Source organism: Streptomyces sp. RKAG293 (genome assembly GCF_023701745.1).
Classification (GTDB): Bacteria; Actinomycetota; Actinomycetes; order Streptomycetales; family Streptomycetaceae; genus Actinacidiphila.
Genome location: NZ_JAJOZB010000001.1, coordinates 7,525,197 through 7,582,867, shown reverse-complemented (window position 1 = coordinate 7,582,867; position 57,671 = coordinate 7,525,197). Strand labels below are relative to the sequence as shown.

The window sequence follows — 57,671 nt, the reverse complement described above, 5'->3', positions numbered from 1 at the left end:
GGCGTTGAAACCATTCGGCCCCCCGGCGGCGACCCGATCGACCGTGTCGACCCAGGTGGGGTGCCGGAACTCGTAGTCGAACGGCAGCGAAACGGGGGTACTGGTCATGGCGCACCTTCCTCGGTTCCCATCGTCTCCTGGGCTCCGCGCCTCGTCCAATTGCGGGGAAGTCCTGGCCAGAGGATGCTGGAAGTGGACTCGGGCACCCGCCCCGCAGGCCGGCGCCCGGCCATCCGGGATGCCGCGTCACAGCGCCCGGCCGATCGGGGAATACCAACAGAGCAGGTGCGTGCCGTGGCTACATCACTGTCCGCTGCCGCCGCCTCTGTCGCCGGATCGATTCCGGTGGGTGCGGCGCCCTACGGAATCGCGCTTTCCCCTGACAACAGCCACGCGTACGTGGCGGACAGCGGCAACCGCAAGGTGTCGGTCGTCGACACGAAGACGCGTCAGGTGACCTCCGAGATCACCGTGGGAGACGTTCCCCGCGGGGTGGCGGTCTCCGCGGACGGCAACCACGCCTATGTCGCCAACGCCGGCGACGGGTCGGTATCCGTCATCGACACCACCAGCGGCAGGGTCACCGCCACCATCGCCGTGGGCTCCGCTCCGGTGGGAGTCGCGGTGGCTCCCGACGGCCTGCACGCCTACGTGACCAACACGGGTGACGATTCCGTGTCGGTCATCGACACGGCCACCGGTCAGGTGACCGCGACTCCGCAGGTGGGTTCGGCACCGTTCGGAATAGCGGTCTCCCCCGATGGCAGCCGCGTGTACGTGGCCAACACCGGTGAGGATTTCGTGTCCGTCATCGACACGGCCACCAGTCAGGTGACCGCGACACCTCACGTGGGTCCCGCGCCCTTCGGAGTCGCGGTCTCCCCCGACGGTCAGCACATGTGCGTCACCAGCAGCAGTTCCGACACCGTCTCGGTCCTCGACACGGCCACCGCCCACGTGACCGGGCCGATCCCGGCCGGGGCCGGTCCGCGCGGGGTGGTCGTGTCCCCCGACGGCCGCACCGCCTATCTCGCCGACAGCGGCTCGGACACCGTCACGGTCGTCGACATGGTCACCGCACAGCCGACCCGCACCATCCCGGCCGGCACCGGCCCCTTCGCGATCGCCCAGTCCTCCGACGGCCGCCGCGTCTACGCGACCAACACCGGCGCGAACACCGTGACGGTCCTGGAAACAAGCCCGAACACGGTGATCGACACCATCACCCTGGCGGGGTCCCCGACCGGCGCCGCCATCACTCCGGACGGCGGTCATCTCTACGTCACCAGTGGGTACACGGTTTCCGTCATCGACACCGTCACCCATCAAATAATCGCCACCCCGTACGTGGGGCGCGAACCACTCGGCGTGGCGATAACGCCCAACGGCCGACGGGTCTACGTGGCCAACAGCGGCGACGACACGGTCTCCGTCATCGACACGAACAGCAACACGGTGTTCGCGAGAATACCCATAGCCCCTGCCCCTCCTGTCAGTAACACACCCACCGGGATCGCGATCACCCCTGACGGCCGCCAGGCCTATGTCACCAACTACAACGGGGAGTCGGTGAACGTGATCGACGTCAACGCCAACACGGCGGCCAGGCAACTGTTCTCCGAAGGCTTCCCGTTGGGCGTGGCGGTGCACCCCGACGGCGACCGGGTGTACGTCGTCAACAACAACGAGCCCCCGGTGGTGATCGACACCCACACCAACCAGATCACCGGCACGTTGTACGCCCCCGGCAGTCTCTACGGAATCGCGATCGCGCCCGACGGCAGGCGGGCCTACATCACCAACGCCGCATCCGACCTACTGATGGTGATCGACACCAGCACGGATCGGACGATCGCGAGAATCCCGATCGGAGGGGTCCCGCTGTGCGCCGCGGTGTCTCCCGACAGCCGACGTGTCTACGTGACCAGCCAGACGGACAACACGGTTTCCGTGCTCGACACCGAGCTCGGCGAAGTGGTCGCCACCATCCCTGTCGGGGTCCTGCCGTCGCCCATCGTGATCTCCCCCGACGGCCGACGCTGCTACGTAGGCAACATCCAGTCCAACACGGTGTCCGTGCTCGACATCTGAGAGCCACTGTCGTGGGCGGGTCACTGCGACTGGTTGCCGGCAGGCAGTCGGCTCTCTGACGCTGTTTCGTCCGCCGGCTGACGCGGCGACGTGTACCACTCACTGGCTGTGAGGGGCGTGAAGGGAGCGTGATCGGCGCATTCGGATAGAAGATCAATTCGAGTGCGCCGACCGAGGGAGACGAGCCGGTCTTCAAGATCTTCGGTTGCTAGCGTCGTGGCCGTGACTCATCCAGTCGAGTCCGGCCCGGAGCCGGACCACTTCGTTGTGCCGTCCCCGCGCGAGGCCGGTGAATCGTTCCGCCCCGTGCTGCTGGATCCCGCGCTGCCCGCCGGCGCAGCCGCGCTGGCCGCACTGCGCGCCTCGGCCCGACTGTGCGAGGTCCACGATCGGATCGAGGACCAGGTTGCGGAGCTGGTGCGGAGCCGGGCACCCCACGACGTCTTCGGACCGCGGGACATGGACCGCGCGATCGCCTTGGTCGTCGACGGTCGCCCGGACGCCTACGGCCGGTGGGCCTGGTACCCGTGGTCGGGACGCCTGGTGCACGTACTGCCGGAGGCGGAGTTCCGCCTGGTGCGTACCGACCGCAACCGCGACAAGATCACCCGTGAGCAGCAGGAGGGACTGCTGCGCCGCCGCGTGGGCGTTGTCGGCCTGTCGGTCGGCAGCAGCGCCGCCTTGACCTGCGCCATGGAAGGCGTCGGCGGGGCGTTCAGACTGGCCGACTTCGACCGGCTCAGCCTGTCCAACCTGAACCGGCTACGCGCCGGCGTTCACGAACTCGGGTTGGAGAAGAGTGTGCTGTGCGCCCGCCGTATGTACGAACTCGACCCCTACCTGGACATCGAGATCCATCGCGCCGGCGTCACCGACGAGACCATCGCGGACTTCTTCGCTGACGGTGAGAACGGCCGAGGCCTGGACGTGCTGATCGAGGAATGCGACACCCCCTGGGTGAAGGTCGCCGCCCGTGAACACGCCCGCCGCGGAAGGATTCCCGTCCTCATGGACACCAACGACCGCGGCCTGCTCGACATCGAGCGCTTCGACCTCGAACCCGACCGCCCACTCTTCCACGGCCGCATCGGCACCAGGACCGCCGCCGACGTGCGCGGGCTCGACCGCGACCAGACCATCCGATTTCTGCTCGACATCGTTGACGAACAGCGCCTGAGCCCCGCCATGACCGACGCCCTCACTCGCGTCGGACAGACCCTGTCCAGCTGGCCCCAACTGGCCAGCGGCGTCATGCTCGGCGCGGCCCTCCTCACCGACACCGCCCGCCGCATCCTGCTCGGAGAACCCTTGCCGTCCGGCCGCCACTCCATCGACCTCGACGCACTCGTTCCCGTCCGGTCAACACTGCCCGCACCGCACGGAGCCACCCTGTGAACCGAGTCCCCGACCTCCGCGGCGACCACCTCAAGCTGCGGGAACTCCGCGCAGGTGACCACGATGCCTTCACTCGGATCCTCACCCACCCGGTACTCACCCGCTACCTGGGCATCGACCGAATGACCGCCGACCAGGCACACGACGCTTTCGCCCAAAGCCTCGCCCAACCCCACTCGCACCCGCGCCGCAAGTACACCCTCGCCGTCTGCCCACCGGACGACGACACCCTCGTCGGCACCATGGGACTCCTCGTCGAGGGCTACGGCAGCAACGCCATGCTCACCAGCCTCGTACTGCTTCCCGGAGCCTCCGCACCCGGTCGCGGCCATGAGGCGGGCCGCCTGCTCATGGCGTACGGCTTCGGCCACCTGGGCCTGCACCGCATCTGGGCCGGCCACCGCAGCGACCACCACCACATGCCCAAGGTGATGCACGCCGCCGGCCTGCGCCCGGAGGCGACCCTGCGCCAGCTGTTCCGCACCCAGGGCATCTGGCACGACGTCACCACCTATGCCACGGTCGCCCCCGAATGGAAACGCCAAGCCACCGAGAGCGAACTCGCCATCCTCGACGCCACCCACCAACTGGAACGAGCCTGAGCCGGCCCCCGCGATGCTTCAGGAGGAGGCATCACTGTCGCGGATGGCGAGTGCCAACTGACGGAGGCCGCCGTCGATGGCCTCGAGTGGGATCGCGCCGTATCCGAGGACCAGACCGGACCGGCCGCCGGCGCTCCCGAAGCCGGACAGGCCCAGGACTCCCACTCCCCGGGCGGCGGCCCGGCGGGCGATCGTCCGGTCGTCGGTGTCCAGCGGTAGCAGTGCGCTCAGGTGCAGGCCAGCGGCAGAAGGGACGATGTCCAGGAGATCGGTGAAGTCCCGGGCCAGGACGGCGCCGACGCGGGCGTGGCGGGCCCGGTAGGCGTGGCGCATCCGGCGTATGTGCGCGGCCAGCAGCCCCTCTTCGAGAAAGGCCGCGAGGGCCGCCTGCTGGGGCCAGGAGGTGTTCCAGTCGGTCACGTACTTGGCGGTGCGGAACGCCCGGCGCAGCGAGGGCGGAGCGACCAGGAACCCGAGGCGCAGGGTGGGAAGCATCACCTTGGAGAACGTACCGACGTACAGGACCCGGCCGTGGGTGTCGAGGCTGCGCAGCGGCTCCGTCGGGGTGCCGCCGAAACAGAACTCGCTGTCGTAGTCGTCCTCCACGATGACCGCGTCGTGCTCGTCGGCCCAGGCGAGGAGCTCCAGTTTCCTGGCGAGCGACATCGGCATGCCGAGCGGGAACTGGTGGGACGGGGTCACGTACACCAGCGCGGTCTCGGGCGGGAGGGCGTCGATGATCAGCCCTTCGCCGTCCACCGGCGTGCGGGCGATGCGAGCACCGTGGGAGGCGAACATGTGCCGGGCCGGCGGGTAGCCGGGATCTTCCAGGGCGACGGTCCGGCCGGGCGCGACCAGGACGCGGGCGATCAGGTCGAAGGCCTGCTGGGCGCCCGCGGTGACGGCGATGTCGGCGGGTTCGGTGCGGACGGCGCGGGACAGGCCGATGTGCCGGGCGATCTGGGTGCGCAGACCGCTGTGTCCTGCCGGGTCTCCGTATATCGCGTTGCCCGACCGGTTGGCGCGGAGTTCGCGGCTGAGCAGTCGCCGCCAGCTCTCGTAGGGGAACAGCCGGACGTCGGGGTGCCCCGGCCGGAAGTCGAAGGCGTACCGGGTGCGCGTCAGGTCGGGTGGTTCGGGCAGCTCGTCCCAGACCGGCAGGGGCCGCAGCGGGCTCGGGGTGGTCGGCGAGGCGGCGGTGGTGATCCCCGGCGAGACGAATGTTCCGGCTCCTTTCCGGGCCTGGACGAATCCCTCGGCGGTGAGCCGGTCATAGGCGCCGCTGACGGTGTTGCGGGACACCCGGAGGCGGGCGGCGAGCTCCCGGGTCGGCGGCACGGGGTCGCCCGGACGCAGCCGTCCGTCGAGGACAGCGGCTCTGACCTGCCGGTAGATCTGCCCGATCAGGTCGTGCCGGCCGGCGAGGCTGATGTGCAGTTCCACCGGGCCCATCGTAATTGGCTCCCTCCGGATGGTCGGGTTTTGGCCCTTCAGGGCGGGCGCGGCTGTTCCTAGGATCGCGATCATGCAACTCATCGAACTGGACCGGCGGGCGCTCGACGCCGCTCGGTGGATCCTGTCCCCTGTGACCGCGGCCGATCTGGACCGCCCGACGCCGTGCGCGGACTGGGCACTGCGGGAACTTCTCGTCCATCTGGTGAGCGAGAACCAGGGATTCGCGTCAGCGGTGCAGGGCGGCACCGACCGGGCCGTATGGACCGGCGGAACCCTCGACCCCGACCCGATCCAGGCTTTCGCGGCGTCCGCGGCCCTGGTCACCGAGGCGTTCGCGGCCGACGACGTGCTGGGCCGGACGGTCGAGGTGCGGGAGTTCGGCGTCCTTCCCGGGAAGGTCGCGGTGATGATGCATGTGATCGACACCGTGGCGCACAGCTGGGATGTGGCCAGCACGCTCGGACAGGTGTGGGAACTCGACGACGATCTCGTCGGGGCCGCGTTGGAGATGCTGCTGAAGTTCCCGTTGACGCGCGGGCCCGGCCAGGCCTTCGGCGAAGAGATCGCGGTGTCCGGCGAAGCCTCGGTGGCCGATCGGTTTCTCGCCTTCACCGGCCGCGATCCCCGGTGGGAGCGGCGATGAGCCGTTGGGAGAGTCTCGTCGTGGTGGGCGACAGCTTCGCCGAGGGCGTCGGTGATCCGCTGCCCGACGGCACGGTCCGTGGCTGGTCCGATCTGACCGCCATCGAACTCGCCACCCGCGCGCCGGGGTTCCGTTACGCCAACCTGGCCGTGCGGGGCCGCAGGCTCGACCAGATCGTGGCCGAGCAGATCCCGGCGGCGACCGGGATGCGGCCGGATCTGATCTGCTTCTCCGCGGGCGGCAACGACGCGCTGCGCCCGGGGTTCGACGTGAACGACCTGATGGCCAGGTTCGACCGGGCGGTCGGCACGTTGACGGAGGCGGGAGCCGAGGTCGTGCTGTTCCGGTTCCCCGACCAGAGCGTGCGGCTGCCGCTACCGGGGCTGTTGCGGCCTCGGATCATCGCCATGAACGACGCCGTATCCGGCTTGGCCGGCCGGCACGGTGCTCATGTCGTGGACCTGTTCGGGGACGCGGCGTTCGGCCTTCCCGACCTCTGGTGCCAGGACCGGCTCCACCTGAGTCCATCAGGTCACCGCAGGGTCGCTGATCAGATCCTGGCCACCTTGGGCGTCGCTCCCGTGCCGGAGTCGGTCCGTGCCGGGACCGTTGCGCGGCGACGGCGGCGGGACGACGCCCGGTGGGCGCAGTCCCACCTCGGACCGTGGCTCCGGAGGCGGTTGACCGGTGGTTCCTCCGGTGACGGGGTCGGGGCCAAGCGGCCTCGGCTCTCCCCGGTGACTCGGCATTCCCTGCCGCAGTAGCGCGGGGTGGGAGTTCATTACCTGTGTCGGTGACGAAGCCGGTGACGGCGGGCCGGGCCACCGTCGCCCCACCGCGCCGCGATGGAGCGACGGCTCGACCATCACCATGGCACGAAAGGTCGGATGTGTGACGTTGCGGACATCCGCAGGAGTTGTCAGGCTGGCTGTATGAGAACGCGCACCGTACTCATCGTGCTCTTCGAGGGCATGGACGCGCTGGACGTGGTCAGCCCCATCGAAATCCTCTCGGCTGCCAACCTCTTCGCCGACCGGACGAGGGCCGGCAGTGTCGCGTACCGCGTCCGGACCGCGAGCCTGGGTGGCACCCCCGTGCACAGTCCCAGCGGCCTGACGCTCGTGCCGGACACCGATCTGCACACCGCCACCACGCCGCACACCCTCATCGTGCCCGCCCCACAGCGGCGACGGCACCACCACCGTCGACCCGGAGGTGGCGTGCTGGCTTCGGCGGAACGCTAACCGCTCCCAGCGGATCGTCTCCATCTGCACCGGAGCCTTCCTGCTGGCCGAGGCGGGACTCCTCACCGGCAAGCGGGTCACCACCCACTGGAGCCAGGCCGATGAGCTGGCCCAGGCCTATCCCGGGACCGAGGTGGACGCCGACCCGATCTTCATCCGGGACGGCCGGATCTCCACCTCCGCCGGCGGCACCAGCGGGATGGACCTCATGCTCGCCCTCATCGAGGAGGACCTCGGACGGGACGCCGCCCTGACCCTCGCCCGCCATCTGGTCGTCTTCCTCCGCCGACCCGGCACCCAGCGCCAGTTCAGTACCCACCTGCAGGCGCAACTCTCCGACCGACAGTCCCTGCGCGATGTCCAGGACTGGATCGCCGTCCACCCGGACGCGGACCTCTCGGTGGAAACACTCGCGCAGCGCGCCAACCTCTCCCCCCGCCAGTTCGCCCGCGCCTTCACCGCCGAGACCGGCACCTCCCCGGGCCGCTACGTGGACCAGACCCGGCTGGAGACCGCCCGACGCCTGCTGGAGGACACCCAGGACAGCGTCGAACACATCGCCCGGGTCAGCGGCTACCCCAGCACCGAGGCCATGCGCCGCGCCTTCCACCGCGCCCTCAGCATCTCCCCCGCCCAGTACCGCCAACGCTTCTGATCGCCTTGCCCCAGCCCCGGTAGACACCCAGGGAGGCCTTCCGGCAATGCGCTCGACTCAGGCGTGGGTGGAGCGGCGCCGGTCGGGAGTGAGCAGGTAGGCGATCGCCATGTCGCCGAGCTCGTCGGCGTAGACGCCGGCGCGCTCCGCGACGCCGGCGATCGTCATCTCGTCCAGGCCGTCGGCGGAGGCCGCGGGCGGCCCCTCCGCCACCACCGCCCGCATCGCGCTGGGCAACGGCTCTGACGCACTAGGAAGTCGGCACGTCGGGGGGAGTCAGCAGCCGTACGCAGCGGGCCGTCTCGTCGAGCGCGTCGGCCAGGTGCCGCAGCGTCCGAGCGTCATCGAGGTCCGCGTCCACGTACCGGTACGCGATCTGCTGGTAGATCGAAATGACCTCCCTGATGGTGGTCAGCACCCCGGGAGAGGGGCCGGCGAACGGAAGGCCGTTGTGCGTCGCGCGGGGTTGCGCACTGCGTTCCAGTTCCCGTAACAGCCCATCCCCTCGCTCCACGAGCTGGACCAGGCGGACCCGTGGATCGGAGTCCGTACAGCCGACGACAGGTTGATGCATCCCGGCAGAGTAGTGGGGCCTTCGGAGGACGCCTGACGGGCGGAGATCGTCCGAGGGCAAGGGCGCCGGTCGAAATGCCAGGGCAGCACGGGCGGGCATCTCCTGCCCTCAGCCAGGCGGATGACACGGGTTACGTGAGCTCATGCGGTTGACGACCTCCCACCCTGGCCGCGCCTGGTGTAGATCGTCGGGGCTGCCACGACTGGGTCAGTGCGGTACCCCAGGGGGCCCGCCGTTCACCCTTGGGGGTGAACCTCGCCGGTGTACGGATGATCCGAGCAATCCGCTGGGGGCCACGGCACCGAAGGGGCTGTGGACGTGCCTGCGACGGAGTGGGCGCCGAGAGAGATGGGGCGTGATGGGCGTACAGCGCATCGACACCCGACTGCTGGAAGAGCTCACCGAGCAATCCGAAGACCTCAACAGCGACGCACTGCGCATCACCGGCAGCGCGTTGGACGACTTCACCGAGGCCACCGCGCCCCGGTCGCGCCACTGGTGGCAGCGGTCGGGGACGCTGGCCGGTGTGGCGGGGGCAGCGGCAGTGCTGTCGTCCGTGCGGGCCGCGGCGGCAACCACCGCGGACGACATCATGGCGCTGCAGACCGCGGCCTCCCTGGAGAACCTGGCCATCAGCGTCTACCAGACCGCTGCGGGGCTGCCGTTCATCAAGGACGGGAACAAGACCGTCGCGGCGTTCATCGCCAAGACCACCACCCAGCACCAGGCCCACGCCAAGGCGTTCAACGCCGCCGCCACCCAGGCGGGCGGCAAGGCCCAGACCGGCCCGGACCCCAAGTACGCGGCCGTGGTCAAGGAAGCCCTGCCCACCATCAAGACCCCGGCCGACGTGGTCGCGCTGGCGATCACGCTGGAGAACGTCGCCGCCCAGACCTACACCAAGAACGTCGGCCAGGTCAGCGACGCACAACTGCGCAAGCTCTTCGCCTCGGTCGCCCCGGTCGAGGCCCAGCACCGGGCGACGCTGCTGGCCGTTCAGGCGCTGCTGGCCGGGAATCTTCCCGACCTCATCGCCATCCCGACGGACGCGGCCAAGCTGCCCGCCGCCGCGGGCAGCGTCGGGTTCCCCGACGCCTTCTACCCGACCAAGGACGCCTCGCCGATCTCCGAAGGAGCCGTGAAGTGACCACTGCACGCAACGGCTGGGAACTGCAGATCAGCGAGCAGCAACTCGCCCGTCTGACCCACGACATGGACGAGGCTCATCGAGAGACGCTGCCCGCGATGCGGGCCGGCGCCGTCGATCTGGCGGAGGAGATCCGCACGGCGGAGCGAACGAACCTGGGGCGGCGCCGCTTCCTGCTCGGAGCCGGAGGTGTCGCGGCGGCGATGGCCCTGGCCGCCTGCTCCAGCAGCGACAAGACGTCGGACGCGTCGGCGTCGCCGTCGCCCTCCGGAGCGGCGTCGGGCAGCGGCCAGTACACCGGGGACCTGAAGGTCGTCGCACTGGCCACCGCACTGGAGAACCAGGCCGTGGGCGCCTACCAAGCGACCCTGGCCGCGGCCAAGGCGGGCAAGCTCGGCACCGTACCGCCCGCGGTGGCGACCTTCGTCACCACCGCGATGGCCCAGCACGCCGACCACGCGAAAGCCTGGAACGCGGTCCTGACCGGCGCCGGCAAGCCCGCCATCACCAATGTGCCGCTGTCCAACCAGGCCGACGTCACCGCCGCGCTCGGCAAGGCGACGGATGTCGGCTCCGTCGCCAAGCTGGCTCTGCAACTGGAGGACCAGGCCGCGCAGACGTACCTGTTCGCGACCTACAACGTCATCAGCCCTGCCGGGATCAGCACCGCGGCCACCGTCGCCCCCGTCGAGGCGATGCACGCCGCGATCCTGCACTACGTGCTCGGTCAGTACCCCGTCCCGGACGACTTCCTGCCCGTGGACAAGGCCGCCAGCACCACCCTGCTGACGGTCTGATGATGCATGGTGCGCCCCGGGCTCCCAGCGTGTCGGAGTCCGGGGCGCACCACTCCTTGGTATCGCTATCCCATGTCAGTCATTGCCGTCGATGGATTGGGCCCGCAGATGAACGTCAACGCCAACCGAGTACGTCCCCGTCGCGGACGCCTGGCCGCCGCGAGTGCCCTCTGCGCACTGGTCGCCTTGACGGGCTGTTCCAGCTCCAGCTCCGGCGGCTCGTCCTCCTCCACCACGCCGGCCTCGTCACCGGCGGGCACCGCGTCCGGAGCAGCGGCACGCATCGTCATCAAGGACTTCCTGTTCAACCCGGCCTCGCTGACCGTCGCACCGGGCACGGTGGTCACCGTCCTGAACGAGGACAAGACCCCGCACACCGCCACGGCCACCGGCTCCAAGGCCTTCGACACCGGCACCATCGCCGGCGGCAAGTCCGCAACGTTCAAAGCCCCGGCGACTGCGGGGAGCTACAGCTACATCTGCAACATCCACCAGTACATGAAGGGCACTCTCACCGTCCGCTGAGGTATCCCCACCCCGTCGGCCGTCGCCGCACACAACGAAGGAACCGGCCATGACACCTGCCACAACGTCCCTCAGCGCCCTCCGGACCGCGCGCGGGGCGTGCCGGGTCGCTGCCGCGGTGGGCTTGGCCGTCGACGCGTACGTCCACGCCAAGCTGGCCGACCAGTACGACGCTGTCAGTGCGACCATCAGCCAGGGCACCCTGTTCCGCGTCGAAGCGGGCCTGGCATCCCTGGCAGCCCTGCTGGTCCTCGCCTGGCGCCGCCCACTGGGTGACGCCTTCGCCTGGCTCGTCGCGGCAGGCGGCCTCGCCGCGCTCGTGCTCTACCGCTACGTCGACGTCGGTGCTCTGGGCCCGCTGCCGGACATGTATGAACCCATCTGGTCCGACGACAAGAAGCTCAGTGCTGCTGCGCAAGTTCTCGCCGTCATCGCCACCACCGCTCTCCTCGTGACGCGGCGCGCGCGTCCTGCCGAAACTGCTAGCTCGCCCGTCGGAACCTGAGACCCACTCCGCCCTGTACCCGATGGCAGAGTGTCCGGCACGCGGGACCAGTCCGCACGGCTGAGGCGGGCCCCGAGCCGATGCCTCGCCGCCCGAGCCGCACCGCCGGCCAGAAGACGATCCCGGTCAGACCCGCAGGTGCTTTCGCCCTTGCCGACGACCGCGGAGTCGGGAACGCTCACGGGTCAGGGCTTGGTGAGATCGGTGTAGAGCCGGGCCCAGGCGGTGTCCTGCTCGGTGGCGGGCTTGGCGTCGCAGAAGGGCAGGGGCCCCTTGGCGGTGTAGTACTTCATCATGGCGAGGACGGCCAGGGTCTTGGCATCGCTTCCCCCGGTGTAGTCCTGGCTGGGCAGCACACTCTGGTGGGCACGGCAGGCGGGTTTCTTGCTGTCGGAGGTGGTGTCGAGTGCGCCGGTGCGCGCCGCGGAGGAGCCGCAGGCGGTGAGCGCGAGCGCGCCGAGCACGAACAGGGTGGCCCAGCGGGTGCGGACACGTGATGCCATGGTCGTCTTCCTGCCTTCCGGAGTGATGGGGAAGTAATGGTGGCCGTTCACAGCGGCATGGCTCGCAGTGCGGTGCCCACCCCGACGGCCAGGATGAGCAGTGCGGTGCCCAGTGGGGTGATCCGCGCGCCCCACGTCGCGAACCGGCCCGCAGTTCCGCCGTTCAGGGCCGGGATCCGGTCGCGCAGTTTCAGCAGGAACAGACCGGCTGCGGCCAGGGTGACGGCCATGCCCAGGCCGTAGCAGATGACGAGGGCGACGCCGAAAGCCGTTCTGCCCAGGGCGATGGAACCCAGCAGAACGACCAGGGCGGATGGGCTGGGGACGAGCCCACCGGCGATACCGATCCCGATCAGGCCGCCCTTCTTGCGGGTGGTCGACTTCCCGTGATGATGGTGGCCGAACAGCCCATGGCTGTGCCCGTGCCCGTGTCCATGTCCCTCATGGCTGTGCCCGTGTGCGTCATCGTGGCTGTGATGGCGGCTCTGCGCCTTCACATGGTGCTGGCGCTGGTGCTGGTCAGGGGTGGTGTGCGAGGCGGAATGGCCATGCTTCGCAAGGGAGTTGGCGCCCGTGGAGTGGGGTGCCTCCGTCATGCTGGCGGCCGCAGCGACAGTCCCGCTTCCAACAGTGACTGCGGCAAATTGATCAACCGCGAGGGGCATGGCGACGACGGCCGATTCGCTGGGGGTATGCGGATGAACGTGATCGTGATCGCCGTGCGTGTGACCGTGGTGTGTGTGCTCCTGGTGCGCGGTTTCCGTCTCCTCGCGGTTGCGCAGGTTGCGCAGGGCGGCGGGGATGAGCCAGATGCCGGCGGCGATGATGACCAGTCCGCTGATGGTGCCGAGCCAGGCGAGCGCTTGTTCGCCGACGAGGGCGGAGGACACGCTCAAGGCGGTGCCCAGGACCAGGACGGACGCGGTGTGAGTGAGGGTCACGGTCGTGGCGACCGTGACCGCGTCGCGCGGGCGGCCCTGCCGGCCCGCGAGGTAGGCGGCCATGATGGTTTTGCCGTGTCCGGGCAGTGCGGCGTGCCCCGCACCCAGTACGAGAGCCAGCAGCACGGCGAGCAGTCCGACGGGAAGGGTGAGTCGGTCTCTGTCGGTGAGGGAGCCCAGATGGGCGTCGAGGGCCGCGTACCAGCTTCCCAGCAGGCCCGTGCCGGGTGCGGTGGCTGCCACCGCCCCGGGACCGTTGCCGAGGGTGATGCGGGTGTGGCGGGTGTCGGGCGGATTGGACAGCAGATCAGCGGGGTACTTCCGCAGCTCGTTCGAAATAGAGGTCGCCGGTACGTCAGAGGAGCCGATCTGCGCTCCCTCGCCCCTTGCGGTGATCTCGTGCCAGCCGATCCGAGCGGAGTCCACCCCGGTGGAGAGGTCCACGAGCCCTGACGTCCCCAGGTCCGCCGGCGCCGTCAGCCGGCATTCGAGGCGGCCGGTGTCCAGACCGGCCTGTCCCCGTACGAGCCGGTAGTTGGACGACCGGACCTGGAAGTGCAGCGTGGCTGCCCGTGCCGCGCTGTTGCCCTGCGGGCTCGTGGTGGCGGTGATGCCGTGGGCAAGCAGGGCACAGGCCGTCCGGGCATGGGCTGCGGCCTCCCCGGCGCCGAGTCGGCCGTCATGGTCGGTGTCCAGACCGGGCATGGCCTGGAGGGTGGGGATCTCGGCGGTGTCCACCACGGCCAGGTCGTCCACGTGGTCGGGGTGAAGCGTCAGCCCGTCGTAGCGGTTGACCGTGAAGTTCCCCAGCGGATGCGCGGACGCGGCGGGTGCGGCCAGGGAGAGCAGCATCGGGATGCCGACGAGGAGCAGGGCGACTTGTCGCGTGCGCGCGTAGAGGCGGATCATCGTTGTCCTTGGAGGCGGGCCAGGCGCGCTCGTGCGTCGCGTGCGCGCAGGGGTGAGAAGGCGGGGTTGGCTGCCAGGGCAGCCGTCAGATCGGTGCGTGCGGCCTGGTCGTCGCCGACCGTCTGCTCGATGACACCGCGGTGGTAGCGCAGGGTGGCGTCGCGCCACCCGAGCCGGTCGGCTTCCCGGGCCAGGGGCAGCGCTTCTTCGTCGCGGCCGGCCCGGTGCAGGGCCCAGCTCAGTGCGTCGGCGACCAGCACACTGTGCCGGCGGCCCCATTCGGCGGTGAGCAAGGTGACGGCGAGTTGTGGGTTGCCGTGGTCGGCCTGGTACTGGCCGAGGTTCAGGTCGTCGACGACACCGTTGGCGGCGAACAGCTTCTGCTCGGCTTCCAGGACGCTGTACTGCGCACGAGCCTCCGCGGTACGGCCCAGGGACTCGAGCAGTTCGCCGAGTTCGAGCACGTACTGAGGTTGGGGGACGCGGGCGATGGCTGTTTGGTAGTCGGTGACGGCCTTGGCCGTTTGGCCCAGCGCGGCTTCTGCGCGGGCTACTCCCGCGAGGGCGGCGGTGTAGGTCGGGTCCAGGGCCAGCGCCTTGCGGTAGTGCCCCAATGCCACTGCCGTGGCGCCGGTGTTGAAGGCCAGTTCGCCCAGGTAGTGCTGGCAGAAGGCCTGGTCGGCCGGGTTGGAGGCGTCCTCCAGTCCGCGCTGGAGGGCTTGCGCTGCCTCATCGGTCCGGCCGTGCAGTTCCAGCGTGTAGGAGGCGCGGGTGAACGATGCGGTCGAGGGGTGCAGATCCAGCATCCGCTGAACGGCGGCCTGGGCTCCGGCGTCGTCGCCGAGTTGGGTGAGGGCATCGGTCAGTGCCCCGTAGGCGGCCCATGCGTAGGGGTCGCCGGCGACGGCTTGATCGGCCCAGGTGCGGGCCTGGGTGAACTGGTGCCGGGCGTTCGCGAGTCCGGCCATGCCGGTCTGCGCGGCCGTGTTGACGTCCGGCTGCAACGTCAGCGAACGCCGCAGCGCCGTTTCCGCCTTGGGGTACAACGTCGGGTCGACGGTGAGCCGGGCCTGCTCGACGTACGCGGAGCCCAGCTGCGCCCACGCTGCCGCGTCGGCCGGCTGCCGGCGCAGCTTGTCCTGGAGCTTGCTCACCACCGCGCCGATCGACAGCGCGGTATGGGCCGAGCCGGCCGCCGGGGCGGGTGCCGCTGCGGGAGGAGGGGGGTTGGAGTTGTGTTCCAGCGCCGCGAATCCGGTCAGGCCGGCACACAGCGCGGCGGCGGTGGCGATCAGGGCGAGGCGGCGCATGAACGACATCCCTCTCTGGACGATGGACGATGGTCGAAGGAGGACGATGGGCGTGCTGAGCCGTGGACGAATCGATGGGCGTACGCGTTCGTCAACGACGGGGTCCGATGGACCGGTGCGGGCAGCTGGCGTCGGCCCGCACCGGCCTGTGTGGGACCAGCAGTGACTAGCCGGCCTGGTTGACCGAACCGGTGTACGGCAGAGCGACGTACGGGAACGTGGTCCCGAACGGAACGCCCGGCCCGTTGACGCCGTCACCGGCGGCCAGCGCCTGGATCAGGTGCCCGGGAGTGGCGCCTTCGAGCGCCTGGATGGCGATGTCGATGACGTCGTCACCCATGCGGCGGCCGTTGGGGAAGCCCTGGAAGTCACCGTTGAGCACGCCGAGCCGGTCCGGGTTGGCCGTCACCGGCGTCGACATGTTCAGCCGCAGTTCCTCGGCGGGAACGAACCGCTTCTTGTTGATGTCAAGGTTCATCAGCTGCGAGTTCAGGTCCACGGCCAGCGGCCCGTTGGCCGCCTTGGCGATACCCGTCAGGAAGATCTCCTGCAGGTCCTTGCGCGGGGTGGCGGGTGCCGGGATGCCGTAGATGCCCTGGATGAGCTTGGGCAGCTCCGGGTCGAGGACCTTCGCGACGACCTTCGGCTGGTTGTGGTCCTCCGACGGCGGCAGCGCGTTGAAGGCGTTCTTCAGCCCGGCCGGCACCACCGCCTCGTTGACCAGCGGATTGCCCAGACGCGAGACCTGCACGTACTTACCCGTGGGGGTCTGCTTGCCGGGGCTGAGCTGCATCGTGCGCCGCTCGGTGGAGCTCCACACGCCGATGACAGGGTTGCGCTTGGCGTTGCCCTTGAAGGCGAGCTTGGACTTGGGCACCTGAATGGACAACGTGTTGACGTTGTAGCCGTTCAGGGTGTTGTGCCCGGTCTCGGAGAGATCGCCGCCGTAGAGCAGGTCGAAGACCCGCAGATCCAGGAAGAACGGGTCCGCGGCCTGCGTGGCGACGGTCTGACCGCCGCCGGGCAGCTGCTGCGTCGCCTGGTTGCGGAGCCTGCCGTAGTTCGGCATGGACGCCTTGCCGACGTTGGACGGCGTGGCGATGCCGTCCGCGACGAGCGTGACCGGCTTCTTGCCCGCGCGGATCTCCTGCAGGCAGTAGTGCTGGCGGAACAGCAGCGTCTTGTCGTTGAGGTTGTTCACGACGCCGTTGTTGTACAGGAACGTCTTCTCGCCGCGCAGGTCCTCGTTGCGGAACGTCCACCGGTAGGTCAGGTCCGGCTTGCCGGTGCCCTGGCTGTCGATGTTGATGTCGTAGTGCGCGTCCTCAGCGAACGGATAGAAGTTCGGCCCGCCGTTCGGCTCCTGGAACGGGATCCAGTTCGCCGTGAGCGTCACCGTGTCGGACTTGCCCTGGTCCGGGCTGGTGAACGCGTACAGGTCGGTGTTGTCGACCTGCGGGTCAGCCGCGACCAGCGGCGCTTCCCGGTGGCTGGACGCCTGACCGACACCGGAACCCGGGCCCGCCAGTGCGGCACCGGCGACTGCCGAACCGAGGGCCAGCAGCATCGCTGCCGACTTCCACCGACCGCTTGCGGCCAGTGATTTTCTTGAGGTCATGAGGATCTTTTCTCTGCGGATGAAGGGATGGTCGTGGAGGACTGGGCCTCCGTACCCTCTTCGAATCCACATAGCGCCGCGGATTGGCCTGACGCGACAACGCAACCCGAATGGGCTACGTTTCCGGCCATTCAGGCCAGGACTCCAAGAATCCGCTGGTCGGACTGCGCGGGCAGCGACCGACCCCTTCCATGAGGGCCCACAGGCCTCCATCACCTGGCGGACGATCGGACCACGCGTTCACACACGAATAGCTTGGTTGCTCCGGGGCATCTGCATCTGCAACCACTATTCATGGCAAGGCCGACCTCCGTCGGCTGTGCCGAGTTGCTACTCACGAAGTTGGGTTTCTCATGGTCACCGTGGAGCGCACATTCACCGTCGCACAGCAGCTTGAGGTGGTGGTGGACTACCTCAAGGACTTTTCGAGGGCCGAAGCGTGGGATCCGGGCACCCGCTTCTGCCTGCGCCTGGACGACGGTCCGGTGCGTGAAGGGTCGCGGTGGCGCAACGTGTCGGTTTTCAAGAACCGCGAGACGGAACTGGCCTACCGCCTTGTCCGCCTGGAGCCGGCCCGCCTCACGTTCGTCGGCGAGAACAAAACAGCGACCTCGACCGACGACCTCACCTTCCGGGCAGTACCGGAAGGTACCGCCATCACCTACCACGCCCACATCACGTTCCACGGGCTCGCCAAGCTGGCCGATCCCTTCCTGCGTGGTGAATTCGAACGGCTCGGCGATGAGGTGAGCCGCCGGATTCCGCAAGTGATCGACGCTCTTTGACCGTCAGCGTCAGTGGATTCGCCGTCGTCCGGAAGAACGGTTCGGTTCGGTTCGGTTCTGGACCGGACCGGACCGGACCCGACCGGACTGGTCAATGGGCGGATCCGCCGTATTCCGCGTGCTGGGGATGAACCGCGTGCTCTCGCTCCTCCGGACACGTGGGGTGGGGAACGCCGTGCGGCGGATGCGTGCGGCGGCCTCGGCTATGACCTTGTCGAACTCGTCTCTGGTCATGACACTCAGCCTTTCTGCGGATACCGGCAAAGGGACCGACCGGTTGCTCCGGCGGGATGGCCCGCGCGGGGGGGCCGAAATCCTGTATCCGGTGCGCCCCCTTAATAGGTATTCGTCGCCCACTCAAGACCGGCTTGGTGGCCCGACGTTTCGCTGTCCGGTGGCCGTGGCCGTGTCACCCGGCGGTGTCGGTGAGGGTGGCGAAGGCGACGATGTTGCCGAGGTAGGTGCGGGTCTTGGGGTCCCAGTTGCCGCAGGTGATGAGGCGGAGCTGGGGGCGGTCCGCGGTGCTGGAGTAGATGTCCAGGGTGGGGAAGTCGTCCTTGGGGAAGGCCCGCACCGAGTCGGTGGTGAAGGCGGCGGTGGTGCCGTCGGTCCGGGTGACGCTGATGCGGGTGCCTGCGGTGAGGGCGCCGAGCCGGTAGAAGACGGCGGGCCCGGTCTCCTTGGAGTCGACGTGGCCGAGGATGACGGATGCGCCGAGCTGTCCGGGGGTGGGTGAGTCCTGGTACCAGCCGGCCTTCAGCGGCTTCCAGGGGACCTGGACGGTTCCGTCGGTGTTGCGGCCCAGGGACAGCAGGGTGGTGTGGACGCCGATGGCGGGGATGTCCAGGGAGACCGGTACGGATGCCGGGAGGACGTGTCCGGCTGAGGAGTGTGGCACCGGTTTGCCGGGTGGCTGGGGTGGTGTGGGGTGCGCCGTGGTGACCGGGGCTGCCACGGCTGGGGGCTGGGGTGGCGGAGCGCTGCTGCTGGGTGCGCCGGTGAGGGCGACGGCGGCACCGGCTGCGGCCAGGGCCAGTGCTGCGGTGAGTCCGATGATGGTGCGGCGGCGGGTGCCGCCCCCCGCCGGACGGGGGGCGGCTGCTGCTGGGTCCGGCTCGGGCCTGGTGCCGGGCCCGGTCCCGTCGGTCATCGCTGGGCTGCGGCGTTCCTGCGCCGCAGGATCAGGGTGCCGGCCAGTGCCGCGACCGCTGCGGCGCCCAGGCCGGCGGCGATCAGATCGGCGCTGTTGCCGCCGTTGGATGCCTGAGATGCCTGGGTGGCTCCGTCACCGGTTCCCGCTCCGCCGGTGGGCATGGAGTTCAGGGCACCGCAGATGGCGGGCGCGGTGGCTTCCTGGGGAAGCTTCGCGTCCAGCTCGCTGGCGCCCAGGACGTTGTCGTACTTGCCGTTGTGGTTGTAGTCGATGCCGTGCACCACGATCACGGCGTTGTCGGCCCGCACCGCGGCCGCCACGTCCGGTGTCACGGTGATCGTGCGGGTGTAGTGGAACGAGCCGGTGGACGGGAAGCGGTCGATGGCCAGCGCGCTGTTCGGGCTGGTGTCACCCTTGGTCGTCAGGGACGTGCCGATCTTGCCGTAGGCGGGCAGACCATCGGTGGTGCTGATCGCCTTGTGCCCGTTGTGGTCATGGGCCGCGTCCGCCTTCGGGCATTCACCCGAGCCCTTGATGTGGATGTGCTGGGCGTGCGGCGAGGCGTCGAGCAGCCGGTTGGCGGTCACCGAGACGGTGGCCTGGTTGCCCGACAGGGTGACGGTGGCGGTGCCGGATCCGTCGACCATGTTGGTGGCGACCGGGTCGAGGGTGGCCTGATAGTTCGCACCACCGCTGGAGTCGTGTGCGGATGCCACCGCCGGCAGCGCCAGCGGGACGGCGAACGCGGCTATACCCACCAGAGGGAGAAGAGTCTTGTTCATGGCGTGCTCCAAACGGAGCCCCGCGGCAGTCCGGTGCCGTATGGGAGGAGGGGCTCCTGTGCCATTGGGAGGAACAGCGGCCGAAGGGGCTTTACCAAGGCCGCCGGGATCAACTCACACCCTTGATTCGGAGCTGACCCGGTTGCCGGATGGGTGCGAAAGGCGGCGTACCATCAGCCCCGACAGCCAAAGCACCAGGACCCCGCTCGAGGACGACAGTCGCGGCTCCCGCCCGTTCAGCATCGAGGCCGGGCACTACCAGACGCATTCGCCATCGAGGTTGCCCCGCTCGCACAGATCCTTCTCGACCACTTGGTCCTGGTCCCTGAAACGAACACGCTCGGCTGGTCCGCCGAGGCGGTCTCCGCCGGCCTCGACATCGGCCGGGCCTGCACCCGCCACGCTCAGCTGGCCGCCAACCGTCGGCATGGTTCCGCGCCTCCCCGTCACGCGATCCGTGTGAGCGGTGTCCGGGACCGGCCCCGTGGTCACTGCGGGCCGGTGCTGTAGCGGCCGGATCGCAGGGCCCAGTCGTAGGGGCCGCGCATGACCGTGTGCAGGGCGTCCCGGAGGTAGCGGTCCAGGGCCGTACGGTCCTGGGCGCCGAGGCGGGCCGTGCCGTCGAGGGTGCGCAGTTCGCCTTCGAGGTCGCGGAAGCGGGCGATGCGCGTGTGCAGCATGCCGAGCACGCTGGCGCAGGCGTCGTCGTGATCCGCCCCGTCCGCGCGCCGGAGGATCAGCAGGAGGTTGTGCGGGTCCGAGCCGGCGTCTTCCTTGGCCAGCGAGTAGAGGTCGTTGTGGAGGGAGTCGATCTCGGCGGCCAGGGTGCGCAGCGCGGCCACAATGTCCGAGGCGAAGAGGTCGGCGGGCAGTTCGTAGTGGCCGATCCGCTCGGCGAGGTCGAGCGTGGGCTGCACGCCGATGGTGTCGCGGCGCAGCCGCAGGTACTCGTCCACGGTCAGCGGATTTCCCGAGTGCCGGTTCGCGGCCTCCTCGACGTGCCCGTACAGGTATGCCCGCCAGTGTGCGGCGGCCCGCTCGCGCCAGGAAGGTGACATGCCCTCGCAGCTGCGCAGCCAGAGGTCGCGGAAGGCGCGGACGAGGGGCGGGGCGTCGGGGGCGGGCGGCGCGTCCAGGGTGTCAGCGACCGCGTCGACCAGGGTACGGGCCTGCCCGGGGCCGTCGCCTGACGGGCCGTCGAAGGCGTCGTCGAAGCAGAAGAACCAGCTCATCTGGTCGACCCCCAGGGCCAGATCCGGCCCGGTCGCGGCCGGGTGGAAGCGGGCCGCGAGTTCGGCGTAGTGGCCGCGGGCGTGGCGCTCGGCGGCACGGTCGGTGAGGAGCAGGCCGAAGGACCGGGGCCACTGCAGGTGTTCGGCGGCCGCGCGTGCGGCGTCCGGGCTGATCCGCGCGGGGAAGGGGAAGCGGAGGCCGGCGTCTCCCCGTGGGCCGGCGCCGCGGGTCTGCGTGGCGCGGGGCCGCGGCGACATCAGCAGAAGGCTCGGGACCAGTACGGCGCCGGGCACCTCGCGCGGCGGCCGCTCGGAGAGCGGGACCAGTCGCCAGCGGGCGGCGACGGTGGCGACGACCGTGGCCATCTCCGTGAGGGCGAAGTGGTCGCCGATGCACTTGCGCGGACCGGCGCCGAACGGCAGGAAGGCCCAGCCGCGCGGGTCGGCGGTCAGCCACCGGTCCGGGTCGAACTCCATCGGGTTCGGGTACAGGCCGGGGTCACGGTGGAGGGTGAGCGGGCTGAACAGGAGCTCGGTCCCCTCGGGGATCTCCACTCCGCCGAGGACGACGCCGGGGCGGGCGGGCCGGCGCATCAGGATCCAGGCCGGGCTGCGCAGCCGGAGCGTCTCCCGGACCAGGTTCTGGGTGAAGACGAGCTTCGGCAGGTCCTCGAAAGTGACCGGTCGCGATCCGAGGACGTCGTCGAGTTCGGCGTGGAGCCTGCGCTCGATCTCGGGACGTGCACCGACCTCGTGGAAGAGCCAGGTCAGGCTGGTCGAGGCGGTTTCGATCCCGGCGGCCATGACGGTCATGACCTCGTCGTGCAGCTGGTCCGGGCTCATGGGCTCGCCCGTGTCGGCGTCGCGGGCGGCCATCAGCATGCCGAGGAGGTCGGTGCGGGGCCGGTCGTCGTCGAGGCGTTCGCGGATCAGCCGGTCGACGACCTTGCGCAACTGGGTGCCCGATTCCCGGAAGCGGCGGTTGCCCGGGGTGGGGAGCCGGTCCAGCCAGTCGACCGGCGAGACGACACGGCGCATCAACTCGTGGACGTACGTGGGCAGCCAGCGCCGGATCAGGCGCACCTCCTCGTTGCCCAGGGCGCTGCCGAAGAGGGCCTTCGCGACGGCTTCGCTGCCGATCGCGTACATCTCGGAGGCAACGTCGATCGTGCTGTGCGGTGTCCAGGCTTCGGAGTAGGTGGTGGCGCTCAGGCGCATGACGCCGGTGTAGGCGTTGAGCTTCTCGCGGTGGAACGCCGGGATCATCAGGCGGCGCTGACGGCGGTGGAAGTCCCCCTCGGAGTTGGGCAGTCCGTTGCCGAGGAAGGGGCGGGACTTCTGGAAGTAGCGGCCCTTCTCGTAGGAGACCGCGTCGGTGACGAGCATCTCCCGCAGCAGTGCGGGTGAGTTCACCGCGTACACGGACAGGGTGCCGAGCCGGATCTCCACCAGGTCGCCCAGGGGGCGGATCGACTGCAGTACGCCGATCGGGTCGCGCAGCAGGGCCAGCGAGTGCCCCACCAGGGGCAGACACCCCGGAACGGTGGCGACCGTACGGGGCGGCAGGTATGCGGGGGCGTCCGTTGTCACGTTCTCGTCCTTGGGGGTGCGCGTTCCCGCGACGGATCGAAGGCTCCGGCACGGTGGTTGCGGGCGAGCGGGCACTCCAGCGGCCCGTGGTCAGGTTCCGCCGCCCGCGGAGCCAGGCTAGGTTCAGCGGCCATCAGAAATGAATGCGTCACCGTCCGGGCTTCCTGCGTGAGAGTCCGCCACCTGCGGGAGGTCTCCTCGCCCATGCGTGAATTCCTGCCCGTAGGGATCACGCATGGGCCCGGCGGCGGGGCGGCGGCACTGCTGGAAGGCAGAGCTGACGCGGCGGTCGCTCAGCTCGCCCGCGCGGCCTCCCGGTAACGGCGGGGAGCCAGGCCGGTGGTGCGTTTGAAGGCGTTGCTGAAGGCGCTCTCGGAGCTGTAGCCCAGGGAGGAGGCGATGACCGCTACGGGAGTGTCCTCCCGGCACAGGGTGTGCTGGGCCAGGCGCATCCGCCAGCCACACAGGTAGGTCAGCGGCGGGATGCCTGCGACCTCCTTGAAGCGCTGGGCGAAGCTGGTGCGGGACATGGCCGCGGCGCGGGCGAGTTCGGTCAGGGTCCAGGGGCGGGCGGGGTCGCCGTGCATGAGCCGCAGGGCGGGGGCGACACGTTCGTCGGCGAGGGCGCGCAGCCAGCCCACCGGGTAGGCGTCGGCGCTCGCGTGGGCCAGGAAGACGCGCAGGACCTGTACGAAGAGCAGCTGTGCGAGGTGGTCCGCCGCGAAGGCGGCCCCCGGGGCGTCCGACCGCATCTCCCGCAACGTCTGGTCCATGAGCCAGCAGGCCGCGGGCGCCTCGGGCGTGGCGGCACTGACGTGCATCAGGGGCGGAAGCGCACTCAGCAACAGGTCCTTGCCGGTGGTGTTGAGGTCGATGTGGCCGCCGATCGTGACGGCGTCCCGCCCTTCGTCCCCGGCGTGGAAGAAGGTCTCGGTGGTCGCCCGGAGCACGGGCAGCGCGTCGGTCGGCGGCACGGCCGGGTCACTCGCCAGGGTGTACCGGCGGTCGCCGGCGAAGACGGCGATGTCTCCCGCCTCCAGGCGGAGCGGGTGTTCGATGCCCTCTATCACCAGCCAGATGACGCCCTCGATCACGGCCTGGATCTTGAGACGGCCCGGCGCAGGAAAGGCCAGCGCCCAGTCCCCCGCGGCGATGAGGCCGCGGGACAAGGCGCAGCGCGCGCCGGTGAGTTCGAGGGTCTCGGTGATGGGATCTCCCCAGGTCGCGGACGTGGAGAGGGGGCCGGAGAGAGGACCGGAGAGCGGTGCGGGCATATGCGGACTCTCGCGCACGTCACACGGACGGGCAAGCATTCACATGCTGTTGATCACCCCTCACGATGGGTGGCAGGGCGCTCCCCGGGCGGGGCCCGCGCCCCCGGACCGCCGCCGTCAGCCGTACGGCCGGTTCCTCACCGTCAGGAGGTTGTGCTCATGGGTGAGTTCCAATGTCGCGTCACGTTTCACCCGGGCGGCCTAGGGTCTGTCGTCTGGATCTGCGTGGGGGAAGGAGCGGTGTCCGGTGCGTGCAGTTGCAAGGCGGAGGAGGGAGGCGACGCGGAGCGTCGTCGACCGACGACAACGCGGCAGATGTGCGTGCTGGACACCGCGACGCCGCGGAGATCCAGACGACAGGCCCTAGGGCTGTCACCGGCCGAGCAGCGGACTCCCGGCCCGTCCCGGAAGGTGTCCGGGGCGGGCCGGGCGAAGCCGCCATGGTGCGGGCAGGGTCAGTGACAGGCCCTGGAGCAGATGAGCGGCACGAAAGCGTCGAGGGCGTGGGAGGTCCGGCCGGCCGGTGCGATGTGCGTGGTGGCCGGTGGCGTCGACGGCACGGCGGAGCTGCTCGGCGCCGCCGCCAGCCCGCCGGCTACGAACAGCGCGGTCATTGCGGCTGCGATCAGTTGCTTGCGCATCATCACTGCTCCTGTCTGTGGCCCCGAGATAGGTCTCGATGTCCCGCCTCACCACGGTAGGCAGGAGGGATGGCAGCCGTGAATGATCGAGCGTCCGCAAAGAGTGAGTGAGAGTCCAGGACGGCCGGGGACCCCCGGCCACGCGCAGGGCGGATCAAAGCCCTGTCGCCGCAATCCGTCCCAACAGGAGGTCGAAACCCGTGAAGTCCTTCAAGCCAGTCGCCACGGCCGCCGTGATGGCCGCCGTCCTCGGCGTCACGACCCTGCTCGGAGCATCCGCTCCGGCCGGCGCCGCACCCCTGGCCACCTGCCGCGACGTGGTGGCCCGGACCAAGGCCGACCTCACCAACGCCGGCGCCCCGACGAACGACAACGGCTGGCAGGCCGTGCGCGATGCCGCCCAGCGCTTCCTCAACAGCCACCCCTGGGGCAGCCCCGGCACCCAGGCGATCCAGCGGGACGTCAACGACCTCAACGAACTCTGCGCCCCGTAGCTCCGCGGACTCAGAGCCCACCACCGAACGATGAAGGACTACGGGTTTGACGAGCACGCTCGGTCTTCCCCTGCTCCGCTATCGCGCGTCGGCCGTCTCGACGCGTGCCCGGTGCCGGCGGATCTCGTCGTGGTGGGTGATCGCCCAGTCGATCAGTGAGACCACGATGCCGATGAGACTGTCGCTCAGCGGCGCGAGGGCGTATTCCACCCGTGGCGGCACCTCGGCATAGGCGGTCCTGGTGATCAGGCCGTCCTGGTGGAGCTGGGACAGGGTGCGCGAGAGCATGCGCTGGGAGATACCGGGGATGGCCCGCAGCAGTTCGGTGTAGCGCATCCGGCCGTCTTGGAGGGTCGCGAGCACCATCAGCGTCCACTTGTCCCCGACCCGATCCATGATCTGGCGGACGAAGTCCGCGTGCTCGACCGGGATTCGGGAGCAGGGCGCCGGGAGCGCGGCTGTCTCCCCCTGGAGCGCGACGTCGTCCATTGCGGACATCCCCCTTCGGTAACGGACACGGATGTGCCTTTTGTAGGCCCTCCCATACTGGCCTATCGTGATGCTGCATACCAATCGTATGAATCCAGTTCAAGCAGCTCTACCCGTGGCCGACGCACAGGACGGGCCTTCGTACGAGCCGGGAGGATCAGCCGGCGGGACCGATGGTGCGCGTGTTGGCCCCCGACTCACCTTGGAGGTACTCGATGTCCGGATCCGCACCGACGTATGGGCAGCAGGATGAAGCGGCGCTGCCGAGTAGGTACCGAGTGGTCGAAACCGGGGTGACCGCGGCGGGCCTCTCGACGATCGTCCGGGACGAAGTCGTGCCCGTCAGTACCGTCCCGGACGGGCGCGGCCTCGGCCGGCTCTGGGAGGGCGACGGGGTGCTGCCGGGCGGCGACGCGGTGAGATCAGGGGACGACGCGGTGGAGTCGCCGCTCTTCCCCGCGGCAGGCGGAGTGCGGTTCTGGTCGGTGACCGTACCCCCCGAGGCTCCCGACGCTCCGCCGCCTGCGGAGTTCCACCACACGTCCACCCTCGACGTCGGGATCGTCCTGTCCGGACGCATCGTGCTGGAGATGGAGGACGGGACATCCGCGGAGTTGTCGGCGGGGCAGGCGTTCGCTCAGCAGGGCACCCCGCACCACTGGCGGAATCCATACCCTGTGGACGCCGTCATCGCGGTCGTCATGATGGGCCGGGACCAATGACGGAACCCAGATCACGGCGATCCGGTCATCGAACCCGTCAAGGCAGCAGTCGTCACCCCGTGTCCGCCCCGCGCGGCCCTCGGAGTAGCCGTATCTGATCGTGGATCCGTGACAGTCGACGGGTGGTGGGGCCGTCTCAGCGCTCCGCGACCGCCGACTCGAGCAAGGACAGGGTCCGGTTGTCGGCGTCCACCTCTGCGCGGACGCCGAGGGGCAGCGGCAGGTTCGGCGAGGTGTGGCCGAAGTCGACCTGGGCGAGGACAGGGATGTCACGGTCCGCCAGGACGTCGAGCACAACGTCGCGCAGACCGACCTGGTCTCCGCCACCGCCCTCGTAGGGCGTGACCTCACTCGGGATGCCGACCACCATGCCCGCGATCCGGTCCAGCACCCCGGACAGCCGCAAGGTATGCAGGTCGCACCAGATCCGCGTGACGGGCCGCTGCACCTCTTCCCAGAACAGGACGGCGCCGTCGAACCGTTCGGGGGCCAGCGCGAAGGGGGTCGCCTGCAACTGGACCAGGCGGTTCAGCAAGCCGCCGACCAGTGGTCCCTGCGCGCGGCCCGGGTGCCAGGTTTCCCAGGTCCCCCTGCCGGCAGCGGGCCCGGTGCCTCGGCCTTGGTCAGCACACGGGCGTAGAGGTCGACGAGTTCGGACCGACGGGCCTCGTCGCCCAGCGTGTACCAATCGCCGCCGAAACCGTGGGTGGCGATGTCGGCGTGGAATCCGACGAGGCCGGTCTTCGCGTACAACGCCATGTGCAGCAGCGAGATGTCGCTGTAGCCGAGGATCGGCTTCGGGTCGGCCCGGACCGCATCCAGATCGATCAGATCGAGATAGCCAATGGTCGCCTGACCACCGGTGTGCGCGACGATGGCCCGCACCTCCGGGTCCCGGAGCAGCGCATTGAGCTCGGCAGCCTGCTCCGCCGGAGCGCCCGCCGCCCACCAGCGGCTCCGCGAGGGGTCGACCATCGGGCTGACCCGCACGCGGAAACCCATCCGCTCCAATATCGCCACACCGCGAGCGAGCAGCGGCTCCTCACCGGGCTCAAGCTGACCTGAGGGCGCGGCGACGACCACGAGATCGCCGGAACTCAGCGCACGCGGACGACGGACCGTAGGCATAGGGCCTCCTTGTTGATCGACAACGGCGGACAACCACGCGGGTGCCGCTGGTATTCCGCCTCCTCGAAGCGATCAGCCAGGACCCGGAATCCCGACAGGAGGCCAACGGTCGCCGGCCACCTCCACGCTGACATGACGGTGACCCAGGGATGCCTGGTGCCGAGGCACGTTCACCGGCACACCCCGAGGACGCCCTCAACGGCACCTGCCAGTCCATCGGCGCCGGGACGACGGAGGAATGGCGGCGCCCCGCTGCCGACCGGCGAAGGAGGGCAACGGGGCGCCGAAAGAAACGTGATGATGCGTCAGCTCACGCGGGCGCCGACGTTCACGGCCGCCCAGGCGTTGGCGACCGTGTTGTACGACGCGCTGCCGGCACCGAACAGGTCGGTCGCGGCCTTGAGGGTGGCCACGCGGGCACCCGCGTAGTCGGTACTCGAGGTCATGTAGGTGCTCAGTGCCTTGTACCAGACCTTCGAGGCGTTGTCCCGGCCGATTCCGGCGACCGGCTTGTTGTCGGAGGTCGGGCTGTCGTACGTGACGCCGTTGATGGTCTTGGCGCCGCTGCCCTCGGAGAGCAGGTAGAAGAAGTGGTTGGCGGGACCGGAGGAGTAGTGGACGTCCAGGCCACCGACGTCGGCGGACCAGGCGTCGGGCGAGGTGCCGTCGCGCGAGGGCTTGTCCTGGTAGCGCAGCGGGGTGCCGTCGCCGTTCAGGTCGAGTTGCTCGCCGATGAGGTAGTTGCCGGGGTTCTTGGCGTTGTTGGCGTAGAACTCGACGGAGGTGCCCATGATGTCCGAGGTGGCCTCGTTGAGGCCACCGGACTCGCCGCTGTATTCGAGCTTCGCGGTGGCCGCGGTGACGCCGTGACTCATCTCGTGCCCGGCGACGTCGAGCGCGGTCAGCGGCTTCTTGTCGCCGGCACCGTCCCCGTACGTCATGCAGAAGCAGCCGTCGTCCCAGAAGGCGTTGGAGTACGAGCTGCCGTAGTGCGTACGGGAGTACGCGCCGACACCGTCGTTACGAATGCCGTTGCGGCCCATCACGGTCTTGTAGAAGTCCCAGGTCTCCTGGGCGCCATAGGCCGCGTCGACGCCCGCGGTCTCCGCGTTGGCGACGGTACCGTCGCCCCAGGCGTCCGTGGACTTGGTGAACAGCGTCCCCGTGCCCGAGGTGCCGTGCTTGAGGTCGTAGGTCTTGTGGCCGCCACGCGTGGCGTCGGCCATGGTGAACGTCGCACCGGCCGCCGTGGTGCCGATGGTGACCGTGCCGCTGTACTCGCTGGTGCCGGTGCCGGTCTCGATGCCCTGGTACTGGAAGAGCTTCGCCCCGGTCCTGGCGTCCGTGATGACATGCAGCTCACTCGGGGTGCCGTCGTGCTGCAGGCCCTTGGTGACGGTCTCCCAGGCGAGTGTGGGCGTGCCCTTGCCCGCCCAGACGACCTGGCGCGCTCCGGCCGCCGGTGCGAGCCGGGCAGCCGTGGTCGTGGCGACCGTGATGGCCGCGTTGTTCGCCTTGTCGACGCCGATGGTGGCACCGCTCGCGTTGGTGTGCACGACGAGGTCGCCGCCGAGTACCGGAAGTCCGGCGTAAGTACGCTGGTAGCGGGTGTGGATGGTGCCGTTGGCGTCCTTGGTGACATCGGACGCGATCAGCTTCTCCTGCGCACCCAGGTGCAGCGACCGCGCGGTGGCGGCGCTGTTGCCGGAAGCCGCCGCGAGCAGCGCGCCGCGCTGCGCGGCGGAGACGGTCACGGGCTGGGCGGCGGCGGATGGAGTCGCAAAGGTCTTCGCCTGGGCAGACCGGCCGTTGTCTTCGGTCTGGGCGGTGGCGGAGCCGGTCTGGAAGCCGACGCCGATCAGCGCGGCGAGAGCCACTGCTGTGGTCAGCGAGCTCTTCGAGAGTATGCGGGGGCGACTCATTGATGCTCCTTGTGTGGGGGTAGCCGTCATGCGGAGCACGGCCGAACAAGGCGTAATAGGCGGGACAAGCGATGCACGTGGGTAACGAGTCATCACTTGGTGCCTGTGGGGCGAGCGTGCCAGCAGCTACGGCGATCTGTCATGGCCGCAGCAAACAGTTGGCTTGATTCCGCTTACGGCGTGCGGGGTTGCTGTCCTCGCCGGGGCCCACTCCCTGCTTCACGGTGTCGGCCCAGGTCAACGGGCTTGCCACAGACCGCTATCAGCGCACGCGTTCCGGCCCGGACGCTCGACCTGCCGACTCGGCCGCGGAAGTCACTGGCCTGAAATCGCGGCTGGAAATGACCCGCCCACAGGAACGTCAGCGCCACGACCGGACTGAACGTCTACGCCGCCGACCCCCAGCGCCCGCGGCGGTGCGGCGCCGGCGAGGCAGGGGCGTCTCGGTGGTTTACCGCTACAGCCGGGATCTTGACGCTGTCCCCATTTTGTGGCTGATCAGCCGCCCATAGACCATCTCCCGGGTGATGGGTCCACACGCTGCGTGGAGAGGTCGGCGCGGATTCCCATCCCCCTGTTGAAGCGCGACAGAACCCGCTTCCTTCGCGTGCCGGGCACCACCCGTCGGCCGGCTCCGGTTCGGCGGAGGAACGACGTCAAGGAGCATGTGATGAGCCTGCCCGCAATCACCACCACCGAAGTTCTGATCGCCGGAGCCGGGCCCACCGGCCTCGTACTCGCCTGCGACCTCGCCCGGCGCGGGATCGCCTGCCGCGTCGTGGAGCGGGAGAGCCGCGGCTTTCCCGGCTCGCGCGGCTCCGGCCTCCAGCCGCGCTCTCTGGAGGTCTTCGACGACCTGGGCGTCATCGACGCGATTCGCGTCGCAGGAGGCCCCATTCAGCGCCTTCAGAGCTGGGCCGGCACCACACGTATCGCCGAGTGGGACACGTTCGAGCGCGCCGAGCCCTCGCCCCACGTCCCGTACGGCGAGATCTGGATGCTCCCGCAGTGGCGCACCGTCGAGATCCTGCATGCGCGCCTCGAAGAGCTGGGCGGCAGCGTCGAGTTCGGCTGCGAGCTGTCCGGCTTCGAGCAGGACGCGGACGGGGTGACGGCGCGGCTGCGCGGGCCGGACGGCACCGGGTCGGCCGTACGGGCCGCCTTTCTGGTCGCGGCCGATGGCGGGCGCAGCACGGTCCGCAAGGCCCTCGGGGTGGGCTTCCCCGTCACCGACCTCGTGACCGACCCGACGCTGATCGCGGACGTCCTCATCGGCGGATTCGACCGCGCGCACTGGCACGTGTGGCCCACCGCGCCGGGCGGGCGCGTCGCGCTCCGCCCGCTCGAAGGGTCGGACTCCTTCCAACTGCTCGCCCACTTCGGCGGCGCGGGCCCGGACTTCACGCCCGACGCCACGCCCGAGGCCCTCCAGCAGCTGCTCGTGGAGCGCACCGGCCACGCGGACGTACGGGTGCATGAGGTGGGATGGTCCTCGGTGCTGCGCATCAAGGCCGGGGTCGCCGACCGCTTCCGCATCGGCCGCGTCCTGCTCGCGGGCGATGCCGCGCACATTCACTCCCCTACGGGCGGCCAGGGCTTCAACACCAGCATCCAGGACGCGTACAACCTCGGCTGGAAGCTCGGCGCAGCGCTGCGCGGCGCGTCCGACGCGCTCCTCGACAGCTACGAGGCCGAGCGGCGGCCGGTCGCGCAGCATGTGCTCGCCCTCACCACCCAGGTCTTCGAGCAGGACCGCGTGGACAAGGACCGCGGCTTCTCCCAGCGCGGCGGCGAGACCTTCCAACTGGGCCTCGGCTACCGCGAGGGCCCCCTGACCCGCGAGTGCCGCGAGGGCCTGGCCGACGACGCACTGCGCGCCGGGGACCGCGCCCCCGACGCCCCCTGCGGGCCCATCCGTCTCTTCGACCTCTTCCGCGGCCCGCACGCCACTCTCCTCGCCTTCGGCGCGACCGACGCCCCGGCCTCCGAACGCTACAAACTGGTCCGGGTCGGCCGGCCCGGCGAGCAGGGCGACGTCATCGACGTGGACGGGCACGCACACAAGGCGTACGCAGACCGGGGGCTCTTTCTCGTCCGGCCCGACGGGTATGTGGCACTCGCCACAGAGGACCCGGCGGACCTGGCCTCGTACGAGGTCTAGCCTCAATCCTTCGTAGCGGTCCGTCGGTGTGTCCAGCGGGCCGATTCGCTTGGTCCAGATGCGGTGGGCAGGTTGACGGCTCGTCTGTCGCGTCGGGCGGCGCGCCATCGGCGGAAGAACGCATGGACCCGGGTTCCACGGTGGGAAGTCGGCGGGCATCGCCCGCCACTTGATGCCGTTGTCGACGAGGTAGCGGATCGCGTTCAGTACCGCCCCGTGGCAGCCAGTGGCAGTACGTCTCCGGCTGCCCGCCCCGGCCGCGCATCCAGCCCGGCACCGGCAGCAGCGGCCGGACCGTCGCCCACGCCGCAGGCCGAGCTGCGGCAGGACGAGGAGGACGTCGCAGTTGCCGAAGCCCACTCGTAATGGGTCCTGGGGCGGCCCATCGGGCGGTCGAGGCCGACCGGGAGGGCCATCCGGCGACCACCACTCACGTCGTGAGGGTGTCGTCGAGCCAGTCGTAGATGCGGGCGAGGGACAGGCGCATGGCGCCGGGGTGGCAGTGTGCGCCGGCGCCTTCCTCGGCGGTGAAGACCATGAGGGTTTTGGGGCAGGTCAGGTGATCGTAGAGCTGCTCGGGCTGGCCCTTGAAGAACTCGTCCTCGGCGGCGTCGCAGACCAGGGTGGGGCACTGGATCTGCTCGGCGATGCCGTGGTCGAGGGTGTAGTCGAGATAGGAGGCGCTGAAGGCCCGGGGAGTGTCGACACCCATGACGTACATGCCGTGGTTGATCGCCCACCGGGCGGTGGCGTCCTGGGCCATGATCTGCTCGAAGACGGCGTCGAGTTCGGGGGCGGATTCCGCGCGCAGGAGCCGCTCGGCGGCGTTACGGTCGCCGGGGATGTTGCGGACGGATATCTGCCCGAGGTCGTAGACGCCGTCGACGGCGATCACCGCGGCCAGCCGGTGTTCGAACGCCGCCGCCCTGGGGGCGAGCACGCCGCCCATGCTGGAACCCAGCAGCGCGATACGGCTGTTGTCGACCTCGGGGACGGTTTCTGCGAAGTCGACGACGGGGGTGATGACGTTCTCCCAGTCGGGACGGAACACCATGCCCTGGTGGTGGCGGGGCCCGGGCTGTCCTGGGCCGTCGAAGGTCAGGACGGTGTAGCCGCGCTCCACGGCCGCCAGCGCGCCGCTGAAGTGGAGCTCCTCGGCGGTGCCGTCGAAGCCGGAGTGCATGATCAGGGTCGGCCGGGGTGCGCCGGAGGTGTCGGCCCGGTAGAGGTAGCCCGGCAGCGTCGTGCCCTCGTACGGGATACGCACCGGCTCGATGCGCGGGGTGTACAGGGCGGCGGCCGCCTGGAAGCAGGCCACGCTGCGGTCGTAGGCGTGGTCGTGACGCGGGTCGCACGGGTGACCGTGCAGGAAGAACTCCGCCGAGCGGTAGTAGTTCGACGCCCGCAGGAACCCGTCCCGGGCACTGACCCGGTGACCGGCGTCCAGCGCCTTCCGCGCCTCGTCGGCCACCCGGTCGGCCGTCGCGAGCCACTCGGTGTGCCAGCTGTCGTAGTCACCCTCGACGATGCGCTCACCCGTGGAGACGACCTCACCGAAATCAGCGCCACCATAGGCGATATGGCTCATCGAACGCAGGGTCTCGTACCAGAACTGCGGGTTGTTCGGGAACAGCAGCTGCTTCATGACGGTCTCCTCGGAGGTGTGGGAATGAGCACGGCCGGACGGGGGCGGCGGCGGGGTTGCGGTCGGCCTCGGAGCCGTCCGACGCCGGGGATCGGCACGAGGAGGTTCAGCGGGCGCTGCCGAGGTCGCGGTCTGCCTCGGAGCCTTCGAGCAGCAAGGTGGTCTCCTCGATCCGGCGGAAGCGGCCGTCGGGCGCGAACTCGGCGAACACGTAGACCTCCATTCGGACCGTGGAGCCGTCCGTCTTGACGACCTCCATGGTGTGGCGGTCGGCGTACCGGTCGCCGTCCGCGAGTTCGTCGTGGACCTCGACCGAGCCGCCGGCCACGACCGTGCGCAGGTGGGCGATGTGGGCGAGGAACTCGGTGCGGTCCGCCCAGCTGCCGTCGGTGCGCTGACGGTAGTCGGGGGCGAAGTGCCGCTCGGCGGCCTCGTCCAGGTCCAGGCCCGGGGTGAGGAGCAGGTCGGTGAGGGCGGTGCGGATGTCGGTGCGGTTCATGGGATTTCCTCCGGTGTGGTGGTGGCCCGTAGGGCGAGTACGGCGAGTACAAGAGATGCGTGCCTCGAGCACGCTTATGACTGTAGCAGGAAAAGCGTGCGTTGCGCACGCTAATCTGGAGCGGTGACGAACACGACCGGCGACGACATCGCCCACACCCTCGGGCTGCTCCTGCGGCGCAGCACCCGCACCCGTCTCCACACCCGCATCACCGACGGCCTGGAGGAGGCGCTTGACGACCTCACCTACCCGGTCCTCAGCGGCCTGGCCCGCACCGGCCCGTGCAGCGCCGCCGACCTCGGCCGCGAGGTCGGACTGGACCGCACCACCGTCAGCCGGCGCGCCGACCGACTGGAGCGGTCCGGCCTCCTCGAGCGCCACCCGGACCCGGACGACAGCCGCGCCACCCTGCTCAGCCTCACCGACGACGGCCACGCCATCGTGGCCGTCACCCGGCGGCGACTCGCGGACGTCATCGAGGACTCACTCGCCAGCTGGCCGCAGGACGACGCCCGTACCTTCGCCCGCCTCCTGCGCCGCTTCGTCGAACAGGGACCCTTCGCCGCCGACCACGACTGACCGTCACGAGCCCGACGGGCGAGGGCCCGGCGGGCACGGTTCGCGGTGGGCCCTCTCCTGCCCGCGGGCACCGGTTCGGCGACCGCCCGTCCTGTTCGTCACGGGCGGTGCAGTCGTCACGGGCGGTGCGGTCGTCACGGTCGATGCGGTCGTCACGGTCGATGCGGGCGGTGCGGTCGAGGGGGCGGGTCTACCACTTCGCCCAGGGGAGGTTCCAGCCGCCGAGCCCGTTGTCGGGGGCGACCGCCTTCTCCTTCGAGTTCACGACCTTGACCACGTCGCCGATCAGCGAGCTGTTGAAGAACGCGCCCGCGACGGAGTTGTCGCCGCCGCCCTCCACGTCCTTGAGCGAGACGCAGCCGTGGCTGGTGTTGGCCTTGCCGAACGGGTCGCCCTTGTACCAGTAGTTGCCGTGGAGGTAGGTGCCGCTGCTGGTCAGCCGCATCGCGTGCGGGACGGCGGGGATGTCGTACTCGTCGCCGAGTCCGACAGTCCGGGAGTTCATGTGGGTGACCTTCTCCTTGGACATGATCACCATGGTGCCGCCCCACGACGGGTGCTTCTCGTCGCCGAGCGTGGCGGGCACGGTGGTGGCCTTGCCGTTCCGGACGATCGTGAGCTGGTGCGTGGCGGCGTTCGCGGTGGACACCTGCGACCGGCCGATGGTGAACGGCTCGTCCCTGTCCACGTCGCCGTAGACGCCCGGCGAGACCTCGACGTTCTTCAGCCGGTAGTGGATGGTGACCTTGGTGCCCGGCTTCCAGTACTCGGCCGGTCGGAAGTCCAGCCGATCGTTACCGAACCAGTGGCCCTTCACTTCGGTGCCGTTGTCGGTCGCGAAGGTGATGCCCTTGGCAACGGCGTCCTTGTTCACGATCTTCCTGCTGAACTCCACCTTGACGATCATGCCCACGCCGTAGGTCTGGCCGTCGCCGATGTTGTCGTTGGTGGAGACCTGCTTGTCGGGCGCGCGCGTGGTGAACGCCGTGGTGGCGGCGGCAGCGAGGCCGTCGGCGTCCGTCGCCTGGGCGTTCACCGTGTACGCCGTGCCGGGTGCGAGCGCGGCGGCGGGCTTCCAGCCGGTGCCGTCCGGGGTGAGCGAGCCGGGCACGCGCTTGCCGTTCTTGTCGGTCACGTCCACGGTGGTGAGCCTCCCGTGGGAGACGGACACCTGAAGCGCGTTCGGGGCGACGCCCTGGGCGCCGTCCTTCGGCTCGACGTCCAGCACCGCGGCCGACGTCTTCGGCACGGCCCCGGCCGTGGTCGTGGCGGCGGGGTCCGTCACGCGGGAGGCCTCGGCGCCCTCGCCGTGGTGGCCGCCGCAGGCCGCGGTCATCAGCAGGATGCCGCCCATCGTCAGCGCCACAGCGCCGCGGTGGAATCGGTCGCCGGTACGTATCGCGCTCCGGGCCGCCTGAACAGTACTCACTATTGCTCCTTCTCGGTGATCACCGAGAGCCTGTCGGCCGCTTCGTCCCAGCAGCAAGGGCCAGCGTCCGATCTGGGACGCAGGGACGCCTCTACCGGCTTTGAGCTGGGAAGACGTAACCTTCCTGGGACGCGTCCATGGGACGGAGGAACGGCGTGCCCTGCGGCGGGAACCGCGGGAGCGTGAGCGGCGTGCCGAACCCGACCGCCGATGGCGGCCGGAGACGGCGGGGCGCGATCATTGCGGGACGCAAGAGCGGGGTGGAGGAACGGTGTCAGAGGGGTTCGGGGAGTTGAGGGAGCGGGACGGGATCGCGCGGCTGCTCGGGGAGCTGAAGAGCCGGTCGGGACTCAGTTACGGCGCGCTGGCGAAGAGGCTGCATCTGAGCACCTCGACACTCCACCGCTACTGCACCGGGGACGTGGTACCGACGGAGTTCGCCCCGCTGGACCACCTCGCCCGGCTGTGCAAGGCGACTCCGGAAGAGCTCGTCGAGCTGTACCGGCTGTGGGTCGTCGCCCACGCGGCGCGGGGAAGCAGGACGTCAGCCGGGCCCGAACCGTCAAGTCCGACGGGTCCGGCGGAGGCGACCGGTCCGACGGAGGCGCAGACGGGGGCCGAGGCGCAGGCGACACCGGACGGGAGAGGTGACGAGGCCGGACCGGTCCTCGCCGCCCGCGCCGAACCCGACCCCGTCCCCGGGGCGGCGCCGCGGCGGTGGCGGGTCCGCCACCGGGGGATCCTGGCCGCGGCGGCGGTCGCCGTGGTGCTGGCCACCATCGGGGCCGTCGCCACGGGGCTGGAGTCGTCCGCCGGATCTCCGGCCCCGGGCGGTCCCGACTCGCCGTCCTCCCCCGCGCTCGCCTCCGCCGGCACGGGCGCGGGCTCGCCGCGGCCGACCGGCGGGACGGACACGAGCGCTCCGATCAAGGTTTCGGTCAAGCCCTCCGGGTGGGACACCCCGTGCGATCAGTACCTGGTCGACCGCCCGCCGTCCGAAGTCCCTCGCCCGCCCCAGGTGCCGGACGTGGCGGGCTGGGTCTCCCGGCTCGGCGGGGTTCCCGGCCGCTACCTGTCGATCGAGATCGTCGTGCAGGGCACCGGCAGGGACACCGTGGTGCTGTCGGGCCTCAACGTCCGGGTCGCCCGGATCGCGGCTCCCCTCGCCTGGAACGCCTATTCCATGGGCGAGGGCTGCGGCGGTGGAGTCGACGTCCATTCCTACGACCTCGATCTCGACGCGGCCCGCCCGCGGCCGGTCGTGATCGAGGGCGGCACCGGCCTGCCGCTGAAGGTGAGCGAGGGCGACCCGGAGGTCATCGAGATCACCGCCCGGACCACCTCCCACGACGTGTCCTGGTACCTGGAGCTGGAGTGGTCCAGCGGCGACCGGAAGGGGACGCTCCCCGTCGACCTCGGCCACGGCACGCCGTTCCGCACCAGCGCGGTGAAGGGCCGGCCGCTGTACGTCCACCCGATCGGCGGACAAGCCTGGGAGCCGAGCCCGTTTCAGCAGTGACAGCGACGCGGCGCCCGACGTCCCGGTGCTCCGGGTCCGGCTCCGGAGCGACCGCTGCTCACCGGCGGGAACGGCTCGAGGCCGGCGCGGGCGAGCCTGCGCCAGGGGCGGGCGTAGCGAACCGCGATGCCGATGTCCGGGTCGGTGGAGTCGAGGTCGAGGTCGGCGATGGCGAGCGCGGCCCGGTTGTCGGCCGGGGCGCGGTGGAGCGAGCGGCCGCCAGGCGTCAGGCCATCGGCAGGACCAGGCGGAAGTGTGCGCCCCGCAAAACCGGGTGGCTGTTGGCACGGGCGTGCAGGGTGAGATCGCCCTCAGCTTCCAGTGCAACCTGCCGAGCGCGGTACAGTCCCCGCCCGCGGCCCTCCCCGCGGGTCGACTTCAGGTCACGGAAGACGAGATGCTCACGCCCTTCGGGGAAGCCGATACCGGGGCCGCTGTCCAACACGTCGACAAGCCAGTCGTCCTCCCCCTGCGGCTCGACCGAGACGGACACGGCGCCGGTACCGGACCCGGCCAGCGCGTCCGCCGCGTTTGCGAGCAGTTCGTACAGCAGGACCTGGGCGGCGCGGGCGCTGACCCGGGCCACCGCGGTCGGCGGTGTGCGGATGGCCACCGTCCAGCCCGGATAGGCACTCTCCCATTTCGCTCCCAAGGAGTGGAGCAGCGGAGTCAGGTCGGTCTCTCCGTCGATCTGCGAAGCGCTCGCCGAGAGGTCGTTCGTCTGCGCTGTGAGCCGGATCCACCGTGGATCGACCGGATCGATCTCCCCGTTCTTCTCCAGCAGGGCGAGGACGTCCTCGTAGTCGGGACTGAGCGCGTGTCGCCGCAGCTGCCACTCCCAGGACCGGCGGGTGCGCTCGGCGCTGGACCCGCCCTCCTCGGGACGGGTCCGCCACTCGGCGAGAGTCTCGACGAGTCGCTCCTCCGCGAACGAGCCGAGCACCAGCAGGACCCCGCACGAGCGAAACCACACGCGTTCCGTGGAGGCATCGACGGTCAGTCGCAGTCGTGCGAGCTGCGCCAGACCACCCCTCAGCTCCTCCTCCTGCGGGATCTCCCCATGAGTCTGCTCCTGGTCGTCCGGCTCGGCCTCGGCCGAGGCCTGGTGGACGGTGGACAGCACGCCGGACGCGGTCACCTCGTTCCCGGGTTCCTCCGTCTCCTGCCTGGAGGACTCCCCGGAGGCCGCCGCTGCCGCGAGCGCGGCCCAGAAGGCGATGCGGGCGACCGGCACCGCTTCCAACGGGCGCAGCACCGCACGCTCGATCGACGCGACGAACTCACGGTCGTGTCGCCAGCTCGTGAGCCATGGCCGCGAGCCGGCCTGAGGGCGCTCCTGCCGCTCGGCGAGGGCCCTGAGGAAGAGCTGGAGCAGTTCCGGGTCGGAACCCGTCTCGTAGGCCAACCCGTCGGCAACGGTCGCACCACCGAGACCGGTGAGGTCGACGATCCAGCGCAGCATCGTCCAGCGTGTCGCGTCGCCCACCCCGAGGTACTCGTCCAGCTGCTCGGGAGTCTCGCCCACGAAGGTCGACAGGGGCCACTGCGGTCCGAGGATGCGTAGCAGCGCGGCGGCCCGTCCGGTTCGAAGGTTGACGAGTTGCAGCAGCGACCGCAGATCGAGCACGGCACCCTGGCCACGACCGGACCGCCGCGCCATGTCGGGACCCACTGCGGCGAACGGACGAAGTCCTGCGAGTTCCTCGGGGTGCCGGGTGCCGGGGCCTCCGACGAACAGGTCGACCGAGCCTTGGGGGCGAAACCGCTGGAGTTCCCGGGAAGCGAAGACCGAGGGGAGGAGCGTCAGGAATTCGTCACCGACCGGGTCGAGCCGCCCGATCCACAGCGACTCGGCGTGCAGGAATTCGTCCAGGGCCTGCACGAACTCCACGGCGATGTCGTGCCCCCTGGTGGGGAGACCGGAGAAGGCACGGATCAGAGCCTTCGAAGTCTCGTCGATGTCCAACCAGGCTCTGAAGGCATTCGGGCAACGCTTACCGGGGTCGAGGTGCCAGTCCAGGACCTCGGAAGGGCTGGTGTCTCCCCAGGCCCAGTAGGGCAACGGTGGAACCGCCTCCGGGCCCTCGTCCTCCGCCCCCTGTTCGATCATCCTGGCGGCGGCACGGAGAAATCCGGCTTGGACCAGGGCGTCGAACCGATCGCCCCAGGGCGTTCCGTGCCGCTCCGTCGGGACTCTGGCCTTCAGTTCCTCCCTACCCTCGGCCACCGCACGGTCCAGGTTCTGCTCCACCTCGCGTAGCCGTCCGAGCGCCTCGGGCAGGGAATGTCGGCTCAGCTCCAGCAGCGGGGACTTCTCGAGGCCTGTCGGAATCGGTAGACCCGCGTCGTTCGCCTGCTGCGACAGTTCGCTCGCCTTGCGCTGGACGTCCTGGAGCGCCTCTGACCAGCGCGCCTTGAGAAGCTTGCGCCGCAAGTTCCGGAGTCTGCGCGACGCGGGGCATTCCTCCAGCAGATGGACGGCCATGCCGAAGTCGCCCGCCTCCAACAGGCTCAGGAAGACGGTCTGTTCGTCATCGTCGTTCGCCAGTCCGCCCAGCACGGCGTCGATGGCGTCGACCTCCTGCGGGCTCTCCTCGTCGTGCAGGGCGGTGACCAGTCGGCGGAACCGGAAGCGCTCCGGCCATACGCGGAGGATCTCGTCCATCGCGTCGCTCACCGATGCTCCTTCGACCACTGGGCGGCCGGGCTCAGTCGGTGCAGGACCGCGGACAAGGGGTGGCGGTACGGGTCGGGGAAGGCGTCCGCCTCGCTGGAGAGCGCGTTCCAATGGAGCGCGACGTCCGCGGCGAAGTCCCGCCAGCCGCGCTCGATCTCAGGAACGCCACCGCCGCGGGCTTCTCCGTGGTACGTGAGCCTTTTCGCGTCCAGAACGAGATTCTCGATGCGCCGGAAGTAGGGGCGCTGCTTGCGCCATTCAACCGGCTGCCCACCTGCGTCCGAGACCAGTCGGTCCATGTGCTCCTGCAGGTCGAGGTGGAGCCACGGAGCGAGTTCGGTCCGGGTCAGAACGTCCCCCCGTGCGGCCCTCTCCACGTGCGTGAGCAGTCCGTCGGAACTGAACAGGCCGTCGTGGATGACAAATCCCGAGGTGAAGGTGAACCGCTGCCGCCTGCGCCGGATCTGGTCCAAGAGCTCGGCGATGTCTCCCCACTGTGCCTCCACCTCCGCGGCTGACGGCGCACTGCTCAGCTGGGCTCTGAAGAGGTCCAGAGGCAGGGCCCGTGCGGTCCCCCGCGCGTGGGCCACGGCGTTCTCGGCGAACTCCCGCCAAACCCGGGGAAGGGCGTCGCCGACCGCGGCCACCACCGCTTCCCCGTCCTGTCCGCCCCAGAACAGGGCTTCTGCCAGACCGCCGACCGCGCCCACCGCGTTGGCAATGTCGCTCTCCAGGGCGACGACCGCCTCCCCCAGCCGGGCGCCCAGCGGACCCAGCTCGACAGGAACGGCGGCGGTACAAAGGGGCGACGTCAGCCCGCTGCCCACTTCGGGCAGGAGACGACCGATCAGGGACGCCTCCACAAAGTGGTGGCGCTCCCAGGCGTCGCCGACCAGCCAGCCGGCCCAGCGGTCCCTTTGCGTGTCGGGGATACGGTCCCGCAGCCGGAGCAGGGTCGCGGCGCCGCGCCGCAGGTCGCTCGCGGGAATCCCCTGGTCCTGCCAGACCTCCAGGAGGGTCCACGGCTCGGCCAGCCCGGACATCACCTCGGTGAGGACCTCGCCGTACCGGTTCCTCGGTGCCTGTCTGACCCTCACCAGCGCCCCACAGGCCGCGGCGACGGCGCCTGTTCCGGTCCCGGTCCGTTCCAGGCCGGATCCGATACCGTCCGACCGAGGGGCGCGGGACGGCGCCATGCCGAGGATGGACGCGATATCGGCGGCGAACGCTCCACTCTGCACCCGGATTCCCAGCTCCCCGCTGCTTTCCGGCCGCCCCTCAACGTGCACCCTGGCATGGCCGAGAGGCGCGAAGCTTCCGATCTGGACCGTGTCGTCGGCGATGACGACCCGAGCCGCGGCGGCGGTACGCCGGACAACGAGGTTCGATCGGTTCGAACCCGCGAGGGTGGCGAAGGACTTCACGGCGTCGGTGTCGTGGATGGGGGGATGGACCACGTGGACGTCGGCGCCTTCGGCAGCCCGTTCCCGCAGCGCGGTGGCGACCCGCTCGGTGGCCGCCTGGGGGCTGATCCGGTCGTCGGCCAGGACGAGCCGCGTGGAGGCCCCGTGCAGCGCCTGCCACAGGAAGTCGTCATGTGCCCCGTCCTCCACCAGCGTCACACTCGGATCCTCCTGGACGACCGCCCGAACCACCGCGAGCAGCGCCTCGTGGTGTTCGCGCCAGCTCTCCAGCCAGATCCGGCGCATCTCCGGGCTGTCGTCGGCCGGTTGGGGTGGGGCCGGCACCGGCACGAACCCCGACACGGGTGCCGGCGGGTCCTCGGCGAGAGCGTTGAAGTCCTGGCTCCTCGAACGGATCTGCATCGCCTCCTGCCCGGGGTACCAGGACCGCTGGAGCCGCCGCAACAGCGCGGCGATGCACTGGGGTACCGCTGTGCCATGTTCGGACGGCTCGACCAGGATGCCGAGGCTCCGGTCCTCCGACCTGACCGAGATCTCCAGCAGGCTGTGGGAGGAGACCAGTGCGCGGAGGTTGTCCTGGACCACGACGCAGCCGCTGGTCCGGGCGCTCCGCTGGGACAGAAGGACCTGGGACTTGTAGCGGAACGACAGCTCGCTGAAGGCGGTGCGCACCTCAGGAGGGAGTGAGTCGCTGGGTGTCCGCCCCCAGCTGATGACCAGCCGGATTCCCTGGTCCAGCGCCGAACGCAACTCCCCGAGCAGCGGATTCAGCGCCGCATAGTGGATGGTGGGGGTGACGATGACCACTTGCGAGCGGGCTTGGGCGAGTAGATCGCGGAGGGCCCACAGGTGTCCCTGGGCGTCCTGGACGGGGGTGAGCCGGGCCCGGGCCTGCCGCAGTGCCTCCGTCCTGTCCTGGATCTGGCGTGCGGTGAACTCCATCTCCCTCGGCAGATTCTCCTCGCCACCGTCGCCCTGGAACGGGTACCGGCGAGCCGGCCGATCGCGTCGTCAAGTCTGCGGAAGAGTTTGGACATTCCGTCCTGCGCCACCAGCACCCGCTCCGCCGCGCCACGAAGTTCCTGGACCAGGGGGAAGTCCGGCCGTTCGTCGCCGAGTGCCGCAAAGTACTCATGGATGCGCTCGCCCGCCAGCACGCTCCAGGTGCGGATCTCGGTCTCGTCGAGAAGCACGTTCAGACGGTCGGTGTCCTCGTCGATCTGGATGCGCGCGCTGACGGTGAGCCAGCGGATGTCGTCCGCGGGGCGCAGGAGGGGATTCCCGAACCCGACACTGAGGATGCGGCGCCGGTAGCCCGCGTTCCGGTCCCGGGCCGTCGCCACCTGCACCGCGGCGAGCAGTTCCCCGGGGGGCAGGTCGTGTGCCCTGATGCTCTCGTTGACCGGGGCGCGCAGCGTGCCGTAGGGCGGCGTGTGAGTGCCGTCCTTGTCCGGGAAGAAGCTCCCGGAGACGGGCTCGTACAGGTAGTCGCGCGTCTCGGTGACGGCGCTTGCCTCCTTGAGAGGAGAGCCCGAAGCGGCATTCATGGTTTCCATCACCGAGTCGCCGAGATCGAACCGACCGCTCACCAGGTCGACCGAGAGCAGGCCTCTCCCCCAGAGAGAGGCGACCACGTCCAGGGCCACCCGGTACGGAAGGACGAACAACTCGGCGAGGCCCTCGACCGTGGTGACCTCAGCTGCGACGGCCTTCATCACCAGGTCCTCCAGGACGCTCCTGCCGTCCTCCGGACAGACCACCACCTTGAGGGTCAATCTCCGGCAGGGCAGGGCTATCTGGACCAAGTTCCTGCTCATTCCATCACCTCGCTCGCCGGCACCACGACGCCGTACCTGTCGATGACGTCAGCGATCTGGCGCCAGTCCTCGCCACCGTGCGCGGTGAAGTGCTGCCGGTCCCCCACGATGACCAGGAGCCGTTTGGCACGGGACAGCAGCACGTTGATCAGTTCGGGTTGGCTGACGTGGCCGACCCTGTTGACCGTGCTCGGCTGTGTGACCAGAGCTTCCGGCCCTGGTGCGGAGCGCGGTCCGCTCCGCACCAGGGACACGATCACCCGGTCTGCCTCCGCTCCCTGGAAGGAGTGGACCGTGTGCTCGCGGCCCGCCAGAGCAGGCCGCTCGGCGAGCAGCGCGACCTGGGCCGCGTAGGGGGTGAGGACCACAAGGCTGTTGTCGGCCTTGAGGTCTTTGGGCGGCGCCGACACCGGGGTGAGGGACAGTGCCAGCCGCTCCACCAGATCGACCTCGCCGGTATTGAACCACCGCGGCTGCTCCTCGAAGCCTTCGCAGTCGGCCGTGTCGATCCACACCAGGGGTCGCGCCATCAGGAACTCGGGGTAGACCACGCCGTGCGGCATCACCTTGGTGGTCGTGAGGAAGCTCAACGGCAGCCCATCGGCGTCGACCTTACGGGGGACCGCCGGGTAGAAGGTGCGGCTGACAGGTTCGGCGATGGTCTTGACCATGCGGAACTGCTTCTCGAGCCGTCCTACCGCCGAGTCGGCGGCCGTGTAGTCGGAGGCGGTCTTCCCATCGAAGAAGTGCTCGAACATGCGCAGCGCCCTGCGGTGGAACTCCTGATTCTCGAACTCCGTCTTCGCCGGGCTGTCCTGGTGCTTGTCGAGGGAGGTGAGGAAGGTGTCGAACGCGTCCTGGCGGTGTGGGCCGAGCTGCCGATGGTCGCCGATCAGCGTCCAGCGCACGCCGAGGACGAGCGGAACGACGATCTCCGTGGGCCAGGCCTTGGCCGCCTCCTCGACGATCACCCAGTCGAACAGGTCCTTGGGGTTCCACCGGCCCTCGTTGATGGTCGCCGCGATGTTGCAGGTGGCCAGGACCACGCTCGCCCCCGCCCGTACGCGCTCGGTGAGTTCCATCAGGTCGGAGCCGACGTGGCCCAGCCACTCCCCGGCGAGTTTCCGCAGTTCCCCGGTCAGCGGTGGCAGGTCGTCGAGGGCGATGCCGCGCTTGCGGGCCAGTCGCAGCGTCCCCGCGTCGTAGGGCCGGTCCTGGTAGGGCGGCTCCTCCTCGCTCCCTCGTTCCAGCCTCGCGCCCAGGACCGCTGTGACCGTGTTGGCGACATCTGCCGTGAGGTTCGGCAGGGTGTGCCTCTTGACCACTTCGTCGGTCACCTTCTGAGCGTCCCCCAACGAGGTCTCCCGGAGGATCAGCGAATGGGGCCCCTGACCGTCGATGAGCTTTCGGGCCAACCCGTCGAGGGTTTGGTTCGACTGGGAGCTGACCAGGATGCGCGCGCCCTTCTCCGCCTCCAGGTTCTTCTTGATGGCCGCTACCGTCAGGGTTGACTTGCCCGCGCCCGGTGGCCCCTGCAGGGCGTAGAAGGGATGCGTTCCCAGCATGGTCGCCATGGTCTTCCGGGACTCCAGGCTGAGCTTGCGCTCCTCGGGGATGGTCGGCTCGAGCCACCGTCCCCTCCCCAGGTCGAAGGACCGCGGGGCGCGCAGCGCCTCGACCAGCATCGGCTGGGCCTTGAGCAGGGTGAGCGCACGCTCCTGGCGGTTGAGCTGCGGCGTGGTGCCACCATCGCCGTGGGGGCGGATCCACCCTGTCTCAGGGATCTCCGCACCGGGCGGAGCCTGCACCCGGATCGCGCTCTCGTTCACCCACCGCAAGAAGCCGGCCGTCACCGTCGAACTCCGGCTGAAGTATGGATGCCGGCCGGATCTGGGGACGAGGTCCACCTGGGTGAAGCCCTTCTCGCTGTCGAGGGCGTGGACGAAGTCGCCGAGCGGTGGCCGTCGGCGGGGGTCCCCGCAGTAGGCGGTCAGCAGCCAGTCGCTGTGCCTGCGGTAGTCGTCCGCCTCGCTGTCGAGTTCGAGGACCACCTGCCCGCGCGCGTTGGGCCCGACCCGCCGGAAGGCGTAGCAGCGGGAGTCGACCTCGGCCCGCTGGTAGTCGAGGAGGAACTGGAGCGAGCGGAGATACATGGCGTTCGGGCCATCGGATCCCAGGTGGTCCCGGACCGCCTCCTCCAGGTGGGTCCACTTGGGGCGACCGACGAGCACTCCGGTCAGGTCCTGCCCCGGCCGGAAGGGCACCAGCTGAATGCTCTCCACCTTGCGCCGTCGCTTGGCGTAGACGAGCTCCCTGGTGATGTCCTTCTCCCGCAGGTACTTGATCACCAGGACCTCGTGGTAGAGCCTTCGCTTCCCGGTCATCGCCTGGTAGTCGTGCAGGACGGCGCAGAACCACACCGCCCGTTCGCCCACCAGCACCCACTCGGCCTCCCGCAGGCGGTCCACCGGGCCGCTCGCGTAACCCAGCGCACCGTTCGGGGCGTGCACCAGCTCGGCGGAGGTGAGCTCCTTCTCCAGGAAGGCCTGCAACTCCTCCCGGCCCGCCTTGCCGGTCGGACTGTGCTGGATCCACTGCCTCTCCTGGTGGAGCATCTCGCTCTCCTCGGGCATGAACGCCACGAGGCGCGGCACCGTCGCCGTCTCGGCGATCCAGTGCGCCCGGATCGTCTCCCAGTGCGTCTCCAGATGCTTCGCCGCCTCGAAGGAGGTGAACCGCGTCCGCGGAAAGGGGTCGAGCATCCGCCGCAGCGTATGAACGAGAGCGTCGGGCAGGCCCGACGTGCCGAGGTACCCGACCATCGCCACGTGCAGATCGTGCAGAGCCGCGGCACGCTGCGGCCCCTGTGCCGCCTCCAGGCCGGCATACGGGCCAGGCAGCACCACGTCGATCTGTCCGCAGAACCACTCCCAGGCGATCACGCCGAGTCCGAAGACGTCCGTGCTCACCCAGTCGCGACGGATGCTCGCCCGCTCCTCGAACAGGTATGCGTGCAACTCCGTTGCCAGATAGGCGTGATGTCGCGCCTGCGTCACCCCTGGCGGCGGTGTCGTGTAGAACTGACGAGCGCTGTCCGCCGCGTCCCCGGTTTCTCTCGCACCCACATTCCGGATCACGTTGCCGATCAGGGTGCTCATCTCGAAACGCGAGAGGGTGATGGCCACGTCGTAGGGGTCGTCGGGGTCCAACTGTTGGACGTTGAGAGCGGCGGCGGTGAGGTTCCGGTGCATGATCCCCGCACCGTGCAACTCGCTGAGAGCATCAAGCAGCAGGCTGAAGTGGTCGAGCGCCTTCAGCGGCGCGCCCTGGAACATGCTGATGCTGTCGTCCATGGTGATCGGCATCCCCCGCTCCCGCGTGAGGGTGAAGGCCACCCGCTCGGCGGGGACGAACTTGCCCAGGACGATCCGCGGGAGCGCGGGGTGGTTGAGGGCGCCCACCCGGAGCAGATTGCGGGCCGCGTGCTCCCAGAGTTCTCCGGCGAACTTGTGGATGTCGCAGAAGATGGTCAGTTGGAAGAGGTCGTAGCGTGTGTCGTCGTCGCCGTTGGGCTGCAGCGTCGCTCGCACCAGCCGGTCGGTGACCACGACCACGGGGTCACCGACGCAGCTGTAGCCGCCGAACGGAGCACCGTCCCGGCAGAAGAGCCGGTCGATGAGATTCCTGTGCTCGTCAAGACTGGCCGTGGTCACCGGTCCATTCTGGCCAGAGGCCGGAAGGCTTGTCAGTTCAACCGCCGGAAAGGAGCTCCCGGTTGAGCGTGAGGACGAGGGCGCCCTCCGCGGTCCCCACCGCCAGATCGCCGCCCCCGAGGTCGGCCAGGGCCTGGGTCCGCACCCCCAGCCGGATGGTGTGCAGCAGCCGCAGTGCCCCCAGGCCCCACAGGTCCAGTCCGCCGCCCGAGCCACCGGCGATGAGAATCCCCGGCGCGCCGCCGGCGCCCCCGATCACGGCGAGCGCCCGGACCTGTCCGGCCCCTCCCCCTCGTGCCGGTAGCCGGCCGTGGCCGGTTGCCGGGTCGAATACGCGAAGGTCGGTCCCGTTACGGCAGGCGATGGCGAACTCGGCACTTCGGGCCCGGCGCGGCAGGGCCGCCAACGCGGTGAAGGGGCCCGGAAGTCCGGTGTCGGACCGTGACAGCAGTGCACCGGTACGGGCATCGAATGAGCAGAGCTCCCCGTACGCCGTCAGAGCGGCGAGAACGCTTGTCCCGGTCGGCCCCGGAACCGCCGCCACCAGCCGGAATCCCGAACCCGCCCGGCGAAGCGAGGCGGGCAGGCGCACGTCACGGGGGGATTCGCTTCCGAGGAGGCTGTACACCCGGATGCGACCGTCAGCCCCCACATCGGCGAGGAACTCCTCCTCACGACCGCCCCCGACCGCCGTCATGGAGACTCCACCGCCGCCCGGGACGCTCCGGAACCCGGACCGGAGACGTCCGTCGTACGCGTCGCGCCACTCGACCCCGTCCCCGGCGCCGATCCCCAGGACCGCCCGCCCGCCCGGCTCCGTCACCCGGGCCAGTGCCCTGACCTCCCCCGGTCCGAAGTCGCCGGCACGCGGGACATACGGTCCCCTCGCGTCCCAGAGCCTGACGCTGCCGTCCTGGCCCGCCGTGGCGAGCAGCACTGCGTCATCCGGTCCTACGACACCGGTCACCGCGTTCACCGGGCCCCGGTGGCCGGTGAGCCGATGTCGTTCCGGCCGCTCGCCGAAGGGGTCCCAGATCCTCAGCGTGCCGTCCTTCCCGCCACTGGCGAGGAGGGTGGCCGCGCCCGGTCGCGTGACGGCGGCGACCGCGTTCACCGCACCATCGTGGCCGGTGAGCGGTTCGCCGACAGGGGTGCCGGAGTCGGGGTTCCACAGCCGCACGCTCCCGTCCTCGCCCGCGGTGGCCACCAGCGGCTCGCCGCCCGGACCGACCAGGGCAGCGACCGCGTAGAGCGCGACCTGGTCGGCACGCCAAGCCCGCACCGAATTCCGCCGCCCCGGCCGCCAGACCATCACCGACCCCCCGGCGTCCACGGAGACCAGCCGTTCACCGGCCGCGCCCACGCCCCGGCCCGTGCGGTAGACCGCCATGCCCTGGACCGGTCCCCCGTGCCCGACCCCTGTGCGACCGATCGCCTCGCCGGTGCCCGGGTCGACCCACTCGATCCGGCCCTGCCGGTCACCGATCGCCAGCACCCCGCCGACCGGGACCATGGCGCTGACGGTGTCGGTGGCGAGCTGGACCGGACCCACGGGCCGCTCGCCGGTCCCCAGGTCCCACTGGTGCAGGACGCTGTCCTCCCCCGCGGCGGCGAGGATGCTTTCCCGCTCCGCCGACCCGAGGGCGGCCAGCGCCGACTGGCCCGCGGCGCTTCCCCCCATCCTGAGCGGGGGAAGCGCCTCCCGTCCGGTGGCGAGGTCCCACGCACGGACGAGGCCCGCGTCACCCGCGGCGACGACCAGCCGACGTCCGGCGGCCCCGAACAGCGGAATGAGCGAGCACATCGGGTGGCTCAGACGCGTGAGGATGACGTGGGGGACGTGCGAGGGAACCGCCGCCCACCGCACGGACCAGGTGTCCGTCGGACGAACGGGAACTCTGCGGGGCTCGGGGGCCGCACAGGCGTCGGGAGTCTCGGAAGGCGGGCCGCCGGCGAGGGTTCCGCCCATGCCGAGTTCCCGTAGGCCGCGCCGGTCGGCGCTTTCGCCGGGCAGCGCAAGGTGGGCCGTGGCCAGGGTTCCCGCCACCGGGAGCGGAAGTGAACCCAACCGCACCCCGAACCGCAGGACCGCTCCCGCGACGGCCGCCGGATCGAGGAGGTCGAGGACGTCAGGGCTCGCGGCGAGCGTCTGCCAGCCCTGGGCGCCGCCGGCGGCGGCGTGGTCGGCGAGATGACGAATGAGGTAGGGATGCGGCCGCCAGGACCCGACTTCGTCCCCTGCCGCCCCGATCGTCAGTTTCACGAGTGCCGCCGTGACTTCGGCGTGCGCGGCCTCGATCGCGTGCGGAGCGCTGTCACCGATAAGGATCTCCCGAAAGGCGCCGTGCGCCATCCGGTACACGGCCTGCCCGTCCTCGGCGTCCAGCATGATGTACGGGGCCGCGGCGACGGCCACCTCCGCAAGGAGCCGGGCATCCACCCGTGACCCGCCCAGGGCGGAGGCCGCCGTCGCCCAGATCCGCTCCGCTCGCGGAAGCCCGCGTCCCTGAGTGAAGGCGAGGGCTCGCAGCGCCGCGCGGCTCCCGGGAAGCACGCCTTCCAGCCGGTCGACCACTCCGCCGAACAGTGAGCGGTGGTCCCGGCCGACCAGTTCGGCGAGGTCCTGTCGGTTTTCGTCCGCCAGCAGCTCCGGTTGGGCGATGATCTCGTGGACGACCAGGACGGTGTGCAGGAAGTCCCGTTCGCTCCCGGACGCCGGGGTCTGCGCGCCGATCAGGGCGACCGTCCGGGGCACCGCCTCATCGAGCTCGACCTCGGCCGTGGAGAACCTTGCCCGCTCGAACAGGAGACGGTGGCGCACGAACTCGGCCAGGTCCTGCGGATCCCGTGCCAGGCGATGCACCGTCACCTCGTCCTTACCTCGGCCCAGGGCGTCCAGCAGGTCCTCGGCCGGTGAGGGCGGGCGATCGAGTCCGTCCGTGGTGGAGGGCCGGGTACCGACGACGACTCGGATGCCCGGTCGGGCCCCCAGTGCCCGCAGCAGATGCGCCATGCGTCCTGGGTCCGCGGCCGCGTCCAGTGCGTCGGCGACCACGGTCGCCTTGCGTTCCGGAGCACGGTCGATGCGGCCCAGGAGGTCTTCGACGCGGGGGTCGTCGCTCACCGACCAGGCCGGGGCGTCGACGCCGAACTGCCCGGCCAGACTGTCGACGACCTGGGACATCGAGGCTCCGGTGAGGTTCAGGGCCACATCCGCACGAGGCGCCCTCACGGAAGCGCGGCGGAGGAGGTCGGCGAGGAACGCCGACTTCCCGCAGCCGGGCGGCCCGGTGACCACCAACAGACCCTGTTCGCTCTCCTCCAGCCACCGGATCACCGCTCCGCGGCTCCCCGCCCGGCCGACGAAGAAGGGAGAGAACTCCCCGCCGGGTGCGCTCAGCCCGGAGGATGACACCACCGCCGGCGGACCGGTGAGAGCGGTTTCGACGGCGGCTGCCGGTCGGGACAGGTCGTCCAAGGTCATGGTCACAGGCGGGACCGGCGGCGACGCGCGCACCAACCGCCCGCCTCCGATCCTCTTCGAGAGGACACTTCCCGGAACCAGCAGGTCTTCGATGCGCTCCCCCAGATCCCGCAGGCTGATGTAGGAGTCATTGCCGTTCAGGTCGCGGAATACCCTGGCCAGGACCGCACGGAACGCCGCGAGATATCCCTTGCCGTTCTTCGCCCCGGAGCCGATGAGCAGGATGCGGTCCGCAGCGCCCCGGCGCAACAGCTCCGCCTGGAGGTGGTCGACGAACAGGGCGGCCCCACAGGCCTCCACCATGACCACGACCCAGTAGGGGTCGTCCGGGCGGTAACGGTCGATCAGGTGCCTCGCCATGGCTGCCGGAGTGTATTCGTCGTCGTGGTCGCTGGACTCGTCCCCCGCCACCACCAGGTTCGCCTCCTGGTCGTTGCCGTTGCCGTGTCCCACCCACAGCAGCACAGAGTTGCGCGGGTTCTCCTCCCGGGACCATGAGCCCAGCCGTGCGTTGACCGCCGATTGCGTCCGCCTCGGCGTCTGCCAGGGGACCGGCTCCCCTCCCCAGGGTTTCAGTAATTCCGCGATGGCCCCGATTTCGGCGGTCGCTTCGAGGTCTGCGCAGTCGGCGTAGGTGTCGATCGGCAGCCCGACGATGTCGAAGCCCTGGCTCGGGCCGGTCACACCGCCATGACCAGTCGGGTGACGGGGTCGCTGCCGCTGCTGGCCCCGACCCGGTAGAGGCCCGGTGACGTGAGCGTTATCCGGGCGCTCCACCGGTCCTCCTGGCCTCGAACCCGTGCCATGGAGGACCCCATCATCCTCGCGCGCGACGGGCTGATGGCATAAGGGTCCTCGACCGTGAAGGTGACATTCCTGTGCCGCCGGGTCTGGGCCAGAATGTCGAAGGGGACGCCGACATCGACCTGGTCGGGGACCTCCAACCCGAGGTCGTCCCCGGCCAGATGGGACCCGTCGTGAGCCGCGCCGGTGAGCATTCCGCAGGCGATGTCGATGACCGAGCCCGTTCTCGGCAGCGCCGTGTGCTGCTGGGCCACCGCGATCGTCGGCACCTTCCCGTGGGAGGTGGCGTAGCGGAAGACCGTGCCGTCCCCCTTGTGGTCCGTCGTGACCGGCACCCCGGTCCCCGGGTGGCGGACCAGAGTGTCGTCGCTGTGCCGGCTGAAGCCCACGGAGAGGAACTCGGCCACCCCCGCGCTGATCCGCAGGGACTGCAGGGTCTGCTGGGTGGTTCCCTGGATGATCCGGTGGCCTGGAAGCACTGCTGTCCGCAACCGGGCGTGCAGATCGAACGAACGCTGCGCCAACTCGCGGTCCCCGCCGACCGACTCCACGGCAGCCGCGTCCAGGGCGACCACGTCGTCGTCCACGACCAGGCAGCGGTAACTCGGCAACAGGTCGTGAATTCCCGGCAGGGTCCGGGCGAGCCGCCGGAGGTTCTCCTTCGGCAGACCGGGCAGTCCTCGCCCCTCGCTGAGGACCTGAACCGCCTTGACCGCACCGTGAAACGGGGAACCAAGAGTGAGGACGGCACGCACGTCCGCCATCGCCCCGGGTATGAGCGAAGCCGCGGCGGCCACCAGGCCGCCCATGGAATGGGCGATGAGTACCACTCCCGCGGGCCTTCCATCTGGCACGAACGCCCGCGCCGCCCTGGACTGCGGATGCTCGCGCCAGGCGGCGAGGTGGCATTCCACGGCCTGGGCCAATCGTTGGGCGTTGTATTCCGTCGGCAGACGCCAGTCGTACCCGAACTCTGCGATCGCATCAGGGTGGACGACCACGTTCCGCAGTCTCTTCAACAGCCGGTCGTAGGGCTCCACACCGCCCAGAAGCGGTGCCCAGGAAGGCGTTCTGATGATGCCCCGGGGCACTACCCGCCCGAACTCGCCCTCGCGTTCCGCCGGGCTGAGGGCGAGTGCGTCCATCCCGCCCTCGAGATCCCACCGGCCGGCGTACTCGGCGGCTTTGCCCATTCCCCAGAGCACTTTGCCGGTGGCGGCCTCCACCAGCCTGGTTCCCATGATTCCCGGGATGACAAGAACGGCATCGTGCGTGGCATCGGAGCGTGCGCGCGATGAACCGATGCCGCCGAGCGACTTCATGCGCCGACTATATGCAAGGCGCACCTCCACAAGGGAGTTGTTGGACATCTTCGGCACGCATCAACCCTCCGGGCGCTTCCTCCGGACGCTAGCCTGACGGCGGGCGAACGGGGGCGACAGCGTGGGGAGTGCCATGATCCGCGATGACCGCTGGATGCTGGCGCTGGTCTGCGTCTGCTATCTGACGATTGTGTACATCACGAGCAGGGGGCTGATCGCGGCTCCGCGCTATCGACTCCTCGAAGCGCGTATACGGGACTGCCGCGCCCGAGCCTCCGTTCTGGCCGGCACGGCGGCCGGAGACCCCGAGAGGTCCGCGTCGCTGGCGGCCCTGAGCAGCCGACTGGACGATCTGGAACTGGGAAGGGCGGTGGTCTGGAGGCTGGCCCGAAGCTCCTGGGTGGTCGCGATTCCGCTTTCCAAACTGGCGGCGGCCTGGCGGGTCCTGCACAGCGCTGAACGACGGCTCCTCCGGCTGGAGACGCCTGCGGAACGCGCCTCCTCACTTCAGTTCACGCGCCTGGTCCTGCTCGACTCCCAGCGTGCGGGAGACACCGATCTCGCCGCCCAACTCGCGGCACACCCAACGGACTCTCCGCAGGCCGAGGCTCTCCTGCTGGCCGTCAACGAACTTCTGCACCAGCGCGAGGACAGCGAGGCGGAACTCGAGTACGAACAGCAACGCATCGCCCTGTGGCTGGCGATGACGGGCCTCGGTGCGCTGCTGCTGGTCGGTCTGGTGCTGGGACACACGACCACCATGCTCTTCGGTGCGCTCGGCGGCTTCCTCTCCCCCGTCATCGGTGTGCTGCGCTCACAGCGGCACTCGTCCTGGGGTGTCCTGGTCCTCGCGCCCGTCGGCGGGGCGCTGGCCGCCACCGGCGGTCTGCTTCTGGTCAGGATGCTGGCCGACCCCCGGCTCAGTGTCCTCGGCACGGTCTTCCTGGACAGCTCGTGGAACTCGCCCGATCAGCCGGTCGCCATGGCGACCGCCCTGCTCTTCGGTTTCTCAGGAACCCTGTTCTCTCGTCTGGCACTGACGGCGACCGGGCAGATCGCCGCCCCGCCCGACCCGCCCCCGCACCAGTAGGCCAAAGGGTCGTTCTCTCCCGATGTCTCATCCCGGAATCAGCTTTCTACGGGGTGCTTCGGCCACCGGCCACCGGCCACGCCCGCAACCAACCGAAGATCACTTACGGGACAGCCCTCAGGCGATGATGGCGGCAAGGATCTTGTCGGTCAGCCTGTCCAGGTAGTCGGGCGCGGTCGGCGCGTGCACCACCGCCAGCCGCCAGTAGAGCGGGCCGGCCAGCAGGTCCAGTGCGAGCTCGCGATCGACGTCGGCGGGCAACTCGCCGCGCTCGATGGCCCGTTCCAGCATGCCGACCGCCCTGGCCCGGCGGGGATCGCGCACCGCGGCGAGGAGGGCCTGTGCCAGTTCGGGGTTACGGGTGCTCTCCGCGAGCAGGTCGGGGGCGATCCTCGCGGGGAGCCGGTGGCGCAGCGCCGCGGCGGCGTCGGTGACGAACGCGAGTACGTCCCCGCGCAGGGTGCCACTGTCGCTGATCCCGACCGCGCTCGACACGACCTGCGAGATCAGGGCGATGGTCATCGCCAGTTTGGACGGCCAGCGCCGGTAGATGGCGGCCTTGCCCGCTCCGGCGCGCCTGGCGACAGCCTCCAGGGAGAGCTTGGCGTAACCGACCTGGGCCAGTTCCTCGAAGAAGGCGGCCGCGATCGCCTCGGTCACCGAGTCCTGGAGAACCGGTCCACCAGGGAGCCTGCGTTCGGGGTTCTGCGGTGCGGGTGGGCTCGACATGCTCCGAAACTATCACGAGACGGAACGGTTGCGTCTCGACTGTGCGCCCGCTAATGTCTCTCCCATAGCCGAGACGCATCCGTTCCGTCTCGCCAAGGTTCCGGGAGTGCACCATGAAGTTCCTGTTCGACGACGAGTCGTTCTCCTTCGAGACGCTGCGGGCGGCGGGCTTCGCCAACGACGGCGGCTCCGACCTGGGCGAGATCCTGGCCACCGCCCGCAACATCGCCGAGGGCGACGAGGATGCCTGGCTGCGGGAGTGGAAGAACACCGCGCAGCGCGTCCATGCCATCGGCAGCAGCGCCCTGGCGGCCGGGAACCGGGTCAGTGCCCGCGAGGCCCTGCTGCGCGCCTCGAACTACTACCGCACCGCCGAGTTCTACCGCCGCGACGACCCCGCCAACGACCCCGAGGTCAAGCTCCTGTCAGGCCTCTCCCGCGAGACCTTCGCCCAAGCCGCCGCCCTCATGGACAACCCCGTCGAGGCCGTGCGCATCCCCTACCAGGACACCAGCCTGCCCGGCTACCTCTTCCTCGTCGACGACTCGGGCACCCCCCGCCCCACCGTCATCTTCACCAGCGGCTTCGACTCCACCCTGGAGGAGATCTACTTCGTCGTCGCCGCGGCCGCGCTGCGCCGCGGTTACAACGTGCTGGCCTACGACGGCCCCGGCCAGGGCGCGGCACTGCGCCAACAGGCACTGGTCTTCCGCCCCGACTGGGAGGCCGTGGTGACCCCGGTGGTCGACTACGCCCTGACCCGCCCCGAGATCGCTCCCGACCGGATCGTCCTGATGGGCTACAGCCTCGGCGGCTACCTCACCGCCCGCGCCGCCGCCCACGAACACCGCCTGGCCGCCCTGGTCCTGGACGACGGCCTCTACAGCTACCACGACGCCAACACCCAGATCATGCCCCCCTTCCTGCGCGAGTGGGTCGAGACCGGGCGCGACGACCTCGCCAACCCCGTGGCCGGCCTGCTCATGGCGAGCAGCACCCAGGCCCGCTGGGCGCTGCGCAACGGGGTGTGGACCTTCGGCGCCACCTCGGTGGCGGACTACATCCGCCGCACGACCGACTACACGCTCGACGGCGTCGCCCACCTCATCGACTGCCCCACCCTCATCCTGGACGCCGAGAACGACCAGTTCTTCCGCGGCCAGCCCCAGCGCGTCGCGGCCGCCCTGACCTGCCCGTACACCCTCATCACCCTCCCCGAGGCCGAAGGCGCCGGCGAGCACTGCCACATGGGAGCGATGTCCCGCTTCCAGCAGATCACCTTCGACTGGCTCGACACCACCCTGTCCGCCAACTGACCGACAGCGCCGACCACGGGGGACACCACGACATGGACCACGCAGCACGACCAGGACAAACGCCAGAACGGCTCGGATTCTTCACCGACGCGGTCTTCGCCATCGCCATGACCCTGCTGGTCATCGAGATCCCCCGCCCCGAGGGAAAGGATTTCGACACCACCGACGGCAACTCCAAGTCCCAGGCCGCCGCCCACCTGTGGCACTTCCTCGTCCACGAGGCGGGCTCCTTCTACTCCTACCTGCTGGCCTTCCTCGTCCTGTGGATCATCTGGCGCCAGCACCACACCATGCTCGACCGGATCAGCCACGTCCCCGGCCCGATGATGATGCTCCACTTCCCCCTGCTGCTGCTGACCGGCTTCCTGCCGTTCGCCACCACGATCATGGGCCACTACCCGGACAACCCGCTGGCCGCCCTGCTCTTCGGCCTGGTCGTCCTCCTCCTCATGCTCTGCCGCTCGGGCATCCAGAGCCAGGCGAACCGCCACGGCGTCCTCTCCTCACCCGCCCAGGAACCGGCCCAACGGCTCGACAGCGCCATCTCCTGGCTGGTCACCGCCTACTGGGGCCTGACGCTCCTCCTCGCCTGGTGGACTCCATGGGTCCAACTCCTCTGGTTCCTCTCCGGCGCCATAGCCCAGGCCCTCACTCCCTTCCTGCGCCCCTACCTCGCCAAAACCCGGCCCCACCCCACTCCACCGCCCCTCACCACCGGATAGCTCCCACCGCCCAGGCGACCGCAATCGGAATGCAGCAATGGGCAGTGAGCACACTGTCCCGCCGAGTTCACGGCGGACCTGGCGACTTCTCCGCAAACTCCGCTGCAGCACCACCCGCATCACCGGCATCACCGGCATCGTCCAGGCAATCCTGGCCCTGCACCTCGCCACGTCAGCCTGAGGCTGGAAGACGCTCCGTGACCAAGGTCCGCGACTCCGCACTGAACTCGATCAGCGGGGCAACTGACCACCACAGCCGGCCCCTGGACCTCGTCGAACCACTGCCTGCGGGCATGCCGACGAAATGCGCGAAGAGGCCCGGCGTGCGGCAGTCGAGATCACCGAAGCCGAGCCGGAGAGCCCCAACCGCACCTCTTGACCATTGCTCGCCAAGTCGGAGGGCCCATGCACACCCCTTGACCATTGCTCCGGCTCTCATGGCTGAACGGGATTCTCCATGTTGTGAGCTGCCAGCACTGCTCCGATGCTGAAATAGACGGCATAGAAGAGGAAGCCGCTGTAGGAGGAGAATCGGATCCACGCGCCGGTGGAGGATCGCGGGGTTGCCAGGGCGACGAACGTGCCGTATAGGGCGAAGACGAACAGTATGAAGGCGAGAGGCATCAGCCAGAAAAGCACGCCGGGGTTGTCCGAGGACGCGATCGTCTGGTGGTCGTTGATCCACTGCCAGTTCGGGTTGGCCTTCGACACGGTGATGAAGGCCGCTACGAGCGCCAGCGAGGGTGCCGCGATCAGATCGGTGTACCAGGCATCGTCACCTGACAGTCTTGCTTCTCTGAGCTTGCGTTTCCAGGCGATCACCGCGGCGAACAGGACAACGATGAGCGCCAGGAAGCCCACCAGGGCCATCGCCAAAATCATGGCCAAGCCCATGGCCATCCAGTAGGCCATGCCCATGACGGCGATCGTCGTCACAACACCTTTCCCGCTCACCACTGCTCCTTCGATGGATCGGATTGAGGTCAGCGCGACGCGGCGGTGCCTGTGGCGGCGTCCAATGCGTAGAGTTTTCCGTCCTGGCTGCCGATGACGAGCAGACCACCGGCGAGGACCGGCGAGGACTCGTAGATGTCGCCTCCGGTGGCGAACGCCCATTTCCGTTGGCCGGAGGCGGCATCAAGGGCGTAGATGCGGCCGTCATTGCTGCCCACGTACACCACACCGTTCACGGGCAGCGGGGATGAGTAGACACCCCCACTGCCTGTCTGGAACGTCCACTCCTGCTTTCCTGTGGCGGAGTTCAACGCATAGACCTTGCTGTCCCCGGCCCCGATGAACACCGTCCCGTTCGCGACGGCAGGATTGGAGTCGATCGGTCCGGGGGTGCGGAAGGACCACTTCAGCTTTCCGGTGCTTTCGTCGATCGCGAAGACCATTCCCGCATACGAGGCCGCATAGACGACTCCGCCGACGACGGTCGGCTGTGAGTCGATCTGGCTCTGACCGGTCGGCTCGGCTGTATCACCGCCACGAGAGTCAAACACCCACTTCTGCGACCCGGTGGCGGCGTTGAGCGCATAGACCTTGCCCGACTGATCGGGCAGGAACAACGTGCCATCGGCTGCGGTGACGGGCCCGGCGGCTGATGCGGCGT

The 57,671-nt window shown here is 69.8% G+C and carries 46 protein-coding genes and 2 pseudogenes (2 of these 48 cut by a window edge); 20 read left to right on the top strand and 28 right to left on the bottom strand.

The genetic code is table 11. The features are described 5' to 3' along the window. Positions 1-108: the 5' portion of a hypothetical protein gene (locus tag LNW72_RS33660; protein ID WP_250978820.1), read on the bottom strand. It extends 549 nt beyond the left edge of the window; 108 of the gene's 657 nt are visible here — the first part of the coding sequence; the start codon lies at positions 106-108; its stop codon lies beyond the left edge, outside the window. Positions 109-294: 186 nt separating this feature from the next. Here LNW72_RS33660 and LNW72_RS33655 point away from each other — a divergent pair, with 186 nt between their 5' ends. The 3 genes from LNW72_RS33655 (at position 295) to LNW72_RS33645 (ending at position 4,088) form a co-directional block, all read left to right on the top strand. Next, entirely contained in the window at positions 295-2,091 is a 1,797-nt protein-coding gene (locus LNW72_RS33655; RefSeq protein WP_250978819.1) for a beta-propeller fold lactonase family protein, read from the top strand. Between the two features lie 222 nt (positions 2,092-2,313). Beyond that, a complete protein-coding gene (locus LNW72_RS33650) occupies positions 2,314-3,486 on the top strand; it encodes a ThiF family adenylyltransferase (protein ID WP_250978818.1) in 1,173 nt (390 codons plus the stop codon). Continuing rightward, positions 3,483-4,088, top strand: coding sequence for a GNAT family N-acetyltransferase (locus LNW72_RS33645; protein WP_250978817.1), 606 nt, complete (start codon positions 3,483-3,485; stop codon positions 4,086-4,088). Before LNW72_RS33650 ends, LNW72_RS33645 begins: the two co-directional genes overlap by 4 nt. 18 nt (positions 4,089-4,106) lie before the next feature. On the opposite strand, the gene LNW72_RS33640 is transcribed toward LNW72_RS33645, so the two are convergent. Next, entirely contained in the window at positions 4,107-5,531 is a 1,425-nt protein-coding gene (locus LNW72_RS33640) for a PLP-dependent aminotransferase family protein (protein ID WP_250978816.1), read from the bottom strand. Positions 5,532-5,613: 82 nt separating this feature from the next. Between LNW72_RS33640 and LNW72_RS33635 the strand changes: the two genes are divergently transcribed. From LNW72_RS33635 to LNW72_RS33625, 3 genes and pseudogenes are all read left to right on the top strand, one after another. Then, the gene (locus LNW72_RS33635; protein ID WP_250978815.1) at positions 5,614-6,186 is read left to right on the top strand and encodes a TIGR03086 family metal-binding protein; all 573 of its coding nucleotides are present in this window, start codon (positions 5,614-5,616) and stop codon (positions 6,184-6,186) included. Further along, entirely contained in the window at positions 6,183-6,950 is a 768-nt protein-coding gene (locus LNW72_RS33630; protein ID WP_250978814.1) for an SGNH/GDSL hydrolase family protein, read from the top strand. Before LNW72_RS33635 ends, LNW72_RS33630 begins: the two co-directional genes overlap by 4 nt. A 168-nt stretch (positions 6,951-7,118) precedes the next feature. Further along, positions 7,119-8,085 (top strand): annotated as a pseudogene (locus LNW72_RS33625) (GlxA family transcriptional regulator). Between the two features lie 57 nt (positions 8,086-8,142). On the opposite strand, the gene LNW72_RS33620 reads toward LNW72_RS33625, so the two are convergent. Beyond that, the gene (locus tag LNW72_RS33620) at positions 8,143-8,322 is read right to left on the bottom strand and encodes a hypothetical protein (protein WP_250978813.1); all 180 of its coding nucleotides are present in this window, start codon (positions 8,320-8,322) and stop codon (positions 8,143-8,145) included. Positions 8,323-8,335: 13 nt separating this feature from the next. Beyond that, positions 8,336-8,659: a hypothetical protein gene (locus LNW72_RS33615; RefSeq protein ID WP_250978812.1), complete on the bottom strand. Its 324-nt coding sequence runs from the start codon at positions 8,657-8,659 to the stop codon at positions 8,336-8,338. Positions 8,660-9,017: 358 nt separating this feature from the next. Between LNW72_RS33615 and LNW72_RS33610 the strand changes: the two genes are divergently transcribed. The 4 genes from LNW72_RS33610 to LNW72_RS33595 all read left to right on the top strand — a co-directional run bounded on the left by LNW72_RS33610 (position 9,018) and on the right by LNW72_RS33595 (position 11,633). Beyond that, positions 9,018-9,806 (top strand): ferritin-like domain-containing protein, encoded by a 789-nt coding sequence (locus LNW72_RS33610; RefSeq protein WP_250978811.1) that lies wholly within the window; start codon positions 9,018-9,020, stop codon positions 9,804-9,806. Continuing rightward, a complete protein-coding gene (locus tag LNW72_RS33605) occupies positions 9,803-10,603 on the top strand; it encodes a ferritin-like domain-containing protein (RefSeq protein ID WP_250978810.1) in 801 nt (266 codons plus the stop codon). Before LNW72_RS33610 ends, LNW72_RS33605 begins: the two co-directional genes overlap by 4 nt. A 72-nt stretch (positions 10,604-10,675) precedes the next feature. Next, positions 10,676-11,128: a cupredoxin domain-containing protein gene (locus LNW72_RS33600; protein ID WP_250978809.1), complete on the top strand. Its 453-nt coding sequence runs from the start codon at positions 10,676-10,678 to the stop codon at positions 11,126-11,128. A 49-nt stretch (positions 11,129-11,177) separates the two neighbouring features. Next, positions 11,178-11,633 carry a hypothetical protein gene (locus LNW72_RS33595; protein ID WP_250978808.1) on the top strand — a complete coding sequence of 152 codons (456 nt, stop codon included), beginning with the start codon at positions 11,178-11,180 and terminating at the stop codon, positions 11,631-11,633. Positions 11,634-11,818: 185 nt separating this feature from the next. On the opposite strand, the gene LNW72_RS33590 is transcribed toward LNW72_RS33595, so the two are convergent. The 4 genes from LNW72_RS33590 to LNW72_RS33575 form a co-directional block, all read right to left on the bottom strand. Further along, positions 11,819-12,136 carry a hypothetical protein gene (locus LNW72_RS33590; protein ID WP_250978807.1) on the bottom strand — a complete coding sequence of 106 codons (318 nt, stop codon included), beginning with the start codon at positions 12,134-12,136 and terminating at the stop codon, positions 11,819-11,821. A 47-nt stretch (positions 12,137-12,183) separates the two neighbouring features. Continuing rightward, entirely contained in the window at positions 12,184-13,986 is a 1,803-nt protein-coding gene (locus tag LNW72_RS33585) for a hypothetical protein (protein WP_250978806.1), read from the bottom strand. Next, a complete protein-coding gene (locus LNW72_RS33580) occupies positions 13,983-15,296 on the bottom strand; it encodes a tetratricopeptide repeat protein (protein WP_250978805.1) in 1,314 nt (437 codons plus the stop codon). The genes LNW72_RS33585 and LNW72_RS33580 overlap by 4 nt, the downstream gene beginning before the upstream one ends. A 166-nt stretch (positions 15,297-15,462) precedes the next feature. Continuing rightward, positions 15,463-16,863, bottom strand: a complete 1,401-nt coding sequence (locus LNW72_RS33575; RefSeq protein ID WP_250978804.1) for a DUF4331 domain-containing protein — start codon at positions 16,861-16,863, stop codon at positions 15,463-15,465. A 404-nt stretch (positions 16,864-17,267) separates the two neighbouring features. Here LNW72_RS33575 and LNW72_RS33570 point away from each other — a divergent pair, with 404 nt between their 5' ends. Further along, positions 17,268-17,699, top strand: a complete 432-nt coding sequence (locus tag LNW72_RS33570) for an SRPBCC family protein (RefSeq protein WP_250978803.1) — start codon at positions 17,268-17,270, stop codon at positions 17,697-17,699. 409 nt (positions 17,700-18,108) lie between these two features. On the opposite strand, the gene LNW72_RS33565 is transcribed toward LNW72_RS33570, so the two are convergent. The 5 genes from LNW72_RS33565 to LNW72_RS33545 all read right to left on the bottom strand — a co-directional run bounded on the left by LNW72_RS33565 (position 18,109) and on the right by LNW72_RS33545 (position 24,374). Then, positions 18,109-18,849: a class F sortase gene (locus tag LNW72_RS33565; protein ID WP_250978802.1), complete on the bottom strand. Its 741-nt coding sequence runs from the start codon at positions 18,847-18,849 to the stop codon at positions 18,109-18,111. Beyond that, complete coding sequence (locus LNW72_RS33560; protein WP_250978801.1) at positions 18,846-19,634, bottom strand: hypothetical protein; 789 nt, start codon at positions 19,632-19,634, stop codon at positions 18,846-18,848. The genes LNW72_RS33565 and LNW72_RS33560 overlap by 4 nt, the downstream gene beginning before the upstream one ends. A gap of 488 nt (positions 19,635-20,122) precedes the next feature. Next, on the bottom strand, positions 20,123-22,456 hold the full coding sequence (locus tag LNW72_RS33555; RefSeq protein WP_250978800.1) for a cytochrome P450: 2,334 nt from the start codon (positions 22,454-22,456) through the stop codon (positions 20,123-20,125). 293 nt (positions 22,457-22,749) lie between these two features. Beyond that, entirely contained in the window at positions 22,750-23,730 is a 981-nt protein-coding gene (locus LNW72_RS33550; protein ID WP_250978799.1) for an AraC family transcriptional regulator, read from the bottom strand. A gap of 455 nt (positions 23,731-24,185) precedes the next feature. Continuing rightward, the gene (locus tag LNW72_RS33545) at positions 24,186-24,374 is read right to left on the bottom strand and encodes a hypothetical protein (RefSeq protein ID WP_250978798.1); all 189 of its coding nucleotides are present in this window, start codon (positions 24,372-24,374) and stop codon (positions 24,186-24,188) included. 197 nt (positions 24,375-24,571) lie between these two features. Here LNW72_RS33545 and LNW72_RS33540 point away from each other — a divergent pair, with 197 nt between their 5' ends. Beyond that, the gene (locus tag LNW72_RS33540; protein ID WP_250978797.1) at positions 24,572-24,865 is read left to right on the top strand and encodes a hypothetical protein; all 294 of its coding nucleotides are present in this window, start codon (positions 24,572-24,574) and stop codon (positions 24,863-24,865) included. Between the two features lie 78 nt (positions 24,866-24,943). On the opposite strand, the gene LNW72_RS33535 is transcribed toward LNW72_RS33540, so the two are convergent. Further along, complete coding sequence (locus tag LNW72_RS33535) at positions 24,944-25,363, bottom strand: helix-turn-helix domain-containing protein (protein WP_250978796.1); 420 nt, start codon at positions 25,361-25,363, stop codon at positions 24,944-24,946. Between the two features lie 269 nt (positions 25,364-25,632). Between LNW72_RS33535 and LNW72_RS33530 the strand changes: the two genes are divergently transcribed. Next, the gene (locus tag LNW72_RS33530) at positions 25,633-26,076 is read left to right on the top strand and encodes a cupin domain-containing protein (protein WP_250978795.1); all 444 of its coding nucleotides are present in this window, start codon (positions 25,633-25,635) and stop codon (positions 26,074-26,076) included. Positions 26,077-26,212: 136 nt separating this feature from the next. Here LNW72_RS33530 and LNW72_RS33525 read toward each other — a convergent pair whose 3' ends face one another. The 3 genes from LNW72_RS33525 to LNW72_RS33515 all read right to left on the bottom strand — a co-directional run bounded on the left by LNW72_RS33525 (position 26,213) and on the right by LNW72_RS33515 (position 29,126). Next, the gene (locus LNW72_RS33525) at positions 26,213-26,611 is read right to left on the bottom strand and encodes a hypothetical protein (RefSeq protein ID WP_250978794.1); all 399 of its coding nucleotides are present in this window, start codon (positions 26,609-26,611) and stop codon (positions 26,213-26,215) included. Then, a complete protein-coding gene (locus tag LNW72_RS33520) occupies positions 26,605-27,204 on the bottom strand; it encodes an LD-carboxypeptidase (RefSeq protein ID WP_250978793.1) in 600 nt (199 codons plus the stop codon). Before LNW72_RS33520 ends, LNW72_RS33525 begins: the two co-directional genes overlap by 7 nt. Positions 27,205-27,509: 305 nt before the next feature. After that, positions 27,510-29,126: a M4 family metallopeptidase gene (locus LNW72_RS33515; RefSeq protein WP_250978792.1), complete on the bottom strand. Its 1,617-nt coding sequence runs from the start codon at positions 29,124-29,126 to the stop codon at positions 27,510-27,512. A gap of 670 nt (positions 29,127-29,796) precedes the next feature. Between LNW72_RS33515 and LNW72_RS33510 the strand changes: the two genes are divergently transcribed. Next, positions 29,797-31,287: an FAD-dependent monooxygenase gene (locus LNW72_RS33510; RefSeq protein WP_250978791.1), complete on the top strand. Its 1,491-nt coding sequence runs from the start codon at positions 29,797-29,799 to the stop codon at positions 31,285-31,287. Between the two features lie 430 nt (positions 31,288-31,717). On the opposite strand, the gene LNW72_RS33500 is transcribed toward LNW72_RS33510, so the two are convergent. Next, positions 31,718-32,932 (bottom strand): alpha/beta fold hydrolase, encoded by a 1,215-nt coding sequence (locus LNW72_RS33500; RefSeq protein ID WP_250978790.1) that lies wholly within the window; start codon positions 32,930-32,932, stop codon positions 31,718-31,720. Positions 32,933-33,038: 106 nt separating this feature from the next. Next, complete coding sequence (locus LNW72_RS33495) at positions 33,039-33,431, bottom strand: nuclear transport factor 2 family protein (RefSeq protein WP_250978789.1); 393 nt, start codon at positions 33,429-33,431, stop codon at positions 33,039-33,041. 123 nt (positions 33,432-33,554) lie between these two features. Between LNW72_RS33495 and LNW72_RS33490 the strand changes: the two genes are divergently transcribed. Beyond that, positions 33,555-34,010, top strand: coding sequence for a MarR family transcriptional regulator (locus tag LNW72_RS33490; protein WP_250978788.1), 456 nt, complete (start codon positions 33,555-33,557; stop codon positions 34,008-34,010). A gap of 190 nt (positions 34,011-34,200) precedes the next feature. Here the strand turns inward: LNW72_RS33490 and LNW72_RS33485 are convergent, their stop codons facing one another. Next, positions 34,201-35,439 (bottom strand): Ig-like domain-containing protein, encoded by a 1,239-nt coding sequence (locus LNW72_RS33485; protein WP_250978787.1) that lies wholly within the window; start codon positions 35,437-35,439, stop codon positions 34,201-34,203. Between the two features lie 271 nt (positions 35,440-35,710). On the opposite strand from LNW72_RS33485, the gene LNW72_RS33480 reads away from it, so the two are divergent. Then, entirely contained in the window at positions 35,711-36,958 is a 1,248-nt protein-coding gene (locus tag LNW72_RS33480; RefSeq protein WP_250978786.1) for a transcriptional regulator, read from the top strand. 226 nt (positions 36,959-37,184) lie between these two features. Here the strand turns inward: LNW72_RS33480 and LNW72_RS41790 are convergent, their stop codons facing one another. The 5 genes from LNW72_RS41790 to LNW72_RS33455 all read right to left on the bottom strand — a co-directional run bounded on the left by LNW72_RS41790 (position 37,185) and on the right by LNW72_RS33455 (position 52,247). After that, complete coding sequence (locus LNW72_RS41790; RefSeq protein ID WP_250978785.1) at positions 37,185-39,635, bottom strand: ATP-binding protein; 2,451 nt, start codon at positions 39,633-39,635, stop codon at positions 37,185-37,187. Beyond that, complete coding sequence (locus tag LNW72_RS33470) at positions 39,632-42,001, bottom strand: hypothetical protein (protein WP_250978784.1); 2,370 nt, start codon at positions 41,999-42,001, stop codon at positions 39,632-39,634. Before LNW72_RS33470 ends, LNW72_RS41790 begins: the two co-directional genes overlap by 4 nt. 871 nt (positions 42,002-42,872) lie before the next feature. After that, complete coding sequence (locus tag LNW72_RS41785) at positions 42,873-46,589, bottom strand: AAA domain-containing protein (protein ID WP_250978783.1); 3,717 nt, start codon at positions 46,587-46,589, stop codon at positions 42,873-42,875. Positions 46,590-46,626: 37 nt separating this feature from the next. After that, entirely contained in the window at positions 46,627-50,757 is a 4,131-nt protein-coding gene (locus LNW72_RS41780) for a hypothetical protein (protein ID WP_250978782.1), read from the bottom strand. Beyond that, positions 50,754-52,247, bottom strand: a complete 1,494-nt coding sequence (locus LNW72_RS33455; RefSeq protein WP_250980415.1) for an alpha/beta fold hydrolase — start codon at positions 52,245-52,247, stop codon at positions 50,754-50,756. Before LNW72_RS33455 ends, LNW72_RS41780 begins: the two co-directional genes overlap by 4 nt. 85 nt (positions 52,248-52,332) lie before the next feature. On the opposite strand from LNW72_RS33455, the gene LNW72_RS33450 reads away from it, so the two are divergent. After that, positions 52,333-53,289, top strand: a complete 957-nt coding sequence (locus LNW72_RS33450; protein ID WP_250978781.1) for a hypothetical protein — start codon at positions 52,333-52,335, stop codon at positions 53,287-53,289. A gap of 117 nt (positions 53,290-53,406) precedes the next feature. Here the strand turns inward: LNW72_RS33450 and LNW72_RS33445 are convergent, their stop codons facing one another. Beyond that, positions 53,407-54,018: a TetR-like C-terminal domain-containing protein gene (locus LNW72_RS33445; RefSeq protein WP_250978780.1), complete on the bottom strand. Its 612-nt coding sequence runs from the start codon at positions 54,016-54,018 to the stop codon at positions 53,407-53,409. Positions 54,019-54,131: 113 nt separating this feature from the next. On the opposite strand from LNW72_RS33445, the gene LNW72_RS33440 reads away from it, so the two are divergent. From LNW72_RS33440 to LNW72_RS42185, 3 genes and pseudogenes are all read left to right on the top strand, one after another. Then, positions 54,132-55,334 (top strand): alpha/beta fold hydrolase, encoded by a 1,203-nt coding sequence (locus tag LNW72_RS33440; RefSeq protein WP_250978779.1) that lies wholly within the window; start codon positions 54,132-54,134, stop codon positions 55,332-55,334. Positions 55,335-55,366: 32 nt separating this feature from the next. Beyond that, positions 55,367-56,056, top strand: coding sequence for a TMEM175 family protein (locus tag LNW72_RS33435; protein ID WP_250978778.1), 690 nt, complete (start codon positions 55,367-55,369; stop codon positions 56,054-56,056). Positions 56,057-56,129: 73 nt separating this feature from the next. Next, a pseudogene (locus LNW72_RS42185) lies at positions 56,130-56,237 on the top strand (IS5/IS1182 family transposase); the annotation flags it as partial. A 254-nt stretch (positions 56,238-56,491) separates the two neighbouring features. On the opposite strand, the gene LNW72_RS33430 reads toward LNW72_RS42185, so the two are convergent. Next, a complete protein-coding gene (locus tag LNW72_RS33430; RefSeq protein ID WP_250978777.1) occupies positions 56,492-57,010 on the bottom strand; it encodes a hypothetical protein in 519 nt (172 codons plus the stop codon). Positions 57,011-57,039: 29 nt separating this feature from the next. Further along, positions 57,040-57,671, bottom strand: the 3' portion of a protein-coding gene (locus LNW72_RS33425; RefSeq protein WP_250978776.1) for a PQQ-binding-like beta-propeller repeat protein. Its footprint extends 631 nt past the window's final position; the window shows 632 of its 1,263 coding nt (coding positions 632-1,263); the start codon falls outside the window, past its right edge — the gene reads right to left on this strand; the stop codon is at positions 57,040-57,042.

What these genes read in the sequence shown, in the direction of transcription:
- LNW72_RS33635 (WP_250978815.1), top strand. Translation starts at nt 5,614, where the DNA reads ATGCAACTCATCGAACTGGACCGGCGGGCGCTCGACGCCGCTCGGTGG.
- LNW72_RS33630 (WP_250978814.1), top strand. Translation starts at nt 6,183, where the DNA reads ATGAGCCGTTGGGAGAGTCTCGTCGTGGTGGGCGACAGCTTCGCCGAG.
- LNW72_RS33615 (WP_250978812.1), bottom strand. Translation starts at nt 8,659, where the DNA reads ATGCATCAACCTGTCGTCGGCTGTACGGACTCCGATCCACGGGTCCGC.
- LNW72_RS33610 (WP_250978811.1), top strand. Translation starts at nt 9,018, where the DNA reads ATGGGCGTACAGCGCATCGACACCCGACTGCTGGAAGAGCTCACCGAG.
- LNW72_RS33600 (WP_250978809.1), top strand. Translation starts at nt 10,676, where the DNA reads ATGTCAGTCATTGCCGTCGATGGATTGGGCCCGCAGATGAACGTCAAC.
- LNW72_RS33595 (WP_250978808.1), top strand. Translation starts at nt 11,178, where the DNA reads ATGACACCTGCCACAACGTCCCTCAGCGCCCTCCGGACCGCGCGCGGG.
- LNW72_RS33590 (WP_250978807.1), bottom strand. Translation starts at nt 12,136, where the DNA reads ATGGCATCACGTGTCCGCACCCGCTGGGCCACCCTGTTCGTGCTCGGC.
- LNW72_RS33585 (WP_250978806.1), bottom strand. Translation starts at nt 13,986, where the DNA reads ATGATCCGCCTCTACGCGCGCACGCGACAAGTCGCCCTGCTCCTCGTC.
- LNW72_RS33580 (WP_250978805.1), bottom strand. Translation starts at nt 15,296, where the DNA reads ATGCGCCGCCTCGCCCTGATCGCCACCGCCGCCGCGCTGTGTGCCGGC.
- LNW72_RS33575 (WP_250978804.1), bottom strand. Translation starts at nt 16,863, where the DNA reads ATGCTGCTGGCCCTCGGTTCGGCAGTCGCCGGTGCCGCACTGGCGGGC.
- LNW72_RS33570 (WP_250978803.1), top strand. Translation starts at nt 17,268, where the DNA reads ATGGTCACCGTGGAGCGCACATTCACCGTCGCACAGCAGCTTGAGGTG.
- LNW72_RS33565 (WP_250978802.1), bottom strand. Translation starts at nt 18,849, where the DNA reads ATGACCGACGGGACCGGGCCCGGCACCAGGCCCGAGCCGGACCCAGCA.
- LNW72_RS33560 (WP_250978801.1), bottom strand. Translation starts at nt 19,634, where the DNA reads ATGAACAAGACTCTTCTCCCTCTGGTGGGTATAGCCGCGTTCGCCGTC.
- LNW72_RS33550 (WP_250978799.1), bottom strand. Translation starts at nt 23,730, where the DNA reads ATGCCCGCACCGCTCTCCGGTCCTCTCTCCGGCCCCCTCTCCACGTCC.
- LNW72_RS33545 (WP_250978798.1), bottom strand. Translation starts at nt 24,374, where the DNA reads ATGATGCGCAAGCAACTGATCGCAGCCGCAATGACCGCGCTGTTCGTA.
- LNW72_RS33535 (WP_250978796.1), bottom strand. Translation starts at nt 25,363, where the DNA reads ATGTCCGCAATGGACGACGTCGCGCTCCAGGGGGAGACAGCCGCGCTC.
- LNW72_RS33520 (WP_250978793.1), bottom strand. Translation starts at nt 27,204, where the DNA reads ATGCCTACGGTCCGTCGTCCGCGTGCGCTGAGTTCCGGCGATCTCGTG.
- LNW72_RS33515 (WP_250978792.1), bottom strand. Translation starts at nt 29,126, where the DNA reads ATGAGTCGCCCCCGCATACTCTCGAAGAGCTCGCTGACCACAGCAGTG.
- LNW72_RS33510 (WP_250978791.1), top strand. Translation starts at nt 29,797, where the DNA reads ATGAGCCTGCCCGCAATCACCACCACCGAAGTTCTGATCGCCGGAGCC.
- LNW72_RS33500 (WP_250978790.1), bottom strand. Translation starts at nt 32,932, where the DNA reads ATGAAGCAGCTGCTGTTCCCGAACAACCCGCAGTTCTGGTACGAGACC.
- LNW72_RS33495 (WP_250978789.1), bottom strand. Translation starts at nt 33,431, where the DNA reads ATGAACCGCACCGACATCCGCACCGCCCTCACCGACCTGCTCCTCACC.
- LNW72_RS33470 (WP_250978784.1), bottom strand. Translation starts at nt 42,001, where the DNA reads ATGGAGTTCACCGCACGCCAGATCCAGGACAGGACGGAGGCACTGCGG.
- LNW72_RS33455 (WP_250980415.1), bottom strand. Translation starts at nt 52,247, where the DNA reads ATGTCCAACAACTCCCTTGTGGAGGTGCGCCTTGCATATAGTCGGCGC.
- LNW72_RS33450 (WP_250978781.1), top strand. Translation starts at nt 52,333, where the DNA reads ATGATCCGCGATGACCGCTGGATGCTGGCGCTGGTCTGCGTCTGCTAT.
- LNW72_RS33445 (WP_250978780.1), bottom strand. Translation starts at nt 54,018, where the DNA reads ATGTCGAGCCCACCCGCACCGCAGAACCCCGAACGCAGGCTCCCTGGT.
- LNW72_RS33440 (WP_250978779.1), top strand. Translation starts at nt 54,132, where the DNA reads ATGAAGTTCCTGTTCGACGACGAGTCGTTCTCCTTCGAGACGCTGCGG.
- LNW72_RS33435 (WP_250978778.1), top strand. Translation starts at nt 55,367, where the DNA reads ATGGACCACGCAGCACGACCAGGACAAACGCCAGAACGGCTCGGATTC.